The sequence below is a fragment of the Methanobacterium sp. BAmetb5 genome, assembly GCF_003491305.1.
Lineage (GTDB): Archaea > Methanobacteriota > Methanobacteria > Methanobacteriales > Methanobacteriaceae > Methanobacterium.
Genome location: NZ_CP022706.1, coordinates 2,025,001 through 2,075,000, shown reverse-complemented (window position 1 = coordinate 2,075,000; position 50,000 = coordinate 2,025,001). Strand labels below are relative to the sequence as shown.

52 protein-coding genes and 2 tRNA genes (2 of these 54 only partly in view) are annotated in these 50,000 nt (G+C 43.2%); 29 read left to right on the top strand and 25 right to left on the bottom strand.

Going from position 1 to position 50,000, the window contains the following annotated elements; genetic code table 11:
- The 6 genes from CIT02_RS10325 to CIT02_RS10300 all read right to left on the bottom strand — a co-directional run.
- Positions 1 to 619 carry the 5' portion of a phosphate uptake regulator PhoU gene (locus CIT02_RS10325; protein WP_292612206.1) on the bottom strand. It extends 281 nt beyond the left edge of the window, so the window shows 619 of its 900 coding nt (coding positions 1-619); the start codon lies at positions 617 to 619; its stop codon lies beyond the left edge, outside the window.
- 71 nt (positions 620 to 690) lie between these two features.
- The gene (locus tag CIT02_RS10320; RefSeq protein ID WP_292612204.1) at positions 691 to 1,305 is read right to left on the bottom strand and encodes a hypothetical protein; all 615 of its coding nucleotides are present in this window, start codon (positions 1,303 to 1,305) and stop codon (positions 691 to 693) included.
- Positions 1,306 to 1,462: 157 nt separating this feature from the next.
- A complete protein-coding gene (locus CIT02_RS10315) occupies positions 1,463 to 2,269 on the bottom strand; it encodes a metallophosphoesterase (RefSeq protein WP_292612202.1) in 807 nt (268 codons plus the stop codon).
- Positions 2,270 to 2,342: 73 nt separating this feature from the next.
- Positions 2,343 to 3,146: a metallophosphoesterase gene (locus CIT02_RS10310; protein WP_292612201.1), complete on the bottom strand. Its 804-nt coding sequence runs from the start codon at positions 3,144 to 3,146 to the stop codon at positions 2,343 to 2,345.
- Between the two features lie 158 nt (positions 3,147 to 3,304).
- Positions 3,305 to 3,377 (bottom strand) — tRNA-Thr (locus CIT02_RS10305).
- A gap of 85 nt (positions 3,378 to 3,462) precedes the next feature.
- Positions 3,463 to 3,545, bottom strand: a tRNA-Leu gene (locus CIT02_RS10300).
- A gap of 299 nt (positions 3,546 to 3,844) precedes the next feature.
- Here CIT02_RS10300 and CIT02_RS10295 point away from each other — a divergent pair.
- The 5 genes from CIT02_RS10295 to CIT02_RS10275 all read left to right on the top strand — a co-directional run bounded on the left by CIT02_RS10295 (position 3,845) and on the right by CIT02_RS10275 (position 7,841).
- Complete coding sequence (locus CIT02_RS10295; protein ID WP_292612199.1) at positions 3,845 to 4,159, top strand: hypothetical protein; 315 nt, start codon at positions 3,845 to 3,847, stop codon at positions 4,157 to 4,159.
- 187 nt (positions 4,160 to 4,346) lie between these two features.
- The gene (locus CIT02_RS10290; protein WP_292612197.1) at positions 4,347 to 4,520 is read left to right on the top strand and encodes a 4Fe-4S binding protein; all 174 of its coding nucleotides are present in this window, start codon (positions 4,347 to 4,349) and stop codon (positions 4,518 to 4,520) included.
- Positions 4,510 to 5,658, top strand: coding sequence for an NAD(P)/FAD-dependent oxidoreductase (locus CIT02_RS10285; RefSeq protein ID WP_292612195.1), 1,149 nt, complete (start codon positions 4,510 to 4,512; stop codon positions 5,656 to 5,658). Before CIT02_RS10290 ends, CIT02_RS10285 begins: the two co-directional genes overlap by 11 nt.
- Positions 5,659 to 5,738: 80 nt before the next feature.
- Positions 5,739 to 7,085 (top strand): HEAT repeat domain-containing protein, encoded by a 1,347-nt coding sequence (locus CIT02_RS10280; RefSeq protein WP_292612193.1) that lies wholly within the window; start codon positions 5,739 to 5,741, stop codon positions 7,083 to 7,085.
- 168 nt (positions 7,086 to 7,253) lie between these two features.
- Positions 7,254 to 7,841, top strand: a complete 588-nt coding sequence (locus CIT02_RS10275) for a methylated-DNA--[protein]-cysteine S-methyltransferase (protein ID WP_292612191.1) — start codon at positions 7,254 to 7,256, stop codon at positions 7,839 to 7,841.
- Between the two features lie 37 nt (positions 7,842 to 7,878).
- Here CIT02_RS10275 and CIT02_RS10270 read toward each other — a convergent pair whose 3' ends face one another.
- From CIT02_RS10270 to CIT02_RS10230, 9 genes are all read right to left on the bottom strand, one after another.
- The gene (locus CIT02_RS10270; RefSeq protein ID WP_292614966.1) at positions 7,879 to 8,349 is read right to left on the bottom strand and encodes a 4Fe-4S dicluster domain-containing protein; all 471 of its coding nucleotides are present in this window, start codon (positions 8,347 to 8,349) and stop codon (positions 7,879 to 7,881) included.
- Positions 8,350 to 8,398: 49 nt separating this feature from the next.
- Positions 8,399 to 9,790 (bottom strand): acetyl-CoA decarbonylase/synthase complex subunit gamma, encoded by a 1,392-nt coding sequence (gene acsC / locus CIT02_RS10265; protein ID WP_292612189.1) that lies wholly within the window; start codon positions 9,788 to 9,790, stop codon positions 8,399 to 8,401.
- A 13-nt stretch (positions 9,791 to 9,803) separates the two neighbouring features.
- Entirely contained in the window at positions 9,804 to 10,967 is a 1,164-nt protein-coding gene (gene cdhD, locus CIT02_RS10260; RefSeq protein ID WP_292612187.1) for a CO dehydrogenase/acetyl-CoA synthase subunit delta, read from the bottom strand.
- Positions 10,968 to 10,983: 16 nt separating this feature from the next.
- A complete protein-coding gene (locus CIT02_RS10255) occupies positions 10,984 to 11,736 on the bottom strand; it encodes an AAA family ATPase (protein WP_292612185.1) in 753 nt (250 codons plus the stop codon).
- A 61-nt stretch (positions 11,737 to 11,797) separates the two neighbouring features.
- Positions 11,798 to 13,198, bottom strand: a complete 1,401-nt coding sequence (gene cdhC, locus CIT02_RS10250) for a CO dehydrogenase/CO-methylating acetyl-CoA synthase complex subunit beta (RefSeq protein WP_292612183.1) — start codon at positions 13,196 to 13,198, stop codon at positions 11,798 to 11,800.
- A 141-nt stretch (positions 13,199 to 13,339) separates the two neighbouring features.
- Positions 13,340 to 13,858 carry a CO dehydrogenase/acetyl-CoA synthase complex subunit epsilon gene (cdhB, locus tag CIT02_RS10245; RefSeq protein ID WP_048072369.1) on the bottom strand — a complete coding sequence of 173 codons (519 nt, stop codon included), beginning with the start codon at positions 13,856 to 13,858 and terminating at the stop codon, positions 13,340 to 13,342.
- 1 nt (position 13,859) lies between these two features.
- Positions 13,860 to 16,223 carry a CO dehydrogenase/acetyl-CoA synthase complex subunit alpha gene (gene cdhA, locus CIT02_RS10240; RefSeq protein WP_292612180.1) on the bottom strand — a complete coding sequence of 788 codons (2,364 nt, stop codon included), beginning with the start codon at positions 16,221 to 16,223 and terminating at the stop codon, positions 13,860 to 13,862.
- A 363-nt stretch (positions 16,224 to 16,586) separates the two neighbouring features.
- The gene (locus CIT02_RS10235) at positions 16,587 to 17,702 is read right to left on the bottom strand and encodes a type II secretion system F family protein (protein WP_292612178.1); all 1,116 of its coding nucleotides are present in this window, start codon (positions 17,700 to 17,702) and stop codon (positions 16,587 to 16,589) included.
- A gap of 98 nt (positions 17,703 to 17,800) precedes the next feature.
- Positions 17,801 to 19,417 (bottom strand): CpaF family protein, encoded by a 1,617-nt coding sequence (locus CIT02_RS10230; protein ID WP_292612176.1) that lies wholly within the window; start codon positions 19,415 to 19,417, stop codon positions 17,801 to 17,803.
- 167 nt (positions 19,418 to 19,584) lie between these two features.
- On the opposite strand from CIT02_RS10230, the gene CIT02_RS10225 reads away from it, so the two are divergent.
- Positions 19,585 to 20,517 carry a 50S ribosomal protein L11 methyltransferase gene (locus CIT02_RS10225; RefSeq protein WP_292612174.1) on the top strand — a complete coding sequence of 311 codons (933 nt, stop codon included), beginning with the start codon at positions 19,585 to 19,587 and terminating at the stop codon, positions 20,515 to 20,517.
- A gap of 85 nt (positions 20,518 to 20,602) precedes the next feature.
- Here CIT02_RS10225 and CIT02_RS10220 read toward each other — a convergent pair whose 3' ends face one another.
- The 7 genes from CIT02_RS10220 to CIT02_RS10190 all read right to left on the bottom strand — a co-directional run bounded on the left by CIT02_RS10220 (position 20,603) and on the right by CIT02_RS10190 (position 25,939).
- On the bottom strand, positions 20,603 to 21,850 hold the full coding sequence (locus CIT02_RS10220) for a tripartite tricarboxylate transporter permease (RefSeq protein WP_292612172.1): 1,248 nt from the start codon (positions 21,848 to 21,850) through the stop codon (positions 20,603 to 20,605).
- 294 nt (positions 21,851 to 22,144) lie between these two features.
- Complete coding sequence (locus CIT02_RS10215) at positions 22,145 to 22,414, bottom strand: elongation factor 1-beta (RefSeq protein WP_048072374.1); 270 nt, start codon at positions 22,412 to 22,414, stop codon at positions 22,145 to 22,147.
- 217 nt (positions 22,415 to 22,631) lie between these two features.
- Positions 22,632 to 22,793, bottom strand: coding sequence for a zinc finger domain-containing protein (locus CIT02_RS10210; protein WP_048072375.1), 162 nt, complete (start codon positions 22,791 to 22,793; stop codon positions 22,632 to 22,634).
- Positions 22,794 to 23,438, bottom strand: a complete 645-nt coding sequence (locus tag CIT02_RS10205; protein WP_292612169.1) for a delta 1-pyrroline-5-carboxylate synthetase — start codon at positions 23,436 to 23,438, stop codon at positions 22,794 to 22,796.
- A gap of 92 nt (positions 23,439 to 23,530) precedes the next feature.
- Complete coding sequence (pth2, locus tag CIT02_RS10200; protein ID WP_292612167.1) at positions 23,531 to 23,872, bottom strand: peptidyl-tRNA hydrolase Pth2; 342 nt, start codon at positions 23,870 to 23,872, stop codon at positions 23,531 to 23,533.
- A 214-nt stretch (positions 23,873 to 24,086) separates the two neighbouring features.
- Positions 24,087 to 25,280 (bottom strand): YcaO-related McrA-glycine thioamidation protein, encoded by a 1,194-nt coding sequence (locus CIT02_RS10195; RefSeq protein WP_292612165.1) that lies wholly within the window; start codon positions 25,278 to 25,280, stop codon positions 24,087 to 24,089.
- 62 nt (positions 25,281 to 25,342) lie between these two features.
- Entirely contained in the window at positions 25,343 to 25,939 is a 597-nt protein-coding gene (locus CIT02_RS10190; RefSeq protein WP_292612163.1) for a site-2 protease family protein, read from the bottom strand.
- A gap of 391 nt (positions 25,940 to 26,330) precedes the next feature.
- Here CIT02_RS10190 and CIT02_RS10185 point away from each other — a divergent pair, with 391 nt between their 5' ends.
- The 5 genes from CIT02_RS10185 (at position 26,331) to CIT02_RS10165 (ending at position 30,699) form a co-directional block, all read left to right on the top strand.
- Positions 26,331 to 26,792 carry an HIT family protein gene (locus CIT02_RS10185; RefSeq protein ID WP_292612161.1) on the top strand — a complete coding sequence of 154 codons (462 nt, stop codon included), beginning with the start codon at positions 26,331 to 26,333 and terminating at the stop codon, positions 26,790 to 26,792.
- Between the two features lie 62 nt (positions 26,793 to 26,854).
- Positions 26,855 to 27,862, top strand: coding sequence for a Xaa-Pro peptidase family protein (locus CIT02_RS10180; protein ID WP_292612159.1), 1,008 nt, complete (start codon positions 26,855 to 26,857; stop codon positions 27,860 to 27,862).
- Positions 27,863 to 28,047: 185 nt separating this feature from the next.
- Positions 28,048 to 28,983, top strand: a complete 936-nt coding sequence (locus CIT02_RS10175; RefSeq protein ID WP_292612157.1) for a type II secretion system F family protein — start codon at positions 28,048 to 28,050, stop codon at positions 28,981 to 28,983.
- 15 nt (positions 28,984 to 28,998) lie between these two features.
- On the top strand, positions 28,999 to 29,217 hold the full coding sequence (locus tag CIT02_RS10170; protein ID WP_052659959.1) for a hypothetical protein: 219 nt from the start codon (positions 28,999 to 29,001) through the stop codon (positions 29,215 to 29,217).
- 75 nt (positions 29,218 to 29,292) lie between these two features.
- Complete coding sequence (locus CIT02_RS10165) at positions 29,293 to 30,699, top strand: lactaldehyde dehydrogenase (RefSeq protein ID WP_292612151.1); 1,407 nt, start codon at positions 29,293 to 29,295, stop codon at positions 30,697 to 30,699.
- A 135-nt stretch (positions 30,700 to 30,834) separates the two neighbouring features.
- On the opposite strand, the gene CIT02_RS10160 is transcribed toward CIT02_RS10165, so the two are convergent.
- A complete protein-coding gene (locus CIT02_RS10160) occupies positions 30,835 to 31,557 on the bottom strand; it encodes a tRNA-binding protein (RefSeq protein ID WP_292612149.1) in 723 nt (240 codons plus the stop codon).
- Positions 31,558 to 31,988: 431 nt separating this feature from the next.
- Between CIT02_RS10160 and CIT02_RS10155 the strand changes: the two genes are divergently transcribed.
- From CIT02_RS10155 to CIT02_RS10140, 4 genes are all read left to right on the top strand, one after another.
- The gene (locus CIT02_RS10155; protein WP_292612147.1) at positions 31,989 to 32,318 is read left to right on the top strand and encodes a PRC-barrel domain-containing protein; all 330 of its coding nucleotides are present in this window, start codon (positions 31,989 to 31,991) and stop codon (positions 32,316 to 32,318) included.
- 7 nt (positions 32,319 to 32,325) lie between these two features.
- Complete coding sequence (locus tag CIT02_RS10150) at positions 32,326 to 33,090, top strand: aspartate dehydrogenase (protein ID WP_292612144.1); 765 nt, start codon at positions 32,326 to 32,328, stop codon at positions 33,088 to 33,090.
- 275 nt (positions 33,091 to 33,365) lie between these two features.
- A complete protein-coding gene (locus CIT02_RS10145) occupies positions 33,366 to 34,112 on the top strand; it encodes a tRNA(His) guanylyltransferase Thg1 family protein (RefSeq protein ID WP_292612142.1) in 747 nt (248 codons plus the stop codon).
- Positions 34,113 to 34,319: 207 nt separating this feature from the next.
- On the top strand, positions 34,320 to 34,763 hold the full coding sequence (locus CIT02_RS10140; RefSeq protein ID WP_292612140.1) for a Mov34/MPN/PAD-1 family protein: 444 nt from the start codon (positions 34,320 to 34,322) through the stop codon (positions 34,761 to 34,763).
- A gap of 130 nt (positions 34,764 to 34,893) precedes the next feature.
- On the opposite strand, the gene serA is transcribed toward CIT02_RS10140, so the two are convergent.
- Positions 34,894 to 36,465 (bottom strand): phosphoglycerate dehydrogenase, encoded by a 1,572-nt coding sequence (serA, locus tag CIT02_RS10135; RefSeq protein ID WP_292612138.1) that lies wholly within the window; start codon positions 36,463 to 36,465, stop codon positions 34,894 to 34,896.
- Positions 36,466 to 36,869: 404 nt separating this feature from the next.
- Between serA and CIT02_RS10130 the strand changes: the two genes are divergently transcribed.
- On the top strand, positions 36,870 to 37,211 hold the full coding sequence (locus CIT02_RS10130; RefSeq protein ID WP_292612136.1) for a heavy metal-binding domain-containing protein: 342 nt from the start codon (positions 36,870 to 36,872) through the stop codon (positions 37,209 to 37,211).
- 71 nt (positions 37,212 to 37,282) lie between these two features.
- Positions 37,283 to 38,032, top strand: a complete 750-nt coding sequence (locus CIT02_RS10125; RefSeq protein WP_292612134.1) for a hypothetical protein — start codon at positions 37,283 to 37,285, stop codon at positions 38,030 to 38,032.
- A gap of 128 nt (positions 38,033 to 38,160) precedes the next feature.
- Here the strand turns inward: CIT02_RS10125 and CIT02_RS10120 are convergent, their stop codons facing one another.
- Positions 38,161 to 39,117 carry a transcriptional regulator gene (locus CIT02_RS10120; RefSeq protein ID WP_292612132.1) on the bottom strand — a complete coding sequence of 319 codons (957 nt, stop codon included), beginning with the start codon at positions 39,115 to 39,117 and terminating at the stop codon, positions 38,161 to 38,163.
- A 26-nt stretch (positions 39,118 to 39,143) separates the two neighbouring features.
- Here CIT02_RS10120 and CIT02_RS10115 point away from each other — a divergent pair, with 26 nt between their 5' ends.
- The 12 genes from CIT02_RS10115 to CIT02_RS10060 form a co-directional block, all read left to right on the top strand.
- The gene (locus tag CIT02_RS10115; protein WP_292612131.1) at positions 39,144 to 40,427 is read left to right on the top strand and encodes a tRNA(Ile)(2)-agmatinylcytidine synthase; all 1,284 of its coding nucleotides are present in this window, start codon (positions 39,144 to 39,146) and stop codon (positions 40,425 to 40,427) included.
- Between the two features lie 99 nt (positions 40,428 to 40,526).
- Entirely contained in the window at positions 40,527 to 41,900 is a 1,374-nt protein-coding gene (locus tag CIT02_RS10110; RefSeq protein ID WP_292612129.1) for an MmgE/PrpD family protein, read from the top strand.
- A gap of 121 nt (positions 41,901 to 42,021) precedes the next feature.
- Entirely contained in the window at positions 42,022 to 42,930 is a 909-nt protein-coding gene (locus tag CIT02_RS10105) for a peptidase (RefSeq protein WP_292612127.1), read from the top strand.
- 122 nt (positions 42,931 to 43,052) lie between these two features.
- Positions 43,053 to 43,919: a fumarate hydratase gene (locus tag CIT02_RS10100; protein ID WP_292612125.1), complete on the top strand. Its 867-nt coding sequence runs from the start codon at positions 43,053 to 43,055 to the stop codon at positions 43,917 to 43,919.
- Between the two features lie 6 nt (positions 43,920 to 43,925).
- On the top strand, positions 43,926 to 44,789 hold the full coding sequence (locus CIT02_RS10095; RefSeq protein ID WP_292612123.1) for a citryl-CoA lyase: 864 nt from the start codon (positions 43,926 to 43,928) through the stop codon (positions 44,787 to 44,789).
- A gap of 99 nt (positions 44,790 to 44,888) precedes the next feature.
- A complete protein-coding gene (gene ahaH / locus CIT02_RS10090; RefSeq protein WP_292612120.1) occupies positions 44,889 to 45,203 on the top strand; it encodes an ATP synthase archaeal subunit H in 315 nt (104 codons plus the stop codon).
- A gap of 10 nt (positions 45,204 to 45,213) precedes the next feature.
- Positions 45,214 to 47,226 (top strand): V-type ATP synthase subunit I, encoded by a 2,013-nt coding sequence (locus CIT02_RS10085; RefSeq protein ID WP_292612118.1) that lies wholly within the window; start codon positions 45,214 to 45,216, stop codon positions 47,224 to 47,226.
- 1 nt (position 47,227) lies between these two features.
- Positions 47,228 to 47,710 (top strand): ATP synthase subunit K, encoded by a 483-nt coding sequence (locus CIT02_RS10080; protein ID WP_048072398.1) that lies wholly within the window; start codon positions 47,228 to 47,230, stop codon positions 47,708 to 47,710.
- Positions 47,711 to 47,714: 4 nt separating this feature from the next.
- Positions 47,715 to 48,338, top strand: a complete 624-nt coding sequence (locus CIT02_RS10075) for a V-type proton ATPase subunit E (RefSeq protein ID WP_292614963.1) — start codon at positions 47,715 to 47,717, stop codon at positions 48,336 to 48,338.
- 16 nt (positions 48,339 to 48,354) lie between these two features.
- A complete protein-coding gene (locus CIT02_RS10070; RefSeq protein ID WP_292612114.1) occupies positions 48,355 to 49,512 on the top strand; it encodes a V-type ATP synthase subunit C in 1,158 nt (385 codons plus the stop codon).
- Positions 49,509 to 49,823, top strand: a complete 315-nt coding sequence (locus CIT02_RS10065) for a V-type ATP synthase subunit F (RefSeq protein ID WP_292612112.1) — start codon at positions 49,509 to 49,511, stop codon at positions 49,821 to 49,823. The genes CIT02_RS10070 and CIT02_RS10065 overlap by 4 nt, the downstream gene beginning before the upstream one ends.
- On the top strand, positions 49,820 to 50,000 hold the beginning of the coding sequence (locus tag CIT02_RS10060; RefSeq protein WP_292612110.1) for an ATP synthase subunit A. It continues 1,574 nt past the right edge of the window; only the first 181 of its 1,755 coding nucleotides appear in the window; its start codon is at positions 49,820 to 49,822; the stop codon falls past the right edge of the window. Before CIT02_RS10065 ends, CIT02_RS10060 begins: the two co-directional genes overlap by 4 nt.

Genomic DNA, 50,000 nt, shown 5'->3' with positions numbered 1-50,000 from the left:
ATTCCATGGACTGGTTAACCATTTTACGTGAGGTTTTGTACATGGATTTTAATATTTCCATCATCTCCTCACTAATGGGATCTGATTCATGGAGGGCGAAGTTGGCAATGTGACAGGTATGGTCGGCAATGCGCTCCAGATCGTAGCCCACTTCCCCCATGATCATGGTTTTACTGAACTCGGAGTAGGGGTTAATGGATATCACGGTTTCCACCGAAGAACGAATCTTTTCATGCATGTTGTTGGAAATGTAATCCAGTTTCAGGGCTTCTTCAGCCATTTCGGCATCGTACTGTGACAGGGCTTCAAAGGACATGTCAAACTGCTGGCAGATGTGTTTGGCCATGTCCCGGAGCATATCTTTTATGAGAAAGGTTCCAGCGTGTTCCCGGGAAGTTTTCTCCTCATCGAACATTTCGGAAAATTCATCGAATTTCTTGAGATCCAGGATGTAGGCCCGGCGAACCACACCCTCCTTGATCATGGGTTGCAACAGTTTAGTGACGTACCTCCGGGTCAATCCCAGTTTATCTGCTATTTCATCCTGGGTAGCAGGATTATCGTATAAAATTACCTCCAGAACTGCCTTGAGAGTACTGTTTTTTGCTCGGTTAGTCATTTTATCATTGCCCTGATAAGAGATTTACATCCCGCCAAGTTAAAGTTAAAGATTATCACTATGTTAAAGGTTCATTCTATTTCCTTCAAACCTGGATCTTCTTTACTGGAAATATTGACTGAATCCTGGATCAGTGCTACTATCACATATAACAGCACCGCTATGAGTATTATGGAGATCAATTCACTGAATTGATGGAAGATGGGGGAATACAAGGCCACAATTGGAGAATTATAATCCACAAATCCCGCCATGAGTTTCACCACACCCACACCCAGCACCGCCACACCGTAGATCGGGGGTATGCGCTCCGGTTCCAGCAGGGGATAAACTCCCATTACAATGAGCCCCACCCCAATGGTTCTAAACAGGTTCCATCCCGTGGCGGTTTCCAGGGACTGGAATAATTCACCCGGCATGTGGTAAACTGAAGACAGAAGATAGATAATCTCTATCCCCAGGATTATCACCAGGGGAAAAACATAAAATATACTGCTTTCCACCCTCTGGGTCTTTAAAGTGTTCACATTTTCTATAGGGTCCTTAAAAACATGGCTCATAAACTGATAGAGCATGGAACCTATTACTGCACCAATTATAGTTCCGGCTATTCCCAGCTGAGAGGTCGTGAAGGCCACTATCCCGGAAATAACTCCGGCCATTATTATATCTAAACTTTTTGACATTCTATCGCAAACTCATTTCATTCCAAATTTTTTAGTAAATCTCTATGAATGATTTAGTAAATCTTTAGTTAGTAAATCTCTGTTAAAAGATTGTTAAATGTATTGAAATTTCAAATGTTATGTGATTTAGGATTTAATGATTTTCCTTTCTACTAATTCATACCTGATGTATGGAGTTGTGAGTATAAGATTGGATTAGGAGGGATTCATCACGAACTTCCACGGAATAATGTGCCATCGCTTTTTTACTCCCAGTTTCCGTCTTAACCATATTAACCAACACTTCTCCATCCTTAATTTCCAGTTCATTGTAACTGGCACACATGTTACCCCTCAGTTTACCAGTGGTGGCCGTTCCTGAATTTAAGACCACCATGTTGTTAAGCATCCACACATTGGGGACATGCTTATGACCATTTAACACAAAATCAACACCATTTTCAGTTAAAACATGCATTAAATCCCCGGAATCGAGCAAAATATTCCTTTCTCTCCCAGTTTGAGGTATGGGGATAATATGGTGGTGGAAAGTAACAACTTTAGCCCGGTCCTCTGGTATTTTGGCCAGTTCATCTTTCAACCAGTCCATCTGGTCGCGTCCGATCTGTCCGTGGCTCACATCAGCTTCAGCAGAATCCAGTCCAATGATGGTGAAGTTGGAGTTTTTATCGGTGTGTACAAACTTCCGGGGGCTGATCATGTTCTGGAAATGGACCAGTCCCACGTTACGGGCATCGTGGTTTCCCGGGACCCAGTGTGTTTTGGTTAATGACTTTAATTCATCAACGAATTCCAGGGACTCCTCGTATTCATGTTGAAATCCACTGGCAGTGATATCTCCAGCAAATATTAACAGATCCGGATTGGCATCCTCCAGTTGATTTAAGAGATTGGATTTGAGTTGGTGGGAGAAGGTAATGTCACCAAAATGCACATCAGATAATTGAATTATTTTTTTAGCCATCTAAAACACCAGCCATGTAAAATTAAAAAAATTAAGGGATCTGATTTAGAGCTCCGTAAGATTTTATTGGCCCTTATTTACCCGTGGGAGTGTGACGAGTAGAACAGACCACGTACTCCTCATTTTCAACCTTAACTGAATAGTTAGCCAGCTGTTTTTTACGACCAGTTTCTGTATCCACCAGGTTCACCACGAAATCCTCATCTTCAAAGGATAGCTGGTTGTAGCAGGGTCTGGTTTGACCCCTTAGCTTACGGGTGGTGGCAGTTCCCGAGTTGAGGGTGACCATCTTTTCAACCATCCACACATTGGGAACATGTTTATGGCCGTTTAGTACCAGGTCAACACCCTTGTCGGTTAATAATCTCATTAAATCCCCAGAATCCAACAGTATATTTCTTTCCCTTCCAGTCTGGGGGATGGGCATCAGGTGATGGTGGAAGGTTACTATTTTACCCATGTGTTCGGGAATTTTTTCCAGCTGGGTTTTCAACCATTCCATCTGGTCTATACCGATCTGTCCATCGTTGATATCTGGTTCAGATGAGTCCAGACCAATTACTGCGTATTCCCCGTCCTTGTCCATGTGAACAAATTTCCGGTTACCAATCATGCTCTCGTAGTGTAGTAATCCCACGTTACGGGCATCATGATTACCGGGAATCACGTAGGTCTTGGTCAGGGAACGCAACTGGTCAACGAAGGCTGCGGCCTCCTCATATTCATGGGGATATCCGTTGGTGGTAAGATCACCGGAAACTATTACCAGATCCGGATTTTCACCTTCAATCTGGTTTAAAATATTGTTTTTAAGATCGTGGGAAAAGTTTTTCTCCCCAAAATGAACATCGGAAATTTGGATTATTCTCTCTCTCATACCAATCACCAAAAAGATTGAATTAATTATCAAGTTACAGAGTAATTTTATCTCAATGATATCTTATTAGAAATTAATATAAGGTTTTCTAAATATCTAAGGATAATATAACAATGGAATATCTAAAAAAACTAGGATTATATGATAATTAAAAGAAAAGCCTTAGGGGGGATTCGAACCCCCGGCCTATACCTTACCAAGGTATCGCTCTACCGGCTGAGCCACTAAGGCAATAATTGTAGTTGAACTTTTTACTATTTAAACTCTCTTTTAGTATTTAAAGTTTGTTTGAAGTTGATCCATGAATAGTATAAAGTGCAGGGGAAGGGATTCGAACCCTCGAAGGCCTACACCAGAGGATCTTAAGTCCTCCCCCTTTGGCCGCTCGGGCACCCCTGCAATACACTCAAGTGGGTGAATGTCATATATTAATTTAACGGTTCCCACTCCCTAATCAGGGGTAAATTATGTGGGACCATCAGATTTTTTAACCCCCATTTAATATACAGATTAAAATCTTCCACTTTAATATTATTATATCAGTAACCATAATTAGATTAACAATATATATTCTCTACCAGTGTCTTGTACACTGTTCATTAAAGAAAAATTAGGTTATCTTCACTGTTTATTCGGTTAAATAGCAGTAATTTTTGATATTTATTTTAACCAATTCATAAGGAGGTGAATTTGTAGGTATGGATTCATCAAAACCTTCACATTTAAGAACCAGAATCCTGAGTCTGAAAAATTACGGAGTTAACATGGATCTGGCCGATGAGAGAGAACTAAATGAACAGGATGGAATTATTGAGAGTAATGGTAGTTTATTTTATGTTCTTATTTTAGGTGAGGAACCCATTTCCTGTCATCAATGCGACCAGATGAGGGTGGACACTCCCCAGGTTAAGATCTACCGTAAAGGGGAAGTGATAGGAATCTGGTACAAAGAATACATTAAAAAAATCATGGTTGCAGGTAAAGGAGTGGAATTGACCCTGAATATAAAATAATAAGCAAGCGGCCAGTAAACCAAGCCAAAACATCATTAATCATTTATCAGGTGAAAATATGGTATATTTTCCGTGCCCCCTGGTTAGAAAGATTAATAAAGTTAAGATTTTATAAATATAACACTAACTACACAACTGGAAATAAAAGAACCTGTCATTAAGTGTTTAATGAGGATCTGGTGTTAAGATGATAATCTCTGCAGAAGAATGTGGATATTGCGGAGCATGCGTAGCAGTCTGTCCCTACGGTACTCTGGAACTAGAGGGAATGAGGATCATTCAGGGGGAATGTAAAAACTGCACTAAATGTTTAATAGTATGCCCAGTGGGAGCAATTAAAGAGGGAAACCATGAAGTATGATGTGGTGGTAGTGGGGGCACGTATCGGTGGATCCACGGCCTCGTTGTTTGCATCTAAAAATGGTTTGGATGTGTTAATGATTGAAAAAAATCAGGAAATTGGAACTCCAGTGCAGTGTGCCGAAGCCACCAGTTCCAGTACATTCCAAACCCTGGAAATGGAACCTTCCCCTAAATACGTTTGTTCAGAAATTAAAGGAGCAGATGTGTATGCCCCGGACGGTACCCACGGTCATCTGGAAGGGGGATATGCTGAAGGATTTATTTTAGAGAGAAAAATATTCGACAAGCACTTGGCCATTGAATCAGCCAAGGCAGGGACAGACATCATGGTCAAGACCCGGGTTAAGGATCTCATACGCCGGGACGGTAAGGTCTGTGGAGTGGTGGCCACCCATATGGGCCATACCCTGGAAATTGATGCAGATGTGGTTATTGCTGCCGATGGAATAGAATCCCAGATAGCCCGAAAGGCCGGGCTTAAAACCCAGCATACCCCGGGTACTCTCTGTTCCTGTGCGCAGTACGAAATGGTGGGTGTAGACTACGATCCCCACTATCTTCAATTCTATTTTGGGAGAAAAATAGCCCCGGGGGGCTATGTATGGGTCTTTCCCAAGGGTGATGGTGTGGCCAATGTAGGGGTGGGTGTTCGGAGCGATACAAAAACTGCCTACAGCTTTCTAAGAAAATTTACGGCCAATATGGATGCCACTCCCGTGGAACTCAACATAGGTGGAGTTCCAGTCCGAGGCCCGGTGGATAAAACCTATACTGATGGCCTGATGGTAGTTGGGGATGCTGCTGGCCAGGTAGAGCCTTTCACAGGGGGAGGAATCCATGTAACTGCTCACTGTGCACGTATTGCTGGTGAAATGGCGGTAGAAGCCATTGAAAATGATGATACCTCCCGTGGTTTCCTGAAAAACTATCAAAAGCTATGGAAAAAGGAAGTGGGGAAGGATCTTAAAGAATCTCTCAAGTATCGTAAAATAATGGATCAACTGAGTGATGAGGAAATGAATATCCTGGCCAAATTCCTGAAGGACCAGGACCTGGAATCCATTTCCAAAATGTCCATGCTTGGTTTTGTACGGGAATACCCTCAATTTTTAAAACTTTTAAAGGAGATACTATAGTTAAACCAGTACCATTTATAACTTCCGCAGTCAATAGAATAGAATAATTATATATTTACCCCCAGTTCCCGGAGATTGCTATGGATTCTGAAGTGAATATCGAATATCTGGAAGAAGAGAAAGATGTGGAGGGTTTGGTAAAAGCCCTTAAAGATCAGGATTATCTCACCAGGAAAGAAGCAGCCCGTGCTTTGAAAAAGGTAGGTGATGAAAGGGCCGTACTCCCCCTTATTGAAGCTCTGCGCTATAAAACCTGGCACTCAGACTACATCGTCCTGAGTGCAGTCCGGGAAAATTCAGCAGAAGCCCTGGGAAAAATAGGCGACCCCCGTGCAATTCCTTCCCTCATTGATTCCATGGAAGGAGATCCGGATGAAGAAGTCCGGTTAAAGGCAGCCTGGGCCCTGGGAGAAATAGGAGACCCCCTAGCAGTTGATGCCTTGATTTCTGCCCTGGAAGATAACAATTGGAGTGTCAGGAGGACTGCTGCCAATTCTCTGGGGATCATTGGTGATAATACCGCTGTGCCCTATCTTATCAATGCCCTGGAAGATAGTGACTGGCATGTGCGGAAATATGCCGCAGTGGCTTTGGGGAAAATGAGAGATGAACGGGCCATTCCTGTTCTTCTGGAATCATTGGATGATGAGGATGCTGATGTGCGGTGGAAGTCCATGCTGGCCCTGGGAAAAATAGGTGACAGCGCAGTCCCCGCCCTTATAAAAACACTTAAAAACAAAAACTGGAGAATGAGAGCCAAGGCAGTGGAAGTCCTGGGGAAAATCGGGAGTGAAGATGCTCTCTTTGCATTAATAGAAGTTCTTTCAAAACCCATTGATAAAAATCGCCATGTGCGGGGTAAAACTGCCGAAGCACTGGGAAGAATCGGCGATGCCCGGGGACTAGAAGTTCTGAGGAATGCTCAAAGGGATGAATACAAATATGTACGGGATCAGGCTGATATAGCCATCCAAAAAATTCTCAAACCCAAAAAAGAAGTTCGAATTTTAAATTATGATAATGGAGAGGTATCCTTAGATTATTCTGATCACTGGGAAATGGTGAGTACCTCGGATGCCAAGAAGGTGCTCCGTGGTCTGTATGCCAACAACTCCATAACTTTATCTCTTAACCGTAACACTGATGTAGGGGAAATAACATCCCGTGAATTTGCAGAAATGCTCAAGGATGTGTTCCGTATTCAGGGTAGTGAAGTAATGGATGAACGGGGCTTTGAAAAGTATGATATGGAGATATATGAGATATACGGTGAGAACCACGAGGTAACCCCCACCAGTATACTGATTGTTTCCTTTAAAAAGGCAAATTTACTGTACTACCTGTGGTTCGTGGGAGATCCCGTCGCCTTCCAGGAAGCCAACGAGGATATAAAACTAATGGTGGACAGTTTCTACATATACGGTTAATCGAATCATTTAGAGGTTTATTTTATTCTATTTTTTAAGAAATGAGATTCCATTTGTCTATTACTATTATGTTTTCAGGGGTAGAATTTAAGAACCCATTTGTGAAACTTCACTATAATATAATTAACGATTACATACCCCGGACATATCGAATTCTGGAGATGCACCATGAAAGGACACCCTGATAACAAGCCCCTGGAAAATGTTTGGATATCAATTTATCCCGCAGATGATCTCGTTTTTGCAGTGGGAGTTTCTCCCCGGAACCAAAAAATAGTGAAAATATTTCTACCCCAGACCAGCCGGGAGAAGATCCTGGAACAGGTTACCCTGGAATTTCCCCACTTCCAGTTAACTGAAAAATACCAGCCCTTACTTAAAAGGATTGTTAAAATCTACCAGGGAGATTCCCTGGATTTTGACCAGGATATGCTGGACTTGTCCACTGAAAAATCAAAAAATAAGGCCGGAACGGTTCCCTATGACTTTGATCTTAAGGCACTGGAAATTGTTGCGGAAATCCCCCGGGGAGAAGTTAGAACCTACAAGGAGGTGGCAGAGTCCCTGGGTGGCCGGGCCTGGAGGGCGGTGGGGAGTGCAATGGCACGGAATCCTTTCCCACTGGTTATACCCTGCCATAGAGTGGTTAGATCTGATTTGAATCTGGGTAACTACGGTGGGGGAGTGGAAATGAAGAAGGAACTGTTAAAAAAAGAGGGTGTGAAGATAGAAGGTCTTCGTGTAGTGAGACCCTAATCTTCCCAAATTAATTGGTTTTAGTGGAAAATCTAATTTAAAGCTTGTTCTGGTAGGCTTTCATGGCCTCGTTAAGTACTTCGGTGTAGGAGAGATCCTTTTTAAGTTCATCCAGGTCTTCCACCGAGAATATCTTGAGGACATTATCCTTACAGGCCTCTACACAGGCCGGTAGTATCTGATCTTCGGCATCCAGGCACAGTGTGCACTTCTGCACTGCCTTTTTCTCTCCATCTATAACCAGCATACCCACGGGACAGGCGATCATGCACAGGCGGCACATGATACAGGAGTCCTCATCCACGATTAAAGTGCCATCTTCTTCATAGATGGCACCGGTGGGGCATATTCGGGCACAGGGAGCCTTGTCCGGGTGACATTGCAGACAGAATACTGGTACTGTGCTGCTTTTCTTGGCTCTGGCTACTCCATGGGTGTTTTGGCAGGCATTGATGCAGTCCTGGCACTCACTGCAGCGACGGGAATCAATTACCATCAGTGTCTTCATGTTAATTCCTTCCTGATTACTCATTCCTTATTAACCACAAGTTGGGATATTAGGATTTTTCTTTAAGTTCTTCCAGGAATCCAGGCACACCGGAAGAGTCTCGGGGACCAACCAGTACTTCCCAGCCACTTTCATCCTCAATTTCTCCACTTACTGGAGCGGATAAACCGGGTATGATCAGGGTGCGGGTATCCACCTTATCCTCGATACCGGTTTCTTTAATAAGGTCAGCCACTGCTTCTGCATTTAACTGGCCACCTGCCAGGGAAACGTCCACTGCCCTTCCTTCAGTGTCCAGTACCAGGAGGTAAGCATTGGCTTTGCCTTTGATATCTCCTTCCACAGTGTAGAATGTGAGGGCAAAGTTGGTGGTCATGAGGACCGGGGAGTTTTTATCCAATTCACCGAACTCATATAATCCCGGATCCACTGCCTGTGGCTTCCGTGGGTCAGTGTATATGCCCTGTCTTAGGGTGAGGACTGGTATTAATTCCCATATGTTGGTTCCGTGGAATATGAGTAGGTCCGCATATTTGTTCATGAGGGTGGCAGCGATGGTTGCCTCCCGGATACCTCCCTGAACTTCATCTTTCTCGTATATCCAGGTCAGGGCAGGTATTCCCATTAAGGGGAAGCGGAAGTCTTCATCTCGTTCTTCCACTGCCAGTCGACGGATCATGACGAAGTTATCCAGAGTGTCACCAATTCCTTCCTGGACAAACGTACCAGGATCCAGTACTATATCTTCTATTCCCTTATTCCTAAGGGCCCGGCTCAACTGTTTCATCTTTTCCAGGTCGTTAGGGGAGAATATGGCTACCGGGCAGTTGTATTCCATGGCCAGGGCTGCCATTTCTTCCAGATTAGATTCATTTACCGCGTATATTAAAGGTCTTTCGTCTCCTACCTTTTCTAAAGCGGCTTTCATGGCATCTGGGTCGAATGAACACAGCACCAGGGGTAGTTTGGATTTTTTAAGTTTCAAAGCAGCTTCGGCGAATTTTTCAGCATTTCCGGATGCATTTCTCAGGGCGATAGCATCGAGGGTGAGCATTTCACCGATCCTTTCAAATTCTGTTTCCTCTATGACCTTTACCCTTTCTGCGAACTCAGCATCACTGATGTTGTCGGAAATGTCAATGATCAGGGAGGTGGGGTTGTAGTAGGTTAACTCGTAGCGGTACAGTACTTCATCCCCACCAATGGTGATGGTTTTATCACCGGTTCCTATGGTTATCTCCTTTACTGCTGGTGCCAGCAGGGTTTCCAGTTTGTCGAAAGCCTCGGATGATAATTCGGTGCATATTTCCAGTTGGGCTTCTTTTTCCGATAATTTGGTGGCAAAGGCCATGCAGGAGGCCTCTCCACAGGCAGCTTCTTCACAGTCTTCACAGTTAGTCTGGGGAAGCAATCTGTATATATCCATTGCCGTGACTTGCATACTCATAACCTCCTTATTCCAGCTCCGCTATCCAGTTGGATATGTCCGGCACATCACTGGTGAGATAATCCTTGGTAAAAGTGGAGCCAATTTCGCTTAAAATCTGAACTGACAGGGGGTGCAGCATCATGAAGATGTCCACTCCGCAGAGCATCATGGTTAACCCGGTGAATATCTCCCAGATTGGTCCCCGGTAATCAGTGGGACCCCAGGCATCGTTTTTCATCCAGGCTTCCCTGGATCCCCAGGCGTTGGTGGTTCCAGAACTCATGGGCATCTGCAGATCCTGGTCTCCCTTGAGTGCCGCCAGTCTGGTTCGGGTGATGACATCGATGGAGAATTCTATACCGTAACCTAAGGCACAGGTGGTGGGGTCCATGACAATGTCCTTTTGCGTTAAGCCCTCTTTCATGAGATACTTGTTGAGGGTTTTTTGCATGTTTATATCGGTGATGGCCCAGCTTAAGACGGCATGGTTGTAATCCACTGCTGCCTTGGCCACCCTTTTGTAGTCCAGGTCCAGGTTAGCGGAAGCCAGTAGACACCTTTCGTCCTCTGCGGCTGCGGCTGCAGCTTCCAGTATTATGGGGTCTTTCTGTGGGTCTCCCGATGCCCCTATAACCAGTGGTACGTCCACTGCCTGCAAGACTTCTTCTATGTCTTCGGCAGCCTGTCGTGGGGTTTTATCCATGACCTTGGGTCCGGTTCCAATGAGGTGTATGGTGACCATGTTGGCTCCGAAGTCCTTCACTGCCTTCTTGGCCCAGTCCCCGGGGTGTTCCATTACATCGGAGAAGTGTTCCCTTATGGGACGGGGTAGTCCGGGCATGGGGATGTCAAAGACATCAAAGGTTACCACCGGAGGATTGGGTTGTGGTTCTTCGAAGCGGTAAAGTGCCTGTTGACCTCCCAGATATACTGGTTTTCTGGTTCCGGCACCCAGTTGCACCTGGGCTACTTCACCGGGGTAATCTTTAATTGGAGGAACAAAATCAGCGGCTTCCATCATTTTGATGGTTTCCTGAACTGCAGCCTGTTTGGTTGCTGCCTGCTGCACTACTCTCTGCATGGCTGGCATTAGTTGCAGTTCCAGTTCCTCAAAGTCCATTCTAAATTCATTGATCTCTATATAGTCTGTTTTTTCCAGTAGTTTAAGAAGTTGCGACATTTTATCCATATACCCACGCCCTTAATTACTTTCTAATGTGGGATAATATCCCGGATACTGTTTTCACAGTATTTGATTCATCAGGAAGTTCCACCAGGGGTCTTCCCTCAATATCATACTGGGTTACCTCTTCATCCTCAAAGATTACCCCTGCTATGTCCAGACCAGTTTCCCTGGCTTTTTTCAGGATTTCTTCCTCATTTTCAGGATTCACCCTGTTTACCACCAGATACAACTCCTGGAATTTTATTTCCAGCTCCTCAGCCAGTTGGCCAATTCGTTGTGCAGTGAGCATTCCTCTTTTTGATTTATCAGTGACCACCAGCATCATGTCCACGTTCTGGGTGGTTCGGCGGCTCAGGTGTTCCAGGCCAGCCTCGGTGTCAATGATGATCACATCATAATTGGATGATAGGTTTTCGATTATTCTGCGGAGCATGTTGTTAACTGCACAGTAACATCCACTGCCTTCGGGTCGGCCCATAACCAGGAGATCGAAACTGGGGGTTTCAATGATGGACTCCATTATCTTGTAGTCCAAAATATCCCACTTGTTCATTCCTACTGGTATCCTGCCCTTGGCTGTGTCTTCTTTTAATTCTTCCCTAACATCTCCCACGGTTTTGTGGACATCTACCCCCAATGCTTCGGGTAAATTGCTGTCGGGGTCGGCATCAATAGCCAGAATATCCTTTCCAGTGTTGGTCAGGGATTTTATCAGGAGAGATGATACCAGGGTTTTCCCAGTTCCACCTTTTCCACTTACTGCTATGATCACTTTATTTGCTCCCAAAGTTGGTAATTTACTTAATTTTTAGGCCAGTCTTATACCGATATTCCTATTTTTTCTTGATAATCACCTTTTCGGCATAGACCTTGGCGTTTTTGAAGATTATTTTCACCCCTCCTGAGGAGGGCACAGTCAGTTCTGGTGCATAGGCCACTGGTGCCATTGACATTTCTTCCATTTCCATTTCACCCCCTAGTTCAGGAGTTTCCTCCACGGTGATTTCTTCTTCAGGAACTTCTGCTTCCGGAGTTTTCATTCGCTCCATTATGGGGTGTCCCTTTTCTTCCAGGAAACTGCGGATCTCCTTAAGGCTGGAAGCATCTTCCTCGGTGGGAATTTTATCCTTGATATCCTCGGGTATGTACTCTTCTAAGGAGTCTTTTATCTCTTTAGGTAACCATACTACCCTTTCGTAACCTCCATCGGCCTGTAAGAACTTTGGTGAGCGCATGTACTCCAGGCTGAGGCCGGTGAATCCTTCCACCTGTTTACCACCAGAGCACTGCCCGGCCATGGCCGAGAATGGTATTCCCAGTGGGGTTTCTCCCCGGAAATCGCGGTCAACGATTCCTATACCGTCCAGTTCCGGGATGTAAAAGGCAACTGCCTCAAAACAACCACAGGAAGTATGAGGATATTCAAATACACTGTGTAAAAATACCCTTTCCACTGTTCCCTGGGAGCGTTCAGTTACTACGGAGTTAACATTACTGTACTCCCCTTTAACATCGTCAATGATGTCTCCTTTTTCAACTTCGAAAATTGGTCCATCTGGATCCATTTTTGCCGCTGCCCGGCAGTCGAACCAGTTTATTGCCCCACAGAGGGCAGTTCTATCCGGGGTAACCACACATACGTGGGTGGGTGCAAATGATTGGCACATCACACAGCCATAGAAAACATCAACATCTTCATCCGACAGTTCCCTGGCTCGTGCATCCCTGTTCTGGTATTCTTCCTTTGCTTTGGCAACGAACTCTTCCACTTTGGCAGGTTCAGTTAATATGGTAATAGCAATCGAGTCAATCAGGGGGAATTCTTCCTTAAAAAGTATGGCCAATGTTTTGGCCAGATGTTCCAGTTTGAAACCTGCTGCCAGGGCTTCTTTACTTACCCGGCACCATATGGCATCTCTCTGGTTAAGGTGCATGAAACCCTTAACGTAGTTGCAGAGTTCATGGGTTCGGCGTTCAATTACTCCTTCCAGCTCCTTTTCCAGGTGTTCTCCCTGGATTTCAATCAGGATCCCCAGGGGATGGATATCTCCTTCCTGCATGGCATCCAGTTCAGGCCCTATGACCTCTATTTTGCCATCTTCAACGTTTTCTTCAACTTGTACCAGTTCAGCACCCAGAGACTTGGGTCCGGCCAGTTCCACGAACATGTTGGCTGATCTGATACGTTCCCCCTCGTACATGGGGCTTACATCAACAGGTATATCTTCAAACATCCAATTCCTCCGTTTAACAAATCCGCGCTTTCATCTCTTGTAAACACATTAATTAATCAATAAAATACTAAAATATGCTGTTTTGAGCCTGATTTTTGTAATTCACCCTTTGAGTAACCATGGATTATGTTTTCTTAGTTTTTATCCCCCTGTACCCATTTTTTCAAGATAATTGAACCATTCTTCATCCTTCATGTTGGGGAAAGAAGCATCGGCATTGGAATGGAAAAATTTACATATAGTTAATGTCTTTAAATGGGGTGCAAAGTGTTTGAGTGTGGATAATCCCTGTGAACCAATGTAGTACACACACCCCAGGAAAATCACCAGGTCATGTTGCCCTTCTCCTTTTAAACCAGACCATTCCGGGTCTTTAAGGAGGTTCACAATCTCTACTACCCCGTAAGCAGTTGGTTCCAAACCTTTTTCCTTAAAGGCTTTATAGGCATCAGCAGTGGTAACTACCGGAAGATCCCATTTTTTTGCTATCCCCGTTGCCAGGGAAAGTACCGGGTCTTCTTTAACCAACGGCCCCAGGATTAAAAGAGGCCTTTTGGCCTTTTTTATCATGAGTTCAGCTGTTTCAGGCGTTACCAACAGCGCTTGTTTCGGCCCGGCAATAACCGTAGGTTGCCAGGGTATTACTCTATCATTGGCCATCTTAATCACCGTCCATTCCCATTAAGGATGGTTCCTGAACTACTTTTCGGGGTTTCCATCCCACTTCTTCTAAAATAGCCTGAACATCCTTTTTGTAGGTTATAGGAATATCTTTCTCCGTTCTTACAAACAGATGAACATCCGGAGGTAATTCTCCGAAATAACGTTTATAAAGGTCCATATAATTGTTCAGTTTAATCTGTCTGCCTTTAGGCGTGTCAGTAGGTCTTATGCACAATTTGGCAATTACCGGCAGGGCTTCCTCCTTGGTTTCTGCAGCATAGAGTAAATGTTCTGGTGCGGGTTCCCCTTCCATTACCTCACCGGTACGCAGATCCTTAACCTTCCAGCTGTCAACCTTATCCGCCCTTCCCAGGTACAGTCTACGATATTTAGACCCGTGTGGTCCTAAAACCACCGGTATCCCCCAGCGGTTAACGCCAGTGGCTATTGCTGCGGCTTTTTGACTGTAGGCCCCCCAGGCCACTCCACAGGCACCCACCCGGTTGAGGATGTAATCGGCAATTTCTTCGAAGTTGCCTTCCAGTGGTTTTTTGGCGAATATGTTGGCGATCTTAATGGTGGCTCCCACCACATGGGAGTTAGATACACAGGATCCCATGTTAACCAGTCCACGAGCATCAAATTCACCACCATACTGTTCGTATAATGTTTTCCCTTCTTCATCCCGGTATTCTCCAATGTTCATGGCTCCACAACCAGTGGTGAGCACTATGTAGTTACGCTCCAGGAATTCTTTAGCCATTTCCGCTACTTCTTTTCCACCATTAGGATAGTTAGAGCAACCTACAAAGGCGATCACCCCTGGTATGTCTCCCAATACAAGTGGTGCACCGACTCTACGGATTTCAACGTCCTGAGCAGGCCCTCTTCCGGCCCTGATGTTGAATTTTTCTTCTTTGGAGAGTTTTTCACCCACCTTGGCCAGCATGGACATGAGTGGGAGGTCTCTTTCACATTCCTGTTCACATCTTCCACAGGTGTAGCATACATCGTTGAGATAAAGTTCTTCAAAGGTGGAGAAGTCACCTTCACCGGCCTTAACCACGGCATCCATCATGGGCTGGCCATTGGGACATACCCTAACACACCAACCACATTCTGTGCACTCCGAAGCCATTTTCTGGACTTCGTCCAGGTCAGGTAATTTTTTGAGTGTTGCTCGTTCCGGGGATAATATATTAGCAGCTTTTACCGCTACTTCTCCAACTTTAGCTGGATCCAGTATCAGGGCTCCAGGTATTTCTTTGTTCACCAGTTTACTGACGATTTTATCTGGGTCTTCACTGGTTAAATCCGGTAATCCCAGGCATATTTTATCGGTGGTGGCAATTACTGCCGTGTTCTTGGCCTGGGCTTCTTCCAGGATATCGGTACGCACACACTGTTCGTCCACCACTATAACATCAGCCACTCCACTGCGCACGAATTTGAGCTGTTTGGATATGGGCCCCACAACCTTGGCCTGGTCATTGTACCGGCTGATATCAATGGCGGCACAGCAAATTCCACAGACTTCCAGGTCTTCTTCCTGACCGGTTTCATCCATGTAATCCATTATTCCTGCACCAGGGAGTACATTGTGTCCTATACATAACACCACTGGTTTCTGGGTATCAATGGTACCCACTCCCATTTCGATTAATGGTGCATCTTCATCTCCTTTAGGCAGGTTAAGGGCTGCTATCTGAGCTATATCCCCAATTTCCATCCCTAAATTATCCATAAGTCCGGCATGGAGGGCTTTTGATTCAAAATCTATTGATTTACCTTCCTGGCCCGTGTGACATGCGGATAAAAGATGTATCATCTGTTCTTCCAGATAATCCAGGGCTTCTTTTAGATCACCTAAGTTCTGGGGTTTTTTACCCAGTACAGTCATCATTATGGGGGCTTGAATATCAATGTTCAAACCCATGTCTATGGGCTGGTCTGCACCGAATTCTTCGATCAGGTGTTCCACCAGGTGTCGGGAATGGCCCGAGTGACAGGCAGAGCCAATACAACTGGCCAGTAGTACAGTACGGGCCTGCTGGGCTTCAGCATCAATTCCGCAGGCTCCTTTTTTATTGGTCAAATCACACTTACCAAAGGTGCACAGGCAGCACATATCACAGAAGGGAGCATAGAATGGCTCATAACGACCCATCAACTTCATATCCCATGATCTTAGATCAGTTATACTGGGTTTGGGAGTAGGTCCCTGAGTTTCAACCTCTGGAACTTCAATTGCCCCGCTTGCTTCATCAATTTCACCAATGGAAATTTTAATGTCCTTGGTTTTCCAAAAATCATCCTTGAAATTTTTTGGTTTAGACTCTGGTTTGGGTGCCACAATTATCACCAATTCTTAATGATTTATAATGATAATGATTTATAATGATGTTTTCTTTCTAGTTGATTAGAATATATAAAGTTTGTGCATAACCAACATCTTTAAGCCCTAATCAGTATTACTTTAATAATAATTTCCCGGGAAATAGGGAATACTTCTTACGGTCAGACATAGGAAATTATCAATTATCACAAGTTATATATAAAATCTGATGTTATAAAAAGCAAAATTTCCCACAAACACCATTCATAACCTTGGTTTTCCACTAAAAAAAAAGTATATCCAGAAAAAAATAGTGTTAAGTAAGGGCATACATCGCCCCTTTACACCCCAATTTTGTATTATTTAGGCCTTTGGTTCCAGTCTTATTATTCAGACCTTTGGTTCCAGTCTTTTTATCATAAAAGCCATGAAGGCTACAATAGCAGGGAATAAGAACAAGTACATGATTATGAGCAGTATTGGTGGTACAACTGACCCCATAACCGTTGCTGCGGCGATAATCATGATCATGAAGATAACTGGACCCAATATGGCCACGAACATGTAGATCATAGTAAATGAGTTGAGTTTTTGGGCGTAGTCCTTTAGCTTCATTCTCATTTCATAGGCAGTATCATCGGCAATTACGCTCAGTGTTTTGGCCAGATCCCCTCCACTGGTTAACGTACGGGTGATCTGATGTATGGCCCGAGTTAGTCCTTCGGAGTTAATCCTCTCACTCATATCTACCAGGGCCTTTTCCGTGGTTTCTCCGTATTTTATTTCCTCCAGTGCCCGGGCGAATTCTTCAGAGAGAGGTCCGTAACCAGACATGGCTATGGATCGCATACTGTCATGTAAACCAATTCCAGCCCTTAATTCCGTGGCCATTTGCCGTAAAGCGTAGGGTAATTCCCGTGAAGCAGCGGTAGAACGGCCACCAGTTTTGATTTTGGGCATATACACAATGAACATGGTCATGAGCAAGATGATAATACCAAAGACCAGCCCAATCTCCACACCGAATCCCAGAACCACGATGATGGTGAAAACAACGGCAAAGGCAATTACACCCATAATTAAAATAAGTTTAGGATCCAAACCTGGTTTTTCCTCTTCCTTCAGAAGCTCTTCCAGGGATGCTTTACGTACTGCTTCTTTCTGGGCTTTATCATCATCTTCAACCTTTTCTTTCCTCTCGTATTTCTGGTCAATGAGATCACGGAAAATTTCAATTTCATCCTTTTCCATGCCCATTTTCTTGATAACTTTACGAGGAGCTTTATTTTTAGAAACAGATTTAGGTTCGAAGGCACCCTCTTCCGGTTTAGTTTCTCTTTTAATGGAAGGTCTAGATATTTTAGGCCTTTCAACATCCCTAATCTTTTTAACAGGTTTTTGCACTCCTTCACTGACCTTCTGAACTCCACCGCCAACTTTCTGGCTGGAGTTAAGTGTCAGGTCACCTATACGGTTGAAGACCTTTTTAATACCGCCAAAGACCATTCCTCTCACCAAAACCTTCTTTTTATTATCTACCGGTCCATGTATCTAAATAGATATGACTTGATTGTAATTCATTATTAAATAGATATCCCTAAAGCTTAAAGTATTCTGTCTAGCATCCCATCTGGATCTTTGTAGTAACTGTTGATACAGCGGCCCACTTCCTCAATGGAACGGATGTTGTTATCCGCCAGATATTCAAGAACCAGTCTCCTTTTTTCAATTTCTTCTTCCAGTTCAGATATGCCCACACCCCTCATTTCTGCTATTTCTCTCAGGGTCTGGCTGGCAATTCCCACATATTCTACCTTATCAGTTACGTTATTCCACTCAAACACCCGGTTAAGCTGAACATTACCTTCTTCCATTCCCACCACTTCCGCAACTTCAGTGATACGGCGGATGGATCCTCCTTCAGCCCGGTACATACGGTTTTGCATGATAATGAAGTCCAGTGCCGGGATCATTATGTTAGGCACGTTCATTGGTGGATTTACCAAACGGGTGATGGTTTCCCGAGCAGTGTTGGAGTGGAGAGTTCCCATTCCAGAGTGACCAGTGTTCAATGCCGTGAAAAGGGTTATGGCCTCCATCCCACGAACTTCCCCTACTATTACCCGGTCCGGTCTCTGTCGGAGGGAGTTTTTAACCAGAGTATCCATGGTGAGTTCACCCTTCCCTTCAATGTTGGGTGGCCTGGTTTCCATACGTAAAACATGAGAGTGAGGTAACTGCAATTCCAGAGTATCTTCAATGGTTATGATACGCTCTCGTGGGGGTACAAAGGCAGCTATAGTGTTGAGGGTGGTAGTTTTACCCGAACCAGTACCTCCGGCAATAATGGCGTTACAGGGTTTTACACCCATACCATCGGTACACACCCACAGGAACCCTGCCAAATGAGAGGACATGGTTTTGAAGTTGATTAAATCCACCACAGTGAGGGGATCTTTCCTGAATTTCCTGATGGTCAGGGTGGGCCCATCGGCAGAAACCGGAGGGAGGGTGGCGTTAACCCTGGAACCATCCTTAAGACGGGCGTCCAGTATAGGAGTTTGCTGGTCAATACGCCGGTTAACCTGTCGGGCGATAACATCGATTATGGACCTTATATCATCGTCAGACTCAAAAACCACGTTGGTGACCATCATCCCGATCTTACGGTGGTAAACAAAGACATTACTACCGGTACCAATGACCATGATCTCCTCTAGATCATCGTCCTTGATCATGGGATCCAGTTTTCCGTACCCTAACATCACCTGGGAGATCTGAGTGGCCAGTCTTTCCACATCTCGAACTCCTCTGGTTCTGAGAAACTGTTTAACGTCTCCTATAAATGATTCTTCATCAATATTAAATTCCTCGCCCTGGGAAACAGCAACTTCCACCAGTTTCTCCCGGACTTCGTTGAAGATCATCTCTTCCTTGTCGGAAAAATGAGGAACACTGACGTTGTATTTGGGGATAAGGCCTTCTTCTACTATCTCTGCCTTCAATCCTGTGGAAGCTTTCCTGACCTTTTTCTCACGTTTGGGTGGTTTTTTCATTATCTGGTCTAGGGTAAACTTTTCTTCCTCTTCTGGAACTGGAGGTTCCCTTTCTTTGCGAGGTACAGGATATTCCTCCTCCTCGACTATTTCTTCCTCCTTCTCTTCGTCAGAACCGAACTCTCCCAGAAGATCCCTCAGTATTTCCTTGCGTTTGTCCTTCATTTTCTCACGATTTAACAGTAGATTATTAGCCTGGGGCATTACAGCAGGGCATGATCAAATAAATTCCATTATTAAATTAAATTAATATTATTTATATAAAGTATCAAATATTTAAGTATATGGACATAAAGTGCCGATGCAACCAAGATTGTATTAAAAAACCGCCGATGGTCCTTGAGGAAATAGAAGATATTTATTTTCCCTGTGATAACTGTTCAGATTGGAATTTCAAGAAATTCAAACCATTCACTGGGCAGATAGATCCCTCAGAAAGTATAGATGAAAACTGGGGGAGATGTTCCTGTGGCCGTCGCCACTTGGACGTGGTGGTGGGCCACATACTCCGGATCATGCAGTTGGAAGGAATTAAGGATGAAAAGTCCACTCTGCGAGATGCCTGTATTCCCCTGATAACCCCGGCCTACCCCCTCCGCAATGTACCCTACCTACCCCCGGATACCCTGGTAATATTATCCCCTGATGTGGATGAAAAATGTGCTAAAAAGATAGTAAAGGAAGTACCTGAAGTTAAAGGTGTGCTTAAAGGAGATATTAAAGATACAGTTGGAATTAAAGATAATAAGACTTATAACTGGTACAAATTACTGGCAGGATGTGATATGCGCTGTGACCTGGTGCAAACTGGGGCCGGACCCCTCTGTATCTACAAACACCAGGGTGAAATACATGTAGAGTTCCCTAAACCAGTATCACCCAAGATTTCAGCCTTGAGTAAGGTGATGAGCCAATACCATAATCCTAAAATTCTGGACTGCACCTGTGGTCCCGGGACACTGGGGATAGCTGCCCTTAAAGCAGGAGCCAGCAGGGTTGTTTTCAATGATCTGTGGTACCCAGCAGCCTACGCCACCAGCCTTAACCTGGAAGTTAACGGGTACCCGGTAGAACTATCCGATAAAAAGGAAGGATTAATTTCCCACGGAAAATCATGGGATGTTTACTGTCTGGATGTGGAGGAACTTAGCTCATCTTTAGAAGAAAAATTCCATATCGGAGTGGTGGATACCTTCCCCGGAATGGACACCACAGTCTTTATCAAAGCCATAGAAGACCTCTGTCAGGAAGTTATAGTTATTTAAAATGTAATAGTTATTTAAATATAGATACCGTGATTAAACCGGCAGATAATAATGTATGAAACATAACTAAACCAAGGGGGGATCATTAGCTTATTCCCGTGTAAATCACAATGGCCGGAATAATTAACACCCCCATAAGGTTTGATTTATTAATATCTAAATAATGGGGGAGCAATCCAAGGGAAACCGATGTTATGTAGGTCACTATTACAAATAACAGATTCGCATTTTCCATCACCGCAAAAAGGACCACTAAAAAACTCATAAAAACTATAACCAGCCACGATAGTTTCTCATAATCTATTTTTTCTATAAAATGACTAAACCAATCCCCTAACTTTATACAGAGAACCAGGGAAATGGATACACTGGTTATGGCCGCGAATATCATGATTAAAAGATGGTTAAAGTCCAGTCCCTGCAGTATCTGATTAACATAAACCGCAATCCCACTGCGAGGATTACCAATTAGATAAATTGCTATAAGTGAAAAAAGGGCATCAGAGGCATTAACACCACTCATGGCCACCAAAAAGCCCTCCCTCTCACTACCACTGTCGGAACTACCACTTAACTCCTGGGCCAGAAGACTTCCCTGGGCTGGTCCCATACCCGGTAGAAATCCCAGAATACTTCCGGCAATCCCCCCGGCAAATATCCCCCGGAATATGTCCCCATCCATTTCCAGGTTATAATCCTGGTGCTGGGGAGGTAGTACCGATTTTTGGGAAAGACTGTGAAGAAGGGTGCTCACTCCGAAAAGGCCGGAAAAAAGACACAATAAGGAAACACTTGCCGATAGTGGGGAATTAAGGGCGGTCCATCCCATGATCCCTGAAAAAAGGAATAGGATGCAGGACCATATAAATGAAGTCCAGTCCCGGCTGAGGCGTATCAACATGTAAATCACCGTCACCGATAGGATAATCCAGATGTATGGTTTTAACAAGCCGTACACAAAGGGTAACCCTACCATAAACAGGGGTAAAAGGATTATGGTTACTATCATGGCCCCAAATCCCCCCAGGGAGACCAGGCGTATGGCTTCCTTTCCCCTTCCCTGAAGCAGGAGGTGGTGACCAGGCATGACTGAAAGGACAGTTCCTTCCTCTGGTACTCCCAGGTACATGGAGGGTACAAACTCCAGAAGTGCGTGGGATATGGACATGGATAACAGGAACACTGCCAGTACCTCTGGGGAATAGGAGTAGAGAAGAAGGGGTGATGCAGAAAAAACAAAGGCACCAGCCGTATTCACATGAATACCCGGGATTAAACCAGTTACCACACCACATAAAACTCCAATTACACAGGCCAGTACCAGATCCAACATTCACCAACATCCCCCTCACTAAGTGATTTAATAATATTAATTCTATAATTAGTATTAATAATTTACGGTGAGTGCCGAACCAAGGTCATCAATTGAATCAAAAATCAAACTGAATCAAAAATAAAATTACCAAAATGAATAACTACTTATCCGGATAAACAACAAAATAAAAAGGTTTTTAGGAACATTTAATCCCTCCCAAGGATTATTTATGTCCCCGGGAACATTTATGGAAAACAAAGTTTCCAAACAACATTCCCCTGCAAGTTAAAATAAATTGGCTAAAAAATAAACTTACATTAACCGGCGGACGTCCAGCACTTCTACACTGGCCACATCGTCGATCTGGTTGAAAGCTTCCTCTGCATTTTCAGTTCCACCTTCACCATCATCAACAACTACCATTACGTTGAGAGCCACCAGACCGAAGGCAATGGGTTCTTCCTCAATTTTATGTAATTCAGTTCCTTCTGGTATTGACTGTTCAACTGTTTCTTTTAACTGGGCCAGGTCTACTTCTGGACTTTCGGGCATTAATTTTATAGTTGCAACTACTTCTCCCATCTTAATTCCTCCAATTTGATTTTAATAATCCATGGATCTGTAAAAATCCCACAGATAGTTTTATTACCCGAATAGAGAATTAATTCTATCTGCACACACTAATAACAAGCAGTAAATACTGGAAAATCAGTGGATTAATATAATCTAAGTTTTATTTAAGGATTTAATCCAGGATTTAATCCTCAAATTTTTACCAATCCTCTAAAATCCCTGATACTTAGGGACCTTTAAATCCGCACTTGCACTGGTAGAGATGACCGAAGGTTCGGCATTTCTGACATCGGTACAGTACTTCGTCACATTCCGGACATACAAATTTTACATAGGTCTCTACAGGTGATATCTCTTGTTTACATGATGTACATTCTATTTTTTCCATTCAATCTCCTCCGATAAACGTGTTTATAGTGCTCTGTCCGTTTAATATGGCCCTAACCCTCTCGGGGTGTTTGCCATTTACAACATAAGCACTGGTTTTATATTTAAGTAAAAGCTCAGCAAAGCTCTCATCTAATGATGTTTCACCAAAATTTAGAAGTTTTTCCCCACTAATTTCCTTGATGAATTGGGCGCCATCCAGGGATGGTTTATGTGTGTATATACCATCTACATTGGTGGTTATTAATAGTTTCGCCTCAAGTAAATGTGATAGGTACAGGGCAATGGAATCTGAGGTTACCCTCCAGGAGTGTTCCAGGGGATCCAGATACTCCAGGAGCAGGGAAGGGATTAGGACGGGTAATTTTCCAGAATTCAGGGTAATTTTAACTTCATCTAACGATTTAACTGCCTTTGCTCCCTTAATTTTGTCTGCCAGGAGCTGGCCCAGTATATCCATACAGAGTATGGCAGTTCTGTGGCTGGCCGTGGGGGTGAAGTTCAGTTTTTCATGGTACTCCCGGATCTGGTTGGCCAGAATGCCACCTCCACAGACTACCAGCAGGTCCTCTCCCACCAGTTCCTGGGCCAGATTGATGGCATAATAAGGAAAAAGACTCCCACCTATCTTAACCACCCATTCCATACCTGATTCTCCTTCAAATAATAGATGTTATATCATTATGTTATAGCCATATTACGTGTTATAGCCATACAGCCTAATTAAAGCAAACCTACTTATTTAAGCAACTTAAGATCCTGGGTAATTTTATCTATTTTTTCATCCTTATCCGGTCCAATACCCAACCCAGTTACAGTAGAGGGAGGAATTTCAGTGTGTCCTGCATCAGTTACCAGAAAACTGGGGATCCCAGCAGCCTTGACCAGTTCATATACTTGGAAAAGCTCTTCCTGGCTTTTAACCTGAACCACTACTTTCTTACCACCTTCCAATTCCCACTCCCGTATACTTCTTTCATCGGCCTTTTTATAAGCCCCTAAACTAGCATGACATGCCTGGGCAGCTAATTTGCCCTTACTCATTTTCAGATCTGCTCTCATTACCATGACTTGTTTCATATTTTTCCACCATAGATTAGAATGAAATAAATTTTAGATTGAAATGAATTTATTGGATTAAATAAAGCTAAATCCATTACTACAGGATTTACCATATAACTTTGGATTTTATGATTTTAATTAATTTTTCCCATTCATATTATTATAATTATATTCAAAAACACCCTCAATATCAATTGTCTAAGTTAATTAAAAATTAGTGAAACTGGGGGATTCATTGCCGGAGCCGTTTACCTACCCGCTGGGTATCCACAGAGTAAACTTCCATTCCGGGAATAACAACCCTCACAACTGGAATGTCTATTTCAGGCCGGGTTAAATCCTTGTAAAAGACATCATCAAAACTACATTTACCCAGAAGTTTCAGGGAAGTTTCAATATCATCTTTAAATGTTTTTCTGGCTTTATTTTCAATGTCAGATAGATCCACTCTATCCCCAAATTCACCAAACCAGTGACGGTTGATTCGTTTCATGCGCTGGTAACCTGCTTTGCGCATGAAAACTGCCCGGGTGGTGTCTTCGCGGGTTCCGTGGATCTGGGTGGCCCTGCTTTGAGCCACTTCAGTTAAGGCCCGAAGAGCCGCAACTTCCGGATCAAGATGGGTTCCCACCCCCAGTGTTAAAAGTGCCGGGTCTTTGAGTATGGTGTCATCAGAAACCGCAGCCATGGTGGGAATTTCCACATCAGCAGTGAGTTCAACCAGTTTAACATCCACGCCTGCTTTCTGGAATTTGTCTAGTACTTCCTGTATCAGAGGGTTCTCAGTAGTGGTACAATCTACTTCCCGTGGGGGTTGCCGCCGGGCTTCGAATATGCTCCAGGCATCTCTTTCCACCACTTCAGTTATACCGTGGAACACTGCCTCTTCCAGGACATTGCCCGATGCTAGCCCGTTGGTACTTGATTTGAAAAGGAAGTTTCCATTGCTGGGTTGATAGGGATGGTAAACTGCATTGGCCGGTAACAGGCATTCCTCATCATTAACAGCATTGACTGCAGCTACCCAATCAATATCAGTTTTATCTGCATTCAAGGAACCGGCGGGTAGTATCAGTGAAGCAGGATCAACACACCACTTCATCTCATTGAAAGGACCAGTGACGATATTTTCCATATCTGATTCCTGTTTTTCGGCAGAGTACCTTTCAAAGGCTTCCATCATAGCCGAGGCCTTTGCCTGTGGTTGGGTGACTCCTTTACCGGCGTAAATGCTCACCGCTCCCTCTGCTGCGCCGGGGCGGATGGCAGAATAAACTGGTATCCCAATACGATCCAGATGGGTGATCTCCGCTATTCTGGTAACTCCGGCAATCCTGAGTTTCCCTTCCACCTTATCTATGGTTTCCTGAGGGTCACGGCAGCGGTGTGTCCCTCTAAAGTATTTGACTGGAATTTCTTTAAACATACCGATCAGTGTAGACGTGATTATTTAAACTTGATTTTAGTTTAACTTAATTTTAGAGCATTCTAGAACATGTAAGCTATAACGTAGGGATAGGCCATCATTACAAATGCTACGGCAATGGTAACCAGCCATATGAGGGGATTCCATTTGAACACCTTCGCCCCGTCTAACATGAACACCGGGAGCAGGTTGAAAAATGCTAAAAAACTGTTAATTGTAAACCCGAGACTGCAAACCAGGGATAATAGAGGAGAGTACGGTGCAACTAGCAGGATAACAAAAAATGTGATGGCCAGTGCTATGTTAGTTAAAGGGCCGGCAATTGATATTTTTCCGTTTTCCTCCTTGGAAATGTACTGTCCGTGAATGTAAACCGCACCGGGTGCAGCGAAAACAAATCCTAAAGCCGCGGTTACTATGGCCAGAATTAATCCTTGAACCCATAGCCGGTATTCAGCATAAAAACCATATCTTACTGCCATAAATTTATGGGCCAGCTCGTGAAACACGAACCCCAATCCAACAGCTACCAGGGCCACTGGTATGAGTGATATGAAGTCTCCGTGGTTTATACCCTTGAATACATAGGCAAAAACTCCGCCAATAACCAGCATGGAGATTATAATGTCCCTAATCTCACGGGATGTGAAGTTAACCATAATTATATTAAAGAACCTCTCCTCATTTATAAATGATTTGCCCTAGAACTACTTCTTTAGGGGAGATATTTCCAAAGATTTTTATTATTCTAAAGACAATATAACCATAAAAAAGCCCCGAAGAACGATTTCTCCGGATTTATTGGTGATTAAATGCCAGTCACCGCCAAACTGGAAAAAACATGAAAGTAAAATTAAACACGGATATAATCCTAAAACTCACACCGGACAATCCCAAAATCCAGTTTGAGCAATTTAGGAAAAAAGGGAACTAATGGTTTTCTAAAAAAAAGAGTGTTGTTCCATTGGTTTTAGGGATTTAACGTGGGTTTAGAGTGTCAAAGTAGTTTTAGAAATATCAAAGTGTCATATATCAGTGAGTGTTGATTTTATGAATACCAGTTGTGAGTACTGCCAGATAGATGGAGGTTATGGGGAACTTATAGGGGAGACCACTCACTGGATGGTGTATCTGGCACCCAGTCAACGTTATCTGGGAACCTGTGTGGTGGCCCTTAAAAGACACTGCAGCAATCTTTCCCAGGTGAATAATGAGGAATGGACTGATTTTGCCCAGGTAGTCCAAAAAATGGAAGAATCACTGGAACAGATATTCCAGCCCACCTTATACAACTGGAGTTGCTATAAAAATTCTGTTTTCAGGAAGCCTAATCCTAACCCGGAAATCCACTGGCACTTCATTCCCCGTTACCAGAACCCAGTGTACTTTGAGGGGATGGAATTTATGGACCCTGATTTTGGCTACATTCCCCGCCCAGAAAAAAGTGAAATACCCCCAAAGGCCATGAAAAAGCTGGCCATGAAATTAAAAAATATTTTTGCATCCAAATGACTAAAAAAATAGTTTTACATCGAATAAATTTTATTCGGGTACAATCTCACCAAGGTTAGTTTATGAAAATAGATAAAATAATAGAAAAAATGGATCAGGACGATTTAAAAGCCATAATCATATTAAAACCTGAAAATATAGCATATGTGACTGGTTTTTATCCTTCCAGCATCGCAATTTTAATATTGAAAGATGAGCCCTTGCTTTTTTCCTCAAAAATGGATCTGGAGGAAGCTCACCAAAAGTCCAGCATAGCTGTGGAAGAATTCAAATCCCTGAGCGAACTTAGAAAAACTCTCCAAGCAACAATTCAGGGTAAAGTAGGTGTGGAGTATTCCATGAGCATGGGGACCTACAGAAAGCTGTGTGGGGAACTGCCAGTGGAGCTTACCCATATCATTGAAGATTTCCGGGCCATCAAATCATCAGATGAGATTAAAAAGATTGAAGGAGCCATCAAAATTGCCGAGGATTCCTTTAAAAATCTGGATTTGGCAGTGAGTGAGGATAATCTGGCGGCCCAAATAGAGTATAACATGAGGTCAGCCGGTTCCATAAAACCTTCTTTTGAAACCATAGTGGCTTCCGGGCCACGATCAAGCCTCCCCCATACATCTACAACATCTCAACCGTTAGAAAGTCCCTTAATGATAGATTGGGGCGCCCTGTACCAGAACTATGCCTCGGACATGACCCGTACCCTAATCCGTGGCGGTGAAAAAGAGGAAGAAATTTTTTCCATAGTGCTGGAGGCACAGCAAAAAGCAATAGAAGCTATAAAGCCTGGTGTTAAAGCTTCCTACATTGATGAAGTAGCCCGTGGTGTTATTGAAGATTATGGGTATGGTGATAATTTCATACACTCCACTGGACATGGAGTGGGATTAGAAATTCATGAAAACCCATCCTTATCTTTTAAAAGTGATGAAATACTGGAAAAGGGAATGGTAGTCACTGTTGAACCCGGGATATATCTGGAGGGAAAATTCGGGATCAGGGTGGAAGATATGATACTGGTCAAAAACCAGGCCCAGGTTTTAACCCACCTTCCCCGGGAAATTTTATTTTAATGACCCGGAGATTTTCTTCTCCTCCACTTTATTTTTAGAAGGATGTTGAAAAAAGTAGGGACTAATTTATAGGGTAATTTATAAAGATTAGAATATAATATAAGATTAGAATATAATATTATATAGAATAATATAATACTAATCAGTTCATACATCAATAATAATATATTATAATAGGTGAGAATATGGCCCTTATACCCCCGGCACTTGCCCCTATATCCAACAGTATTGATAATATTTTTCCTGACAAATATCTGGTACGACTACAGGAAATCCTGATTCGTTCCGGTATGTATGTCAAGGCTTCCGATCTTTTGACCCTGATTTGTGGTGCCGGATTGTTACTGGGGATAATCGTCCTTATCGCGTTTATTATAATGGGTATCAATCCCGTAATAGGTTTCATTATAGGTTTAATTGCCCCTGCAGCTCTCATATTCGGTTGGATATTTTTCATGATGGAAAAAAGGGTGGATGCCATTGAACAGGGTACACCTGACTTTTTAAGGCAGATTTCATCACTTTTAAGATCAGGGGTGGGTGTAGAAACTGCCATGGAAGATATTTCCAAACACGGGGCAGGTCCCTTAAACGACGAGCTTAAAAGGGCAGTAATTGAAATAAAAATAGGAAGTTCGTTTGAAGATGCTCTTTTGGGAATGAGTGAACGCCTGAAATCTAAAACACTGGATAGAACATTCCGGATGATCATCGAAGGCCGTAGAGTAGGTGGTAGCCTGGCCGATGTTATTGAAACTGTTGCTGAAGATTTAAGGGCTATTTTAGCATTGCAGAGGGAAAGAAAAGCTAACGTTATGATGTCGGTGATGTTCCTGCTGATAGCAGCCATAATTGCCGCTCCTTTCGCACTGGGAATGATCATGTCCTATTCTTCCTTTATTGGATCACTGGGTAAGCCTAATCCATTGGCAGCTGCAGCTGCAACTGGAGCAACGGGATACATTATTATCCACTCGGTAATTGCCGGTTTACTCATGGGAATCGTGCTGTATGGAAGTGCCAAGAAGGGAGTTAAATTCTCACTAGCCCTGGCTCCAGTGGCCTATGGAATATTTTATGTTATTCAAACCCTGGGACCATCTATCCTGGGAATTTCATGATTAGGGAGTGTTACTATGAGAATGATTGATAGGGGAATCAGGAACGATGAAGCTGCCCAGACTGCCGCTGAATATTTGATGATATTTGGAGGTATAATTGTGATTGTTCTGGTGGCAGTAATTTCCTACCAGAATTACGTGAAGGGGTTGGGAGGCAACATAACCAATGGTAGTGAAGTTCAATCCATTGAAAATAACCTTCAAGACATTAACAATACCCTAAACCAAACTTAAAAAACCATATAAATATAAAATTATACTCTTTTTTCATTTTAGAGACGGTAATATTAATTTTTGGGAGTAATTTCTATGAAAATGTTGATAGAGGGGAAGTTGATCGATAAAAATAAGAAAATTGCCGTTAAAAATCCATTTAACAATGAAATTATAGATTATGTTCCTTCTGGTGACGCAGAAGATGCTAAAAAAGCTATTTCTGCTGCAACTAAGGCAACGAAGTCCATGAAGGAAATTTCTTCCCGCAAACTGTCACGTATAATGTACGATATCCACCAGGAGCTAAAGGAAAAACACCAGGAAATATCTAAACTCATCTCCCTGGAAACCGGGAAACCCATCCGTGATTCCCTAATAGAAATGGATCGATCCCTGCAAACTCTGTTAATGGCTGCCGAGGAATCAAAAAGAATCTACGGAGAAACAATTCCCATGGATGCCGCCATAGCCGGGAAAACTGCATTTGGATTCACCATTAAAATCCCTTTAGGTGTGGTAGCAGCTATAAGTCCCTTTAATTATCCGGTAAACCTGGCTATTCATAAAATAGCCCCGGCACTGGCTGCTAAAAATACAGTGGTCTTTAAACCTTCCACCAAAGCGCCCCTGGCTGCTCTTAAAATGACGGAGATTATGGGGCGACATTTGCCTGACGGGGCAGTGAATGCCATTACTGGACCTGGAGGAGTGTTGGGTGACCAGCTGGTGACCAGTGACCAGGTTAATAAAGTATCCTTTACTGGCAGTGTGGCCACCGGACTTTCCATTGCCCGTAAAGCCGGGATGAAAAAGTTAACCCTGGAATTAGGGGGAAATGACCCTTTAATTGTTTTAGATGATGCTGACATTGACGCCGCTGTCCTGGGAGCCGTGGGTGGTTCCTACCTCAATGCCGGGCAGGTTTGTATCGGGGTCAAACGCCTCATAGTCCAGGAAAATGTGGCGGATGAATTCACAGAGAAACTGGTTTACCGTACCCAGAAGGTTAAAACCGGAGACCCCCTGGATCCTGAAACTGATATGGGGCCCCTAATTGATGAAGAGGCTGCCATTAATGTGGAACAAAGTGTCAATGACGCCCTTCAAAAGGGGGCCCAGCTACTCTGTGGAGGAAAAAGAGAAGGTACCTTTTTCCAACCCACCGTACTGGATCAGGTACGGGTGGACATGGAACTGGTTCAAAAAGAGACTTTTGGACCTGTCTCACCAGTGATAAGGGTTAAGAATCTTGACGAAGCTATTAAAGCTGCTAACAGCACCCCCTATGGATTGCAGGCCGGGGTATTCACCCAGAACATAGCAAAGGCCAAAAAGGCAGTGCGGGAGATCGAAGCTGGTTCCGTGCTCATAAATAAACAGCCCACTTTCCGGACGGATAACATGCCCTTTGGAGGATTCAAAATGAGTGGTATGGGTAAAGAAGGGGTTAAATATGCGGTGGAAGATATGACCCGCACCAAGATGGTGGTTATTGGATAATTCTCCTTCTGGTGGATCTAAACGGGAAAAATTATCCTGCTTTTCAATTAGGACCCCCTACTTTGAATCAGCAGAATACAGGCCCAGTTTGATGTCTTTCCTTAAAAAAGATTTAAGTGTCTTGATCCAAAAATTTCACTGTAAAAAGTTTTCCACCAGGTTTCTGGCTTCATTTAAGGCTTCCAAGGGGATGCCATGGGGAAGTTTTCCCAGCTCTCCTTTCACATCCTTTAAAATTCCTTCACCTGCTCCTAAAAACATTCCTTCACTGGTGATACCCATGAAGACTTCCGGGGGAAGCAAGGCCACTGCCACCTGATTTTTTTCCCGAACTTCCAGATCATTGGTTACCACGGTGATAGCCCTTTGTTGAAGGTTCACATTACACACCAGGAGCTGGTCTGCCTCTGGATGTTTGGAAACACTTAAAATTTCTCCTTTTTTAATATCTATCCCCATCACCGGGTCTTCTATCTCACCTAAACTGATGCGATCTTTTAAACCAAGGATGGTGTTGAGGAAGAATTTGATTTTAGCCAGGGACTCTTCCAATTTTGGTTTTTCCTCACGGTTGGCCAGTTCCAGGAATTGTCGGTGCCAGGAATTTCCACCCAGGGCCTCCACGATCTCCGTGGCCTGTTCTTCCAGTAAATCTATTTGGGGGGTTTTAACTATGGCAGATGGTTCCAGGTAAGAGTAGTAGAGGGTCTGTATCTCTGAAGTCATTTTCCGGGCGGCTTGTAAGGCCTGTTTCTTGTTCCATTTACCCTTGAGGTTAGCTCCTTCCACCGTTCTCAGGAAAAGTTCAACTGATTTTTCTGCCACTAAAAGTCGGTAATCATTACTAGTATCCCACATGTAAACACCTGAATTAAATCTATAAAATCTTTTCTTTGAAGATAGACGTGATAAATATATTCAAATAGACATCTAAGTTGGCTGTTATCGGTCAAGGCCTATTGCCTTTAATTTTTAGATTTTTTAGAAACTGAATAATTTATACATTCAAAACTACTTTAGACATCCCCCACTGGGGACTATACTCCCCTTCTATGTTTTCATATAGGAAGTTTATTGTTTTCATATGGGGGGAGTGTTATTATAATTTGCGAAAAATACCGTGAATTGGGGATATTACCCCTAAAATTATCTGATTAATAACCTCTTCTTTAGAAATATTTAAGTATAGGGAAGGTTTTAATTTAATTTAGTAAATGGTGCATTCCCAAATGTATAAGGTGAGTTTGGTAGACTCAGGGTATGTGCCCAAAAAAATGAGAGGTGGAAAGATGGTGGAATTAACGAATCTGTACAACTTAGATGTGTATACCACCCGTGGAAAGTACGTGGGACGTATCCAGGATGTGATCTTAAACATTAAAAAGGGCAGAGTTTCAACCTTGAAAGCTGTGGCCATGAATCCTGACAAAAAAAGTGTGGGAATAAAGGATGTTATAACTAAAAGTATACGAATAGTTCCAGAAGGAGATGAAATAAGACCTCTCAGAGAAGAAGGAACTATAGAAATACCCTATGACCGGGTTCAGGCCGTGGGAGATATTCTACTCATTAGTCCAGAAATAAAGGAAACCAGTACCCCTGCAGTTGCGGAGACTTAGATCTAAAATGAGGGTTGGCATACTTGGATGTGGCGCCATAGCTAACATTATAACTAATTTTGCCATGGAAGGCAAGCTTGGCGTTGAAATTAAATTTTTTTACGACCGGGACATGGAAAGAGCCGAGAACCTGGCCTCCCAGATAGATGGCCGGGTGGTTCTGGACCTGGAAGACATGCTGGAACATGTGGACCTGGTAATTGAAGCTGCTTCACCCCGGGCAGTGGAAGAAATGGTTCCCCTTATCCTCAAGGGAGGTAAGGATGTTATTGTAATGAGCGTGGGGGGACTTATTAACCCTCAGGTCCGGGAAAAACTCCAGAAGTTAGCTAAAGATAATGATTGCCGAATTTACGCTCCTTCCGGTGCGATTGTTGGATTAGATGGAATTAAAGCTGCTTCTATAGGTAAAATTCAAAATATAACTCTGGTAACTCGGAAACCACCTCGTTCATTAGGGATAAACACTGAAGAAGAGACCATTCTCTACGAGGGTAAAGCCAGTGAAGCAGTGGCCAAGTTTCCCCTGAACATCAACGTGGCAGCCTCGGTTAGTATTGCTGCTGGTCAGGAAATTGACGTCAAAATCATCGCTGATCCACAGGTGGACCGGAATATGCACGAGTTAGAGGTGGTGGGAGACTTTGGAGAATTCCGCACCACAACCAGCAATCTAAGATGTTCCATGAATCCCAAAACCAGTGTTCTAGCGGCTTACTCTGCAATAAAACTACTTAACAGTCTCAACGAAAATATGCTGGTGGGAACTTAAGTTATCTGTTAAAAAAGATTCTTACTTCTTTTATTTTATTAAATCATTTTCAGGGCCTTTTTTTTATCAGTTAATGAATAACCTTCTTAAAACCCAATTTTACCCTAATTTTATAACTCATTCCACACCAATATTATAATAGATAATTAGGAACAGCTAATCTTAAAATGCTTACCCATTTAGAATATCCCTGAGGATTCACCTTAAATTACTAACCTTATATTTACTAAAATAAGAACCCCAAAAAAATCTTAATAAAAATCTATGCTGATTACATGAAAAAATGTGAAATATTTTCCAGTTTAAAGGTTCCCTGCACTTCCAACATTGTTTTAAGACTGGATGGCAGAAATTTCTCCCAATTATCCCGTAAACTGGAGTTTGAAAAACCCTACGACATTGAATTCGTGAAGATCATTACTGAATCATCCAGTCAACTCTTTAAAGAGTTCAGCCCCCGATTTATCTATACATTCTCCGATGAGGTTAACCTGCTTTTAGGGGAAATACCCTTTGCCGGGAGGGTTGAAAAGATAGATTCCGTGCTGGCTAGCTTCCTGAGCAGCGCATTTACCCGTGAAATCATGGGCCAGGACAAGTTTAAGGAAAAAGTTAAGGGAACTAAGTCCATTTCCTTTGACTCGCGGTTAATACCTTTATCAGACCAGGGAGTAGTGGAGTACTTCCAGTGGAGACAGGCTGAATCCTGGAGGAACTGTTTAAACGGATACTCCTACTGGAAATTACGGGAAACACATCCACAGGATGAATCCATGCAAATACTCCATAAAAAGAAAAGCAGCCAGTTACACGAAATACTCTTCCAGAAGGGAATTAATTTAGCGGAGATGCCCTCCTGGCAGAGGAGGGGAGTTGGAATTTACAAAAAAGAATTTGAAGTGGAGGGTATAAACCCCCTGACCAACCAAAAGGTAAAATCTCAGAGGAAGAAGATATTCGTGGACTGGGAACTTCCCCGGTTTGATGAAAAGTTCTTCACCTCTAAATCCATGTTAAAATGAAAATCATCTTATTGTAGTAGATTTCTTATGCCTAGTGATATATCTCCCTAAGCCCTGGTGAGTTATATGGTGAGGATTATTTGGAATAATTACTAAGGGAGATACTGAAAATACTCAAAATATTACACATAAAATAATAGGATTTAGGCTATCTGAGTGAAATTTAAATGTAAATCTTGGAGTGAATAAAACCGGAACTCGATCTACATGGCTGAAAACAAAAACTGGATAGATAGATTCCTCGGATTTTTACTGGGAAATAACGGTAAAAAATTCGAGGAAGTAATCCTGGACCGGGAGGTCGTGGGAGAGATAATCCAGATCGCTAGAGAATCCCATCCCCTGGAATTTGTTGCCCTCCTGGAAGGTAAAATAAAAGAAAACATTTTAAGAGTAGATGGTCTTGTCTTTTTACCCGGGGAAACATCCCACCAGGGGGCAGTGATGAAAACCTTCATGATGCCCCTCACCACCGGTACAGTGGGATCAGTGCACAGCCATCCCACTCCCAGTGCCTCTCCTTCTACCGCAGACCTGCATTTTTTTGCCAAAAATGGCTTGTTTCACCTGATAATCGCCTATCCCTACACTGAAGATAGTATCATTGCCTACGATACCTTTGGGGAACTGGCTGATTATCGTATATTGTGAAACCAGGAAAATGTGAACCCCTAATATAAAACGTTGAACAAAGGCTTAAGAATAAAAAAAAATGAATAAAAAGTAATTTTTAAGGGTTTAAAAAAAATATAAGAAATTAAACCCTACTTTATTTTCTAAACTACAGATTTAGAGCCACGGCATCGTAAACATTATCCAGGGATTTGACTGCATCTTCCACGTCTTTGGAAACCTTTTGGTCCACTTTAAGGACCATAACTGCTTCTCCACCTTGAGTTTGCCGGCCAACTTGCATTTTGGCTATGTTTATTTCGTGTTCACCCAGTTTGGTTCCAATAGAGCCTATGATTCCAGGTATATCTTTGTATCGTACAATGACCATGGTTCCTTCGGTTTCCACATCCACCTGGTAACTGTTGATCTTCACTATTTTGGGTTCTTTATCAAATACACCCTCAACAATGACCTCATTACCATCAGCTTTCATTTTGATATTTATAAGGTCCTTGTAACCCCTAGAATCACATCTTTTAGCTTCGGTAACCATTATTCCTCTATTTTTAGCCACTCCCGGAGCGTTTACCATGTTAACTGGCTCGGTGAGTATGGGGTTGAGGATTTCCTGCAGGATCATCCTGGTGAGGATGTCATTTTTCTGAACCTCAGCGAGTTCTCCGCAGTAAGTGATATCCAGCTCGGTGATGTTACCCTTGGCAGTTTGAATGAGAAATTTACCCAGTTTTTCAGCCAGACCAAAGAAAGGTTTAATTAGCCGAAAAGTTTCGGTATCCATCACTGGCATGTTTATAACATTTTTAGGCGAATCTCCCTGAAACACCTTCTTAATTTCCCGGGCCACAATTATGGCGGCATCACGCTGGGCTTCAGAGGTTGAAGCAGCTATGTGGGGAGTCAGTACAATGTTATCCAGTTCCAGGAGGGGGTTTTCCTTTGGCGGCTCGGTTTCATAAACATCAAGGGCAGCACCTGCTATTTCGCCACTACTTAATGCTTCATAGAGGTCAGACTCCTTGATTATTCCTCCACGGGCGCAGTTAACAATAATAGCGTTTTCTTTCATCAATTTGAACTGGGGCAGAGAGATCAGGTATTTGGTTTCTGGGGTGAGTGGCACGTGGATGGTAATGACATCCGCATTCTTTAAGAGTGTTTCAAGGTCAACCACTTCAACTCCCAGATCTGCAGCTGCTTCCGGAGTGATGTAGGGGTCGTAGACCATGATATCCATACCAAATGCCTTGGCTCGGATAACCACCTGGCTGCCTATACGGCCCATGCCCACTATACCCAGGGTCTTGCCGTTGAGTTCCATTCCCATGAACCTGCTCTTTTCCCATTTACCTTCCTTAACTGATTTATCAGCCAGGGCTATCTTCCGGGACATGGCTAAAACCAGGCCCATGGTGTGTTCGGCCACAGTTACTGAAGTGGATTCTGGTGCGTTTACCACCATTACTCCCCTTTCCGTGGCTGCTTCCACATCCACATTATCCACGCCCACTCCTGCCCGGGCAATGATCTTCAAGAGAGGAGCTGCTTCAATAACTTCTCGGGTTACTTTGGTTCTGCTTCTTACTACAATAGCATCAAAATCCTTGATATCCTTCACCAGTTCTTCGGGAGTGATATCGGTACGCGCAACAACCTCGGCAACCTCTTCCAGTTCTTCAATTCCTTTCTGGTTTATCTGATCAGCGATAAGTACATTCATATTATCCACGTTATCCATTTTTATTACTCAATTTTATAAAGCAAATTCCATTATGAATCGTTCAAGTATTCTATTAGATGGGATATAGATTTAAATCTGTTTGTCCCATCGGGGTGATCATTATAATCTTATGGGAAAAATCCCAATTAACACCCTTAGCCCCGGTCATCATCCTGGTTTTAACTATCCAAATCTAATCATTTGAAAAATGAATAAATTTAAAGTTATATCTGTTTATTTTCATGACAATTGAGTATCTAAAAATAATTTCAGATGCATTAGGTTGTTTAAAATCTATTTAAAGATTTAAATCACCCATATAAATATATACCTTAAAATATCAATTATGAATGTTGATAATTTGAATAAATCTCTAAAAAGGGGATATATCAGGAGGTTAAACCATGGTCTCAGTAGATGAATACATTATTGTAAGCTCAAATTACATACCTGGATATGAAATTACCGAAACTAAGGGTTTTGTTTACGGTCTTACCGTACGCAGTAGGGGTGTAGGAGGCCAAATTGGTGCCGGGATACGTTCCATGTTCGGTGGAGAAATCAAGGAATATGTGAGTATGATGGAAGAAACCAGGGATGAAGCCATGACCCGGGCCATTGACCATGCCAAGGCCATGGGAGCCAACGCCATAATAAGTGCCCGTTACGACTCCAATGATATTTCTGATGTAATGCAGGAGATACTAGTCTTTGGAACTGCGGTTATAGCCCATAAAGTCGAATAAATGGTATTCACTCCAAAAAACTGAAAATCTGACCGTAATTTAATAAAAATCAATTTTTAATTAATGATAAAATGTTAGAAGGTTACCTGGAAGTAGAAGGAAAAAAGATCCCCCGTACTTTACTGGGGACTTCCCCCTTTAGTGGTGCATCTCATTTCGGACATCGTGCCCGACTGTATCTCCTGGATCTTTACCGTAACCCCGGGGCAATGGCCAAGGTGATGATCAAATCCTATGAAATGGGAGTCCGGGGAATCCAGTTAATACCATATCCCCCAGTGGTAGAAGCCCTGGAAATGGCACGTGAAGAAGGTTTCCCCCTGGATATTATAGCTACCATCCGCCCAGAATCTGAAACTGAGGATGTTGCACTTTTATCAGATTTAAATGCCCGGTCCATGCTGGTTGATCCCGTGATCACTGACCAGAGAGATTGGGAGGCCCTGGGAGAAAAACTGGATCTTATCAAGGATACTGGCGCAGTGCCTGGCCTGGTGACCCAGTTTCCATTTAAAACCACCCAAGAACTATTGAAATCACCCATACTAAATGATTTCGAGCTTTACATGGTCCCCCTTAACCAGCTGGGCTACCTGATGGACACGGATACCTTTGGACCAGAGGTTAGGACGGAATTTGGTGAAATGATCCATAAACTGGATAAAACCATAATTGCCATGCACGTGCTTGCTGCGGGAATAATGACCCCGGGTAAGGCATTTGATTACCTTAAAACAGTAGATTATGTGGATATGGTGGCCCTGGGCATAGCTTCCGAAAAAGAAGCAGAAGAAACCTTTTCAAACCTATTTGAATGTTGAAGGGGTTCATCAATATTTTTTTATAAGTTCTTTAATGTTTAATTTTTTAATTTTAATTTGAAATTTGCTCAAATTAAAGAAAAAACCAAAAATATGAAAGAATAAAGCCAATAAAAGAAACACACGATTTAATTACATTCCCTTCTTTCAGCCAGCATCTTCAAAAATTCAGCAGGATCCTTCATTTCACCAATTTCCCAGCTGTGAACCACAGGTATTCCATCAATAGACTCCTTAGTCTTCTTATTTTCCATTATAAAGACTGCGTCCGTGCCGATCACTGCGGAAAGATCATTGAGGTTGGTGGCCATTTTACGCAGTACCTTCTGGTTCCGGTTTTTCTCCAGATCCGTGATGAGAGGTTCTGCCTTCTTAGAAGTGGCTTCTGCCTGGGCCAGGGCATCAAAGGGTGTTCTATTGGTGTTAATAACTCCAAAACCTAAATCAACCAGTTCCCGGGGTTCACCCTTTTTAACTTCAGTTTCCTCTTCCTTAGGGGGAACTGCAAACAGGTTAACTGAAAGGGTGATCCTCATGTTAAGGATGCTTTCCAGTAAAAATGCAGTGTCTGGCTGGGCTCTTACCCGGCCAGTTTCATATTTGTATATTGTTTCCCGAGATACATGGGCCTGGTCTGCCAGATCCTTCAGTGAAAGGTTGTGCTGCTCTCTCATTTCCTTGACTATCTGGCCGTCAATTTCCACATAGTAACCGCCTCGGTCGGCAAATATCTCCGGATATACCTCCTCCACCACTATGTTCCGCAGGGTTGAAGGGGCAATGACGGGGATTCCATGACGTTCGTAGACCACGTCTTCTTCTAAAACTTCATTCTTGGATTTAAGACCCACCAAGAGTGGTGAACCAAAGAAGGTACGGGCTACCCTTTTAATTTCCTGGGCGTGGGCTATACTGAACCCATCCACGTTAACCAGTACCTTCATTAAAAGTAAAAGTAGTTCCTTCCGGGCCACCAGATCAAAACAACTTCTATCATATATATTAGAAGTGTCAAAACCATGCTTGGATAGGAGCTCGTTGATCTGAGTGATAATTTGATCTCTAGGTATGGGCATGTTCGACATGAAAAAACACCCCGGTGATAATTTACATGAATGATAATAATTTGGATTTATTTAGAGTTTACGTGGGCCTGGATGACACTGACTCTGCCAGTGGAATGTGCACCACATATATATGTAGTGTGATTATGGACCAACTTAAAAGTTGTGGTTTCCGGGTGGATGGACCACCTCGCCTGATACGCCTCAACCCCTTCGCACCTCATAAAACAAGGGGAAACGGAGGAGTATCATTTAAGATGGTTTTAAAATCCAGGGAGGAAGTTGGTAAAGCCAAAAAACTGATTTTGGACCTGGTGGAAAAACTTTCAGTTATGGATGACCCTAAAACCAATCCTGGTGTGGTATTTTATGAAGGGGAAATAACCCCTGAAATGGAGGACTACGCCCGGCGAACCATACGCACCATTGTAACCCAGGAAGAAGCTGAAAAGTTGGCTCAGAAAATAGGGGCGGAGATTTTCAAGTTTAAAAAGGGAAGGGGGATTATTGGCTCCCTGGCAGCTATTGGCTGCCCCCTTGATGACTTTACCTATGAACTTTTGGCCTACCGCGACCCGGCCAACTACGGTACACATAGAAAGGTTGATGCTGATTCTGTACTGGAAATGAACCAGGAAACTTACCCTGATACTTTTGATAACATTGACGATGGTTACATGGCCATAACTCCCCACACCCCCTGCCCCGTGCTTTACGGGATCAGGGGAGAGAGCCCGGAGGCCGTGGAGGAAGCCCATAAAATGGTGAAGGTAAATGAGCCCGTGGAATCATTCCGAGTATTTTTAACCAACCAACACACGGATATGCACCTTCAAAAAATAGATTCCATCGACCAGATGAGACAGTTCCAGTGCTACATTATCCAGGGAACGGTTAAAACCCAACCAATGGTTATTGAAGGGGGGCACATAATTTTCACCCTGGAGGATGATTCCGGTGAGATAGAATGTGCCGCCTATGAACCCACCAAAAAGTTCCGTGATGTGGTACGAAAGCTGGCCCCTGGAGACCAGCTGGTGGTCTGTGGCGGAATTGGGAATAAGGGCACCCTCAACATGGAAAAGATTGAAATAACTGATTTAACCACGGTATATGAATATCTTAACCCCCTCTGTGAATGTGGAAAACGTATGAAGTCCGCGGGGAAGAATAAAGGTTATAAATGTCCTAAATGTGGTAGTAAAATAGGTGGGGATGGGGAAGATGAAGTTAGAGAAAAGAGAGAAGTTAAAAGAACCATAAGTAAAGGTTTTTATGAAGTTCCTCCTTCTGCCCGTAGACATCTGAGCAAACCCCTGGTCAGGGGTTGATTTGGAATATTAATCCTGATCTTAGTCCCTTTTAATCTTAGAGGTTAATCTTAGAGGCCACTTTTATTCCTTAGATGCATAATTCCTTAGAGGTACAACATGTTCACCCAAGATATTGCAGAATTCATTGGTTCATTGAACTATCAGGACCTCCCCCCGGAAGTTATTGAACAGGCAAAGTTATGCTTCCTGGATTTTTTAGGGGTCTCACTCCGAGGTTCTCGTAGCAAGAGTGGACAAATTATAAGAGATATCATACCTCTGGGAGATAAATCCACGGTTATCGGAGGAAGTAACTCCCATGCCCCTGATGCCGCACTGGCCAACGGGGTTTCTGCCCATTGCCTGGACCTGGATGATGGTCACCGGTTGGCCCAGCTTCATCCCGGGGCCTGTGTAATACCCGCCGCACTATCCCTGGCTGAATCAGGTAACAAGTCGGGAAGGGAATTTATAACGTCCCTGGTGGTAGGATACGAAGTGGCCATAAGGTTAGGCAAGATTGTAAACCCTGGTCACCGCCAGAAAGGTTTCCACACCACCGGTACCTGTGGAACCATTGGCGCAGCAGCAGCAGCAGCGAAAATATTAGAACTTGAGGGAGAAGAAATTTTAAATACCCTGGGACTGGCCGGGACCCAGGCTGCAGGATTACTGGAATCAGACCATGCTGGAAGTATGGGCAAACACCTTCATGCCGGTCGCGCAGCCCAATCTGGAGTTCTGTCAGCATTACTGGCCATAAAAGGTTTTACCGGAGCCCACACCATTTTAGAAGGGATGGAAGGATTATTTAATGCCATGGGTGATTGTACAGGAAAAAAATGCCCTGATCCTGAAGATGAAACCTGGGAATCAACTCCCGGAAACTTTGAAATTTCAGGGGTTTACTTCAAAAAATATCCAGTCTGCCGACATTTACATTCCTCCCTCGATGCCACCCTCCATATTATGGAGAATAAAAATGTTAAAATCCAGGATATCCAGGATATAACTGTTGAAACCTATGATATTGCGGCTAAACATGAGGAGTATCATCCCGAAACTGTGGAGGGTGTCCGGCAGAGTTTACCAGTGAGCATGGCCCTGGCAATTTTAAAGGGGGGTTTAAATATTGAAGATATTGAAATCACCGCTTTCCAGGGTAAAGATAGTGTTGATGCCCAGAAAATCCGGGAGATTACCCGTAAGATCCAGATAAAGCGTGTTGAAACATTCAACCAGCTTTACCCTCAAAAAAGACCTTCACAGGTTACCCTGAAAATTTTAAATCATTCTTACCAGGAGAGGATTGATCTGGCTAAGGGAGAACCTGAAAACCCATTCACCAAGGATGAACTGTTGGGTAAGTTCCATGAACTGAATCCTAAGGTTGATTTAAGGGTTTTGGATGTCATTGATGATTTAGAGAATTCAAATTTAAGTGAATTAATGAAATCACTTAATTATGAGTTCAAATACCTTGTAAAATGAGTATTAGGCATAAATAATGATGTAAATATAAATAATACGGTTAAATATCCATCATTTAGTAAAATCGATCCTTAAGTATTAAGTTAAATCTATGATTAAACAACAGGTGGGAGTAGTATATATGGACACAAGTGAATTTTTGAATAAGATTGGGATTACCCGACCATCTAACCCTTTGCCCGATTCGCCCCGGAGATTTCCCGATGGTGCTCAGTACCGATTTGAAGTCCCTGGTATTCAGAAACCAGAATCATTGGAAGGCCTTATAGCTGCTTTAGATAATTACGAGGTTCAGGTACACCGGGTGACACAGACCAAGGGAATTATGCTCCTCACTGACCGGGAAATTATGGAAATGATGGACCTGGCCCGTGATGCCCGGATGGAACTCTTTTTAAGTGTGGGTCCCCGTGCTCCCTATGATACCAGTGCTACCGCCCAGACCCGGGAAGGGGCCCGGATCGGTTACCGTCTCCGTGGTTATGACAACCTGACCTATGCTATTGAAGATGTTAGAAGGGCCGTGGAACTGGGTGTGAGGGGTATAGTGGTTTATGATGAGGGTCTTCTCTGGGTTTTGAATAAAATGCGTGAAGAAGGAGAATTACCCTTAAATGTTCACTTCAAGGTATCTGCCCACTGTGGTCATGGAAATCCTGCTTCGGCACGATTACTGGAGGATATTGGGGCAGATTCATTTAATCCGGTGAGGGATCTGCAGATAGCAATGCTGGCCGCCATAAGGGAATCCCTATCTATATCACTGGATATCCACACGGAAAATCCCCAGTCTTCCGGAGGTTTCATCAGACATTATGAAGTGCCGGAGATAATCAAAAAAGCATGCCCCGTGTACCTTAAAACCGGAGGTTCTGTTGCCGCCCACCATGGATATGATACCACCCGTAAAGAAGCTGGTGCCCGGGCCAGGCAGGTTTTACTGGTGCAGAGCATGGTCAACCGTTTTTACCCCGAAGCAATCATTTCTTCCCCGGGAGCAGCAGATCTGGCCATACCTTCACTGAAGTAAGATTCAGTTGAATCCAATCCATAAAAAAAGATTAACATCATATCCACTGGTTAAATCTCACTCCAATGTTAAAATCCCACTTTCCAGTTAGTATTTAATTGATTACCGGTTAGGAGACGTTTATGCCCATAAATATCAGAGACTTGGTCAAAAATGCAGTAATAGAAGCCAGCACAACTTTTAGGGAGGATCAGATCCATGCCTACCAGAAGGCTATTCAGAGGGAGGTAAATGATAATGCCCGCTGGGTTCTGGAGTTACTCCTGGAAAACGCCAGGATTGCCCGGAGTAATAAAGTCCCCCTGTGCGATGACACTGGTATTCCCCATGTACTAGTTGAATTAGGACCTGAAACACCATTTAAACCAGACTTATTCCACCAAATAGAAGAGGGTGTGGAAGATGGCCTTAGAAAACTCCCCGGACGACCAATGGCGGTTTGTGGGGATGATATCGAACGTATTGAACAAAGCAGGGGACTGGCCAGTGATCCGGGAAAGGTAATACCTCCATCGATTTTGGTGGATAAAATGAATGATAAGGGCCTTAAAATCCATGTACTGATGTTAGGTGGGGGTCCAGAGATAAGGAGTCACACTTATCGTGTTTTTCACCAGCGGGATCATGGAAACCTTTTTAAGGAAGCGCTTACATGGATGAGATCAGAGATTCCTAAGTTGGGGTGTACACCATGTATTCCGGCACTGGGCGTTGGTAGAACCCACTTTGAAGCTTCATCACTGATGCTTAAGGCAATGGCGTACAGCAACCTCCATCATCAATCATCAATTGAAAAGAAGATAACTGATTCATTGAACAGTACCAATGTGGGGGCCCTTGTTCTGGGGGGTTCGGTCACTGCACTGGGGAGCATGGTTAAAATTGGACCTCAAAGGGCCAGTGGAGTGCGAATTGTTTGTATGCGTCCCTGCTGCTGTGTTGAGCCAAGGAAATCATCGATTTATATTTCACAAGATGTACTGGAGTGAGGAATAATGGCAATTGGAAGAGAGACTGTGGAAAATTTACTTAAACTTACCAAGCCCAAGTGGAGAACCTCCATCACCAAGGTGGAACCGGACCGTATAACTACCAGGGGATATCCCCAGGAAGATTTAATAGGGAATATTTCCTTTTCAGAAATGGTATATTTACTCTTAAAGGGTGAACTTCCCCCGGAAAAAGAGGCGAAGATGATGGAAGCAGTCTTAGTTTCCTTCTGTGATCACGGGGTAACTCCCCCCAGTACCCAGGTGGCCCGGATCATGGCCTCCACTGGTGCCCCCATGAACACCTGTGTTGCAGGAGGAGTGTCCTCCTTTGGCAAATACCATGCTGGAGCTCTGGAACGGTCCATGCGTATTGTGCAACACGTGGTTAAGGAAGGCGTTGGTTCCAATGGTCCTCCTTCTTCCAGTGAGGAGTTGAAAAATTCAGCGTTAATGGTGGTGGAACACTTCCTGAAGAAGGGTAAAAAAATACCCGGATTTGGGCACCGTTTCCATCATAAAGACCCCAGACCAGCCAAACTTATCAAAGTAGCCAAAAAATATGGTTGTTTTGGAATTCACACCGAACTAATTGTTTCCATTGAAAAATTACTCCTGGAAATGAAGGGCATTCACATGAACATTGATGGAGCCAATGCCGGGATACTGTCAGATATGGGCTTTGACTGGAAATTAGGAACGGGTATTTTTACAATAGGAAGAGTTCCAGCACTTGTTTCTCATATTAATGAAGAAAACTCTGTTGAAAATTCTTTTAGAAAGTTTGTTGAGGTTGAAGATATTTATTACAATGGTCTGGAATCCAGAAATGTTGATAGTGACCGGAACGAACTTAATATTTCTAAATAACTCCTCTCCTCTTTTTCATACTCAAAAAATTAAATAGCAAAAGATAAATATAAGCCTCAATAGAACTCCGTTTATCATGGTCATATTAGGGTGATTTAAATGACAACGATATCAGAAGCAATAACAACAATAAAGAAGGCTGAAAGTGATGCCTATAAACTAATAGAGGACACAAAAGCCAAGTCTTCTGAAATGATCCAAGAAGCCAAATCCAAATCAAAAGAAACCATAGAAAAGGCCAAAGAAGAGGCCAACAGTGATGCTGAGAAGATCACTTTTGAAGCCGAAACTAAAGCCAAAAAGGAAGCATACCAAATAACTAATCAAACAACTGAAAAAGTAGAAGTAACAAAAACAAAAGCTACCGGTATGGTTGATGAGGCTGCTGAAGTCATTGTAAAAAGTATATTATAGTGTGAGTACCATGTTCAAGCCGGCAAGGATGAAAAAGCTCAGGATAATCACCTTGGACAAGTACGCTGATTCGGCAGTGAGTTCACTTCACGAAGCAGGCTTGGTCCAGATTGAAGATATATCCGAGCGAATACAACAGGACGCAGAATGGAGACAGATCCTGAAACCATCCAGCACCTCTCCTTTTACCGGTAAAATTTCTTCCCTTTTGATGAAAACGTCGGGAACTGTTGATTTTCTAAAATCAATGTCCAGAAAAGAGAAGGGAATTTTACCCTTGGTCAAGGGTTTCATAAACCCCCCACCAATTAAAAAAGTAGAAGTAGAAGCCCTGGACACCCAAGAATTAATTCAAAAGGCCGAAAAAATACTGGGGGAAGTTGAATCCAAAACCAAACCCCTGGAAGAAAAAATTAACCAGCTTGACTCTAGGAAAACCGAACTGGAAAATGCCCTTAGAGTTGCTCGTAATCTTTCTAATTTTAATGTAGATCTCGGTCTTCTGGAAGAATCTGATTATGTCTCTGTTATTGCAGGAAAACTATCCTTAGAATCCTATGATAAGTTCATGGGTAATCTGAAGGATTTAACTGACGAAATTGTAGTTTTTGATCAGGATAGCGAATCCAAAGGATTCAAAATACTGGTCGTTGTAACGGTTAATAAACACGCTGAAGAAGTTTTAAGTCAGTTACGTAAAATGGAGTTTGAAAGATTTGAATTTTCAGGGCTAAGTGGTAAACCCGATGAACTAATCGGGAAATCACAGTCTGAACTGGAATCAATAGCCCATGAAAAAGAATCTATCTTAAACCAACTGGCAGATATATCTGCTGAATGGTTTGAAGAACTCCGAGCTCTTAAAGAAGAGTTAGAAATCGAAAAACAACGTAACGAAGTCTTTTCTTCCTTTGGTGAAACTGAAAAAACTGTTTTGTTTGAAGGATGGGTTCCAGAGAAAAAACTCAAAAACGCCCTTTTAACCATTGACAATTCAACTGAAGGTCATTCCATTGTAGATGTAACTGACCCTGATGTGGAAAAGGACGAAATTCCAGTTCAACTGGACAACCCCAAATTCGCCAAACCCTACGAAATGTTTGTGCACATGTATTCTCCCCCCAATTACCGGGAAGTTGACCCCACCATACTCATGGCCATTGTCTTTCCATTTTTCTTCGGTTTCTGTCTTACCGAAGCAGGTTATGGTATAGCCGATGCCCTCATTGGTTACATTATATTCCGGGGTCTGGGTAAAAACAGCAAAACCATGGCCAACATGGGACTAATAATGATTGCCTGTGGAGTATGGGCTTTAATACTAGGACTGGCAACCAATAGTTTCATTGGAGACTTTATACCCCGCTTTATCTGGGGAGATACAGCTATGGCTCTGCCAACCACCATACCATCCATAAACTCCTTTGCACACCCAGAAAACATTCTTATAATCGCCATACTGGTGGGTGTTCTACACCTGAACCTGGGTTTAGCCATTGGAGCCTACAACAACATAGTCCGTGGGGACATCAAAGAAGCTTTAGGAGCCCAAATTGTGTGGTTCATCCTGGAAGCAGGTGTAGTATTACTGGCATTAGGCTACCTCTTATTGGGAGGTGGAATACTGATGTACGCCGGAATAGGCGTCCTGGTATTAAGCTTAATCATGCTGGTGTATTTCAACGGTATGTTTGGAATTATGGATGTGTCCGGTTTCCTGGGTAATGTTTTATCATACGCCAGGCTCCTGGCACTGTGTCTTTCCACCGGTGGGATAGCCATGACCGTGAACATTCTAACTGGAATTTGTGCGGAAATGATCCCATTGATTGGAATAGTTATTGCCCCTATAGTCTTTGTTGGAGGACAGATTGCAAACCTGGCCTTCCAGACATTAGGAGCATTCATAAACGCACTGCGTTTGCATTATGTTGAGTTTTTCGCTCAGTTTTACATTGGCGGAAGTCAGAAATTCAAGGCTTTCCGCGCCAAAAGAAAGTTTACTAACATAGGAGGAAAATAACATGGTAGAAGTCGCTTTAGGAACAGCATTAGCAGCAATCGGCGCAGGATTAGCCGTCGGTTTTGCAGGATTAGGATCAGGTTTAGGTCAGGGAATAGCAGCAGCAGGAAGTGTAGGTGCTGTGGCCGAAGATGAAGACATGTTTGCCCGAGGTATCATATTCACTGCACTACCCGAAACCCAGGCTATCTACGGATTCCTGATTGCTATACTCCTCATGGTATTTACCATTATGGCCAACAAAGCATTACCCGCATCATTAGGTCTGGTAGCAATAGGTGCTGGAGCTGCAATAGGATTCGCCGGTCTCGGTTCAGGTATGGGTCAAGGTATTACTGCATCCTCAGCAGTAGGAGCAGTAGTTGAAAATGAAGACATGTTTGCCCGAGGTATCATATTCACTGCACTACCCGAAACCCAGGCTATCTACGGATTCCTGATTGCTATACTCCTCATGGTATTCGGTGGAATTCTGGCAGGATGATAAGATGAGTGCCGGGACAGAGAAAATAGTCTCAAGTATAATGTCTGATGCTCAGATAAAAGCAGAATCCATATTAGCTGAAGCTGAAAAGGAAAAAGAATCCATTCTCTCAGAAGGCGAAGCACAAGCAGTTGCCGAAAAAGAAAAAATCTTAGAAAATGCTGAAAAACAGTCACAAATGAGATATCAGCAGATCATCTCAGAAGCTAAGATGAACTCCAGGAGAATGGAACTTGAGGCTCGAGAAGAAGTAATAGAAGAAGCATTCAACAAAGCAGAAGAAAAGCTTAAAGAATTAGCTTCTTCAGATGCGTCTGAATACAAGACATCACTTGAAAAAGTAATCATCGAAGCTGGTACAGAAATTAGGGGAGGCGACATGGTAGTCCTCGTTAAAGAAAGCGATGTGGCTAAAATAAAAAGTTCCCTACCATCCATTGAAAAAAGTATCAGCGATAAAACAGGAAAACCCACTAAACTGGAGATGGGCGAAAACATCAACACCATTGGAGGAGCAATTTTGAAAACCAAAAATGGTGAAATAGAAGTTAACAACACCATCGAAGCAAGGATGTTAAGATTTAAAAAATCTCTAAGATCTGAAGTTGCCGGGATACTGTTCAAATAAATAGGGGAGATTTCATATGGTAGAGGACATTACTTCATTAGTCACCGGACTGGGATTCCCCTCTATTGAAGCTTTTTTAGCGGCAGTAATTCTAGTAATAGCAGTTTTCGGAGCAATTGTAGTTATATCAACTATAAGGCCTGTTCTGGGAATGTTCCCTTATACTTACCCTAATGCACGGGTAAGGGCTAGAATAGGAAGAATATTCACTGAAAAACAGTTCCAGGAAATCATTGAAGCGGGAAACATTGAAGAAGTGAAAAACTATCTGAGAGGATTCCCAGATTTCGCAAAATACATTGATCAGTACCCCCTGGAAAAAGCTCTGGATGCCCAGCTTGCTGAAAACTACGACCTAGTAGCTAGAATAACCCCTGAGAACAGCCGAGATGCTTTCAAGTTTCTCCTGAAGAAATGGGACATCAAAAACATTAAAAGCATAATAATTGCCAAGGAAGCAGGTTTAAGTCCTGAAGAGACCATGGACCTGGTAGTTCCATTTGGTGATCTGGCCGATAAACTGGACACATTAATCGACGCAGACAGCATAAATGAAGTGTTAAGTGCCCTGGAAGGAACAGAATACACCCCTCTCCTTGAAGATTCTATTCCCACTTACCAGGAAACAGGAATGCTACTACCACTAGAAGCTTCACTGGACAAATATCTCCTGGAAAACCTTCTTCGAACCGTGAGTACTCCTGAAGATGATAACACATCCTACCTCAAAAACTACGTGGGAAACATGGTGGATGGAACTAACCTTAAAATCATCTTAAGGGCCAAAGTGGATGGGCTGAAATTCGAGGATATCGAACCATACATGATCAGTGACGGTTACCAGATAAGAGAATGGAAACTGAAGGATCTCATGGAAGCAGAAGATGTTGCTGGTGTAATAAGTGGCCTGGAAGGAACAGATTACGCTCCTATCCTGGCTGAAGCCATGGCCACCTACAATGAAACTGGCTCCATAGGGGCTTTTGAAAGTGCACTGGATAATCACGTGGATGAAACTGCTAAAAAGATAGCTTTAAAGAACCAGTTCGGAATCGGACCTATGATTGGCTTTTTGAGCAAAAAGGAAAAAGAAATCAAAAACCTGAAGATCATTGTCCGTGGTAAACGTGAGGAAGGATACACCCCTGCTATGATCAAGGAGATGTTAGTATGAGTTCAAAAATAGCAGTAATGGCCGATCCGGACACTGTAACCGGTTTTATGTTAGGCGGTATCAAAGATGGGTTTCCTGTGGAAACTGAGGAAGCAGAAGCCAAATTAAAAGAACTGGCCAAGGAGTACTCCATTATAATAACCACTGAAAAAATTGGAGACAACATCCGAGAAACAATAGATAAAATAAGCAGTGAAAGTGCACTGCCCATGATAATTGAAATTCCAGATAAAGAAGGCTCAGTAGAACGGGAATCAGACCCAATCAGAGAGCTTATTAAACGAGTAATCGGGGTTGAGATGGTAGAATGACTGCCGAAGGAAAGATAATAAAGATAGCGGGTCCGGTAATTACCGCAGACGGTATGAGAGGGACCCAGATGTACGAGATGGTAAAAGTAGGTGACGACAAGCTCATCGGTGAGATCATCGAACTTGAAGGCGACACCGCAACCATCCAGGTTTACGAAGAAACAGCAGGTATGAAAC

Excerpts from the sequence above, each read along its gene's own strand:
- CIT02_RS10320 (WP_292612204.1), bottom strand. The coding sequence starts at position 1,305 with ATGTCAAAAAGTTTAGATATAATAATGGCCGGAGTTATTTCCGGGATA.
- CIT02_RS10315 (WP_292612202.1), bottom strand. The coding sequence starts at position 2,269 with ATGGCTAAAAAAATAATTCAATTATCTGATGTGCATTTTGGTGACATT.
- CIT02_RS10310 (WP_292612201.1), bottom strand. The coding sequence starts at position 3,146 with ATGAGAGAGAGAATAATCCAAATTTCCGATGTTCATTTTGGGGAGAAA.
- CIT02_RS10295 (WP_292612199.1), top strand. The coding sequence starts at position 3,845 with ATGGATTCATCAAAACCTTCACATTTAAGAACCAGAATCCTGAGTCTG.
- CIT02_RS10290 (WP_292612197.1), top strand. The coding sequence starts at position 4,347 with ATGATAATCTCTGCAGAAGAATGTGGATATTGCGGAGCATGCGTAGCA.
- CIT02_RS10285 (WP_292612195.1), top strand. The coding sequence starts at position 4,510 with ATGAAGTATGATGTGGTGGTAGTGGGGGCACGTATCGGTGGATCCACG.
- CIT02_RS10280 (WP_292612193.1), top strand. The coding sequence starts at position 5,739 with ATGGATTCTGAAGTGAATATCGAATATCTGGAAGAAGAGAAAGATGTG.
- CIT02_RS10275 (WP_292612191.1), top strand. The coding sequence starts at position 7,254 with ATGAAAGGACACCCTGATAACAAGCCCCTGGAAAATGTTTGGATATCA.
- CIT02_RS10270 (WP_292614966.1), bottom strand. The coding sequence starts at position 8,349 with ATGAAGACACTGATGGTAATTGATTCCCGTCGCTGCAGTGAGTGCCAG.
- acsC (WP_292612189.1), bottom strand. The coding sequence starts at position 9,790 with ATGCAAGTCACGGCAATGGATATATACAGATTGCTTCCCCAGACTAAC.
- cdhD (WP_292612187.1), bottom strand. The coding sequence starts at position 10,967 with ATGGATAAAATGTCGCAACTTCTTAAACTACTGGAAAAAACAGACTAT.
- cdhC (WP_292612183.1), bottom strand. The coding sequence starts at position 13,198 with ATGTTTGAAGATATACCTGTTGATGTAAGCCCCATGTACGAGGGGGAA.
- cdhB (WP_048072369.1), bottom strand. The coding sequence starts at position 13,858 with ATGGCCAATGATAGAGTAATACCCTGGCAACCTACGGTTATTGCCGGG.
- CIT02_RS10235 (WP_292612178.1), bottom strand. The coding sequence starts at position 17,702 with ATGGTCTTTGGCGGTATTAAAAAGGTCTTCAACCGTATAGGTGACCTG.
- CIT02_RS10230 (WP_292612176.1), bottom strand. The coding sequence starts at position 19,417 with ATGAAGGACAAACGCAAGGAAATACTGAGGGATCTTCTGGGAGAGTTC.
- CIT02_RS10225 (WP_292612174.1), top strand. The coding sequence starts at position 19,585 with ATGGTCCTTGAGGAAATAGAAGATATTTATTTTCCCTGTGATAACTGT.
- CIT02_RS10220 (WP_292612172.1), bottom strand. The coding sequence starts at position 21,850 with ATGTTGGATCTGGTACTGGCCTGTGTAATTGGAGTTTTATGTGGTGTG.
- CIT02_RS10215 (WP_048072374.1), bottom strand. The coding sequence starts at position 22,414 with ATGGGAGAAGTAGTTGCAACTATAAAATTAATGCCCGAAAGTCCAGAA.
- CIT02_RS10210 (WP_048072375.1), bottom strand. The coding sequence starts at position 22,793 with ATGGAAAAAATAGAATGTACATCATGTAAACAAGAGATATCACCTGTA.
- CIT02_RS10205 (WP_292612169.1), bottom strand. The coding sequence starts at position 23,438 with ATGGAATGGGTGGTTAAGATAGGTGGGAGTCTTTTTCCTTATTATGCC.
- pth2 (WP_292612167.1), bottom strand. The coding sequence starts at position 23,872 with ATGAAACAAGTCATGGTAATGAGAGCAGATCTGAAAATGAGTAAGGGC.
- CIT02_RS10195 (WP_292612165.1), bottom strand. The coding sequence starts at position 25,280 with ATGTTTAAAGAAATTCCAGTCAAATACTTTAGAGGGACACACCGCTGC.
- CIT02_RS10190 (WP_292612163.1), bottom strand. The coding sequence starts at position 25,939 with ATGGTTAACTTCACATCCCGTGAGATTAGGGACATTATAATCTCCATG.
- CIT02_RS10185 (WP_292612161.1), top strand. The coding sequence starts at position 26,331 with ATGAATACCAGTTGTGAGTACTGCCAGATAGATGGAGGTTATGGGGAA.
- CIT02_RS10180 (WP_292612159.1), top strand. The coding sequence starts at position 26,855 with ATGAAAATAGATAAAATAATAGAAAAAATGGATCAGGACGATTTAAAA.
- CIT02_RS10175 (WP_292612157.1), top strand. The coding sequence starts at position 28,048 with ATGGCCCTTATACCCCCGGCACTTGCCCCTATATCCAACAGTATTGAT.
- CIT02_RS10170 (WP_052659959.1), top strand. The coding sequence starts at position 28,999 with ATGAGAATGATTGATAGGGGAATCAGGAACGATGAAGCTGCCCAGACT.
- CIT02_RS10165 (WP_292612151.1), top strand. The coding sequence starts at position 29,293 with ATGAAAATGTTGATAGAGGGGAAGTTGATCGATAAAAATAAGAAAATT.
- CIT02_RS10160 (WP_292612149.1), bottom strand. The coding sequence starts at position 31,557 with ATGTGGGATACTAGTAATGATTACCGACTTTTAGTGGCAGAAAAATCA.
- CIT02_RS10155 (WP_292612147.1), top strand. The coding sequence starts at position 31,989 with ATGGTGGAATTAACGAATCTGTACAACTTAGATGTGTATACCACCCGT.
- CIT02_RS10150 (WP_292612144.1), top strand. The coding sequence starts at position 32,326 with ATGAGGGTTGGCATACTTGGATGTGGCGCCATAGCTAACATTATAACT.
- CIT02_RS10145 (WP_292612142.1), top strand. The coding sequence starts at position 33,366 with ATGAAAAAATGTGAAATATTTTCCAGTTTAAAGGTTCCCTGCACTTCC.
- CIT02_RS10140 (WP_292612140.1), top strand. The coding sequence starts at position 34,320 with ATGGCTGAAAACAAAAACTGGATAGATAGATTCCTCGGATTTTTACTG.
- serA (WP_292612138.1), bottom strand. The coding sequence starts at position 36,465 with ATGAATGTACTTATCGCTGATCAGATAAACCAGAAAGGAATTGAAGAA.
- CIT02_RS10130 (WP_292612136.1), top strand. The coding sequence starts at position 36,870 with ATGGTCTCAGTAGATGAATACATTATTGTAAGCTCAAATTACATACCT.
- CIT02_RS10125 (WP_292612134.1), top strand. The coding sequence starts at position 37,283 with ATGTTAGAAGGTTACCTGGAAGTAGAAGGAAAAAAGATCCCCCGTACT.
- CIT02_RS10120 (WP_292612132.1), bottom strand. The coding sequence starts at position 39,117 with ATGTCGAACATGCCCATACCTAGAGATCAAATTATCACTCAGATCAAC.
- CIT02_RS10115 (WP_292612131.1), top strand. The coding sequence starts at position 39,144 with ATGAATGATAATAATTTGGATTTATTTAGAGTTTACGTGGGCCTGGAT.
- CIT02_RS10110 (WP_292612129.1), top strand. The coding sequence starts at position 40,527 with ATGTTCACCCAAGATATTGCAGAATTCATTGGTTCATTGAACTATCAG.
- CIT02_RS10105 (WP_292612127.1), top strand. The coding sequence starts at position 42,022 with ATGGACACAAGTGAATTTTTGAATAAGATTGGGATTACCCGACCATCT.
- CIT02_RS10100 (WP_292612125.1), top strand. The coding sequence starts at position 43,053 with ATGCCCATAAATATCAGAGACTTGGTCAAAAATGCAGTAATAGAAGCC.
- CIT02_RS10095 (WP_292612123.1), top strand. The coding sequence starts at position 43,926 with ATGGCAATTGGAAGAGAGACTGTGGAAAATTTACTTAAACTTACCAAG.
- ahaH (WP_292612120.1), top strand. The coding sequence starts at position 44,889 with ATGACAACGATATCAGAAGCAATAACAACAATAAAGAAGGCTGAAAGT.
- CIT02_RS10085 (WP_292612118.1), top strand. The coding sequence starts at position 45,214 with ATGTTCAAGCCGGCAAGGATGAAAAAGCTCAGGATAATCACCTTGGAC.
- CIT02_RS10080 (WP_048072398.1), top strand. The coding sequence starts at position 47,228 with ATGGTAGAAGTCGCTTTAGGAACAGCATTAGCAGCAATCGGCGCAGGA.
- CIT02_RS10075 (WP_292614963.1), top strand. The coding sequence starts at position 47,715 with ATGAGTGCCGGGACAGAGAAAATAGTCTCAAGTATAATGTCTGATGCT.
- CIT02_RS10070 (WP_292612114.1), top strand. The coding sequence starts at position 48,355 with ATGGTAGAGGACATTACTTCATTAGTCACCGGACTGGGATTCCCCTCT.
- CIT02_RS10065 (WP_292612112.1), top strand. The coding sequence starts at position 49,509 with ATGAGTTCAAAAATAGCAGTAATGGCCGATCCGGACACTGTAACCGGT.